Origin of the sequence: Aquabacterium sp. (assembly GCF_050725395.1) — a bacterium.
Classification (GTDB): Bacteria; Pseudomonadota; Gammaproteobacteria; order Burkholderiales; family Burkholderiaceae_C; genus Aquabacterium.
The window spans coordinates 1-41,953 of record NZ_JBOHHL010000037.1; the positions used below are offsets into that span (position 1 = coordinate 1).

33 protein-coding genes and 2 tRNA genes are annotated in these 41,953 nt (G+C 64.4%); 19 read left to right on the top strand and 16 right to left on the bottom strand.

Going from position 1 to position 41,953, the window contains the following annotated elements; genetic code table 11:
- Nucleotides 1-151: 151 nt before the first annotated feature.
- Nucleotides 152-1,936: a hypothetical protein gene (locus tag ACREB4_RS17935; protein ID WP_431589608.1), complete on the bottom strand. Its 1,785-nt coding sequence runs from the start codon at nt 1,934-1,936 to the stop codon at nt 152-154.
- On the opposite strand from ACREB4_RS17935, the gene ACREB4_RS17940 reads away from it, so the two are divergent.
- From ACREB4_RS17940 to ACREB4_RS17950, 3 genes are read left to right on the top strand one after another with little or no spacing between them, the layout of a single operon-like run.
- Nucleotides 1,935-2,105 carry a hypothetical protein gene (locus ACREB4_RS17940; protein ID WP_431589609.1) on the top strand — a complete coding sequence of 57 codons (171 nt, stop codon included), beginning with the start codon at nt 1,935-1,937 and terminating at the stop codon, nt 2,103-2,105. The genes ACREB4_RS17935 and ACREB4_RS17940 overlap by 2 nt on opposite strands.
- A 49-nt stretch (nt 2,106-2,154) precedes the next feature.
- Nucleotides 2,155-3,480: an acyltransferase gene (locus ACREB4_RS17945; protein ID WP_431589610.1), complete on the top strand. Its 1,326-nt coding sequence runs from the start codon at nt 2,155-2,157 to the stop codon at nt 3,478-3,480.
- An 11-nt stretch (nt 3,481-3,491) separates the two neighbouring features.
- Entirely contained in the window at nt 3,492-4,817 is a 1,326-nt protein-coding gene (locus ACREB4_RS17950; RefSeq protein WP_431589611.1) for an acyltransferase, read from the top strand.
- On the opposite strand, the gene ACREB4_RS17955 is transcribed toward ACREB4_RS17950, so the two are convergent.
- From ACREB4_RS17955 to ACREB4_RS17980, 6 genes are read right to left on the bottom strand one after another with little or no spacing between them, the layout of a single operon-like run.
- A complete protein-coding gene (locus ACREB4_RS17955; RefSeq protein ID WP_431589612.1) occupies nt 4,818-6,296 on the bottom strand; it encodes an alpha/beta hydrolase domain-containing protein in 1,479 nt (492 codons plus the stop codon). It abuts the gene before it with no gap.
- A 41-nt stretch (nt 6,297-6,337) separates the two neighbouring features.
- The gene (locus ACREB4_RS17960; protein WP_431589613.1) at nt 6,338-7,507 is read right to left on the bottom strand and encodes an ABC transporter permease; all 1,170 of its coding nucleotides are present in this window, start codon (nt 7,505-7,507) and stop codon (nt 6,338-6,340) included.
- Between the two features lie 15 nt (nt 7,508-7,522).
- Nucleotides 7,523-8,683 (bottom strand): ABC transporter permease, encoded by a 1,161-nt coding sequence (locus ACREB4_RS17965; RefSeq protein ID WP_431589614.1) that lies wholly within the window; start codon nt 8,681-8,683, stop codon nt 7,523-7,525.
- A 21-nt stretch (nt 8,684-8,704) separates the two neighbouring features.
- Nucleotides 8,705-9,421, bottom strand: coding sequence for an ABC transporter ATP-binding protein (locus ACREB4_RS17970; protein WP_431589615.1), 717 nt, complete (start codon nt 9,419-9,421; stop codon nt 8,705-8,707).
- 18 nt (nt 9,422-9,439) lie between these two features.
- Nucleotides 9,440-10,675 (bottom strand): efflux RND transporter periplasmic adaptor subunit, encoded by a 1,236-nt coding sequence (locus ACREB4_RS17975; RefSeq protein ID WP_431589616.1) that lies wholly within the window; start codon nt 10,673-10,675, stop codon nt 9,440-9,442.
- Nucleotides 10,668-11,186: a hypothetical protein gene (locus tag ACREB4_RS17980; RefSeq protein WP_431589617.1), complete on the bottom strand. Its 519-nt coding sequence runs from the start codon at nt 11,184-11,186 to the stop codon at nt 10,668-10,670. Before ACREB4_RS17980 ends, ACREB4_RS17975 begins: the two co-directional genes overlap by 8 nt.
- Before the next feature lie 235 nt (nt 11,187-11,421).
- Here ACREB4_RS17980 and ACREB4_RS17985 point away from each other — a divergent pair, with 235 nt between their 5' ends.
- The 5 genes from ACREB4_RS17985 (at nt 11,422) to ACREB4_RS18005 (ending at nt 21,203) form a co-directional block, all read left to right on the top strand.
- The gene (locus ACREB4_RS17985; RefSeq protein WP_431589618.1) at nt 11,422-14,880 is read left to right on the top strand and encodes a DUF2126 domain-containing protein; all 3,459 of its coding nucleotides are present in this window, start codon (nt 11,422-11,424) and stop codon (nt 14,878-14,880) included.
- Between the two features lie 86 nt (nt 14,881-14,966).
- Nucleotides 14,967-17,588, top strand: a complete 2,622-nt coding sequence (locus ACREB4_RS17990) for a circularly permuted type 2 ATP-grasp protein (RefSeq protein ID WP_431589619.1) — start codon at nt 14,967-14,969, stop codon at nt 17,586-17,588.
- Entirely contained in the window at nt 17,585-18,523 is a 939-nt protein-coding gene (locus ACREB4_RS17995) for a transglutaminase family protein (RefSeq protein WP_431589620.1), read from the top strand. The genes ACREB4_RS17990 and ACREB4_RS17995 overlap by 4 nt, the downstream gene beginning before the upstream one ends.
- A gap of 159 nt (nt 18,524-18,682) precedes the next feature.
- Nucleotides 18,683-20,116, top strand: a complete 1,434-nt coding sequence (locus ACREB4_RS18000) for a circularly permuted type 2 ATP-grasp protein (protein ID WP_431589621.1) — start codon at nt 18,683-18,685, stop codon at nt 20,114-20,116.
- 130 nt (nt 20,117-20,246) lie between these two features.
- On the top strand, nt 20,247-21,203 hold the full coding sequence (locus ACREB4_RS18005; protein WP_431589622.1) for an alpha-E domain-containing protein: 957 nt from the start codon (nt 20,247-20,249) through the stop codon (nt 21,201-21,203).
- Between the two features lie 24 nt (nt 21,204-21,227).
- Here ACREB4_RS18005 and ACREB4_RS18010 read toward each other — a convergent pair whose 3' ends face one another.
- From ACREB4_RS18010 to ACREB4_RS18020, 3 genes are all read right to left on the bottom strand, one after another.
- Entirely contained in the window at nt 21,228-22,385 is a 1,158-nt protein-coding gene (locus ACREB4_RS18010; protein WP_431589623.1) for an SGNH/GDSL hydrolase family protein, read from the bottom strand.
- Nucleotides 22,386-22,536: 151 nt separating this feature from the next.
- Nucleotides 22,537-23,709 (bottom strand): SGNH/GDSL hydrolase family protein, encoded by a 1,173-nt coding sequence (locus ACREB4_RS18015; RefSeq protein WP_431589624.1) that lies wholly within the window; start codon nt 23,707-23,709, stop codon nt 22,537-22,539.
- Nucleotides 23,710-23,843: 134 nt separating this feature from the next.
- Nucleotides 23,844-24,116: an oxidative damage protection protein gene (locus ACREB4_RS18020; protein WP_431589625.1), complete on the bottom strand. Its 273-nt coding sequence runs from the start codon at nt 24,114-24,116 to the stop codon at nt 23,844-23,846.
- 168 nt (nt 24,117-24,284) lie between these two features.
- Here ACREB4_RS18020 and ACREB4_RS18025 point away from each other — a divergent pair, with 168 nt between their 5' ends.
- Nucleotides 24,285-25,016 (top strand): hypothetical protein, encoded by a 732-nt coding sequence (locus ACREB4_RS18025; RefSeq protein WP_431589626.1) that lies wholly within the window; start codon nt 24,285-24,287, stop codon nt 25,014-25,016.
- Between the two features lie 7 nt (nt 25,017-25,023).
- On the opposite strand, the gene argA is transcribed toward ACREB4_RS18025, so the two are convergent.
- The gene (gene argA / locus ACREB4_RS18030; RefSeq protein ID WP_431589627.1) at nt 25,024-26,403 is read right to left on the bottom strand and encodes an amino-acid N-acetyltransferase; all 1,380 of its coding nucleotides are present in this window, start codon (nt 26,401-26,403) and stop codon (nt 25,024-25,026) included.
- Nucleotides 26,404-26,492: 89 nt separating this feature from the next.
- Between argA and hrpA the strand changes: the two genes are divergently transcribed.
- The 5 genes from hrpA (at nt 26,493) to ACREB4_RS18055 (ending at nt 32,378) form a co-directional block, all read left to right on the top strand.
- Nucleotides 26,493-30,410, top strand: coding sequence for an ATP-dependent RNA helicase HrpA (gene hrpA / locus ACREB4_RS18035; RefSeq protein ID WP_431589628.1), 3,918 nt, complete (start codon nt 26,493-26,495; stop codon nt 30,408-30,410).
- A 169-nt stretch (nt 30,411-30,579) separates the two neighbouring features.
- Entirely contained in the window at nt 30,580-31,143 is a 564-nt protein-coding gene (locus tag ACREB4_RS18040; protein ID WP_431589629.1) for a hypothetical protein, read from the top strand.
- Nucleotides 31,144-31,194: 51 nt separating this feature from the next.
- Nucleotides 31,195-31,271: transfer RNA gene (locus tag ACREB4_RS18045), tRNA-Pro, on the top strand.
- 259 nt (nt 31,272-31,530) lie between these two features.
- Nucleotides 31,531-31,607 (top strand) — tRNA-Arg (locus ACREB4_RS18050).
- Nucleotides 31,608-31,706: 99 nt separating this feature from the next.
- The gene (locus ACREB4_RS18055) at nt 31,707-32,378 is read left to right on the top strand and encodes a hypothetical protein (protein WP_431589630.1); all 672 of its coding nucleotides are present in this window, start codon (nt 31,707-31,709) and stop codon (nt 32,376-32,378) included.
- Here the strand turns inward: ACREB4_RS18055 and ACREB4_RS18060 are convergent.
- Nucleotides 32,359-33,129 carry an oxepin-CoA hydrolase, alternative type gene (locus ACREB4_RS18060; RefSeq protein ID WP_431589631.1) on the bottom strand — a complete coding sequence of 257 codons (771 nt, stop codon included), beginning with the start codon at nt 33,127-33,129 and terminating at the stop codon, nt 32,359-32,361. The genes ACREB4_RS18055 and ACREB4_RS18060 overlap by 20 nt on opposite strands.
- 238 nt (nt 33,130-33,367) lie before the next feature.
- On the opposite strand from ACREB4_RS18060, the gene ACREB4_RS18065 reads away from it, so the two are divergent.
- Nucleotides 33,368-35,434, top strand: coding sequence for a hypothetical protein (locus ACREB4_RS18065; protein ID WP_431589632.1), 2,067 nt, complete (start codon nt 33,368-33,370; stop codon nt 35,432-35,434).
- A gap of 22 nt (nt 35,435-35,456) precedes the next feature.
- Here ACREB4_RS18065 and ACREB4_RS18070 read toward each other — a convergent pair whose 3' ends face one another.
- Genes ACREB4_RS18070 through lptF form a run of 4 tightly spaced genes read right to left on the bottom strand, consistent with a single transcriptional unit; the run spans nt 35,457 to nt 39,097 of the window.
- Entirely contained in the window at nt 35,457-36,425 is a 969-nt protein-coding gene (locus ACREB4_RS18070; RefSeq protein WP_431589633.1) for a CysB family HTH-type transcriptional regulator, read from the bottom strand.
- Nucleotides 36,426-36,448: 23 nt separating this feature from the next.
- Entirely contained in the window at nt 36,449-36,835 is a 387-nt protein-coding gene (locus tag ACREB4_RS18075; protein WP_431589634.1) for a sirohydrochlorin chelatase, read from the bottom strand.
- 19 nt (nt 36,836-36,854) lie between these two features.
- Nucleotides 36,855-38,015 carry an LPS export ABC transporter permease LptG gene (gene lptG, locus ACREB4_RS18080; RefSeq protein ID WP_431589635.1) on the bottom strand — a complete coding sequence of 387 codons (1,161 nt, stop codon included), beginning with the start codon at nt 38,013-38,015 and terminating at the stop codon, nt 36,855-36,857.
- Nucleotides 38,012-39,097: an LPS export ABC transporter permease LptF gene (gene lptF / locus ACREB4_RS18085; RefSeq protein ID WP_431589636.1), complete on the bottom strand. Its 1,086-nt coding sequence runs from the start codon at nt 39,095-39,097 to the stop codon at nt 38,012-38,014. Before lptF ends, lptG begins: the two co-directional genes overlap by 4 nt.
- Before the next feature lie 42 nt (nt 39,098-39,139).
- On the opposite strand from lptF, the gene ACREB4_RS18090 reads away from it, so the two are divergent.
- The 4 genes from ACREB4_RS18090 to ACREB4_RS18105 form a co-directional block, all read left to right on the top strand.
- Nucleotides 39,140-40,669: a leucyl aminopeptidase gene (locus tag ACREB4_RS18090; protein WP_431589637.1), complete on the top strand. Its 1,530-nt coding sequence runs from the start codon at nt 39,140-39,142 to the stop codon at nt 40,667-40,669.
- Nucleotides 40,670-40,683: 14 nt separating this feature from the next.
- On the top strand, nt 40,684-41,127 hold the full coding sequence (locus ACREB4_RS18095; protein WP_431589638.1) for a DNA polymerase III subunit chi: 444 nt from the start codon (nt 40,684-40,686) through the stop codon (nt 41,125-41,127).
- Entirely contained in the window at nt 41,124-41,612 is a 489-nt protein-coding gene (locus ACREB4_RS18100) for a hypothetical protein (protein WP_431589639.1), read from the top strand. Before ACREB4_RS18095 ends, ACREB4_RS18100 begins: the two co-directional genes overlap by 4 nt.
- 86 nt (nt 41,613-41,698) lie before the next feature.
- The coding region (locus ACREB4_RS18105; protein ID WP_431589640.1) for an ABC transporter substrate-binding protein at nt 41,699-41,953 on the top strand (255 nt) is incomplete at its 3' end.

A 41,953-nucleotide genomic window follows, 5' to 3' on the forward strand; every position in this document is an offset into this window, starting at 1 on the left:
TGTGGCTCCTAGCCCATAAAGCCCGAAGCCCTGAAAGAGACTTCAATCCGGCCTAACCCGTTGCCCTGTATAGCCTTCTGATGCGGCCTGCATTCATTAAAAACGCTTGACACAGGCCATTTTTTATTTCACTCGGTGCCCTTGCCCTGTTTCACCGCTTCTGATCTGCTGCCTTGAGCATCGCCTTGCCCAGGTCATAGAAGGCGATGTCGACCGACGACCCGATGGCCGGCACTTGCAGTCGGTAAAGGCCTTCTTCCTTCCAGGCCAGGAATTGCCATTGGGCGTCTTGCAAGGAGCTGGGGAAACGGAACAGCACGGTCTTGGGGGCGTGGTCCTGGGTGATGTCTTCGACCAGCACCGAGATGTCGCCCATGCGCACCGTGTCGCCAACCTTGAAAGGCTGGCGCTGCGTGTCGCGGGTGATGGTGCCCTTGAAGCCCGTCGGCACGGTCAGGCGCAGGGACACCTCGTCCACCCGGGTCAAGGTCATGGCCTGGTTGTTGGGCCCCAGGGCCCGCATGGTGGTCGGGTTGTGCAGGCCGTAGTACTGGCGGATCAGCGGGATGTAGTAGATGCTTTCCGCGGCGGGCAGGTTCATCAGCAGGAAGTGCTGTGTCTGGCCGGGCGTGGCATCGGGGATGGCCAAGGCCGCTTGCGCTTCGCCGGCCTCGCCGATGGTTTTCATGAAGGCCGAGGTGCCGAGTTTGGCCACCGGGAAAATGACCAGGTGGATGAAGCCCACCAGCAGCAGCAGGTTCTTGGCCGAGCCCCGCCCCCAGCCGGTCAGGGCCTGGCGTTGGCGCCACACCATCAGCAGCAGCACGGACAGCACGCCGCTGGCACCGATGTCGGAGTTCACGGTGAGGCGGTCGAAGGGATAGCCTGCACAAGCCGGTGCCAAGGCCAGGATGGAGCCGAGGGCGTAGAAGCGGACCAGGGCCGAGCGGAAGCCGCCCAGGGCATGGATGGCCCAGGCCAGGCCCAGCAAGGCCACCGTGGCCACGCCCGAATAAAGGCATTGCGTGCCGCGGTCGAGCTGTTCGAACATGGCGGACGACACGCCGAACCATTGCGCGATCATCAGGGCGGGCAGGCGCAGCGCCAGGCTGATGGCGAAGCCGCTGCCGTTGGAGGTCGGGTCGACATAGCCTGGCGAGCCAAAGCTGCCATAGCCGAGGTGGCTGTGTTCGGCCTTCCACGCCAGCACGATCACCGCGAACGGCAGCAAGGCCTTGAGCCGCGCCATGAGTGGCTTGCCGGGCTCCATGAACAGGGCGTAGGCGAAGAGGTAGCCAGCGGTCTGGATGGAGGCTTCCGCGCTGAAAAGACCCAGCACCAGGCAAAGCGCCGCGATCACCCCATGGACCAGGGCGCCACCGCGGCGCCAATGGTGGTAGGCCAGCAGGGTGAGCGTCACGAACAGGCCGGACAGCATCTGGTTGCGGCTGGCCAGCCAAGCCACCGCGAAGACGTGCAGCATGTTGCCCGCGAACAGCCACGTGGCCAGGCCAGCCTGCTGGCGGTCGGGGTCCAGGTCGCGGAACAGCTTGCCGATCAGCAGGATCATCAGGCCGTACAGCAGCAGGTTGTGCACGTGCATGGCCACCGGAGAATCCGGCCAGAGGCGGTAGTCGAGCGCCTGGCTCAGTTCGGCCAGGGGACGCCAGAAGGCGATGCGCAGATGGTCGTGGGCCCACCACACCAGCTTGCCCGAGTCGATCATGGCCTGGTTGCTCGCGGCGTGGCCATCGGCAAAGGTGAACAGGCCAAAAAAGGAGCCGGGTTGCGCGTTGACCGAATGCCCGGTCAGCAAGGACCAGTGCAGGTAGTCGTCACCCAGCAGGCCCATGTTCATGGCTGGGGCGATCAGGAGCATCCCGATCAGGGCGGAAACCGGTATGCACCACCGGCTGGAGAGAAATCTGCCCCACATGAAGCGAATCCTTGGCAAAATATTTGATTTTACCGATGAGGCATCGATTAACCATTCGAGTTTTCCTTCGGGAAAGTCCTCCTCGGGGGCGGCGGATGATTCTGGAAAAATCCGGATTCGCGCATGTTATACAAATGCCATGAAATTGACCGTGCTGCTTGCCGCATGACCTGCGCCATGTTTGATTTGTTGTCGACTGATTGATTTTCGGAAGTGTCATGGGCAAGCCGCGTCGTACCCTGGTTTCGAGCAAGCGCATTCATTCAGGCGGGACCGCGCCCCGCCAATACCTGACCGGCATCGATATCCTCCACGGCCACGTGTGCGTGCCGCTGGTATTCGTCTTCAAAAAGGGTTTCGACCTCGAACTGGCCGAGCAAGGTCTGGCCGAGGCCTTGAAGCACTACCCCCAGGTGTCGGGCCGTTACCAGAAGGATGGCGAAGGCCAGGTCTTCAGCGATGGTCAGGACCATGGCATCGACTTCCGCGTGCACCGCTGTGAGGGCCCCTTGCCTTATGGTGAGCACCAGCCTCTGCTCAAGGACCTCAAGCACTTCTACAAGGGCTTCATGCCTTGGCAGGTGGTGGGCAAGGACATGCCCCTGCTGCAGGTCGATGTCAGCCAGTTCGAAGACGGCGGCATCGTGATCGCGGTCTGCATCGTGCATTCCACTTTTGACGGGTCCAGCTTTTTCGGCTTCCTGATGAACTGGTCGCGCGCCTGCCGTGGGCTGCCGCTGGAACTGCCTTCATTTGACCGCAGCGTGATGATCAAGGCGGGGCAGACCGGACTCGACACGACGGGCTTCGACCTCGTCCGCCAGCCTTCGATCCTGGACGGCGTGGTCACCATGTCGCGCCTGGGCTGGCGCGCGGCCACCAACATGCACAAGGAGATCTTCCGCATCCCCGCGCCGGCCATTCAGGCGTGGAAGGACCAGGCGGAGACCGAGTTGCCCGATGCCAAGGGCGTGAACACTGGCAAGCTGGTCACGGCCTATGTGCTCCGGGCCTTGTCGCCACTGATGCCGCCGGGTGCGCCGCGCCGCGTGGGCATGGCGCTGGACATGCGCTATGTGCGCGGCCTGACTTTGCCGCGCCATTATTTCGGCAATGGCCTGTGCTATGCCCAAGCCCACTACACCGAGCAAGACCTGGCGCAGCAAAGCCTGTCCGTGCTGGCCGACCGGTGCAAGCCGCCCGCCGACGAGGTCAGCGCCGAAACCGTCTCAAAACTGTTGACCGTGGCAGAGCAGCACCGGCAGAAGAAGTCGATCTGGCGCCTGATCTTCAAGCCGGCGGTCGACACGCTGGCTGGTGGCATCGTTCAGAACAACCTGTCGCTGCTGCCCATTTACGATTTCGACCTGGGTCGCGGCACGCCCGACTGGTATGAAACCTTCGCCATGACCATCCGCATGATGGCCCTGGTGTCCACGCCGCAAAAAGACGGTGGCATCGACCTGCACATGGCCGCCAGCAAAGCCGAGTTGCGTGCGCTGCGTGAACGCCTGCAAGCCGATGGCATCTCCGGCAAGGCTTGAGGGGCGGCGCCATGGCGAAACTGCGCGCTGAACAGGTGGTGGACAAGCGCTTGAAGGCGGGCGTCACCGCGCCGCGCCAGTATCTCTCGGGCCTGGACATCTTCCATGCGCACGCGGGCATTCCGGTCGTGCTGGTCTACAAGAAGGGCTTCGACCTGGCCTTGGCCGAGCGCGCCCTGGTCGAGACCTTGAAGCACTACCCGATCATGGCCGGGCGCTACAAGAAGGATGAGCAAGGCCAGGTCTACGTGGACAGCAACGACGCAGGCATCGACTTCCGCGTGAGCCGCTGCCCGGGCGCCATGCCCTACGGCCCCGAGAACCCGGCTGGCAAGGACGACATCAAGCAGTTCTTCAAGCTGGTGCTGCCCTGGAACGTGGTCGACAAAGACACGGCGCTGCTGCAGGTCAACATCTTCCAATACGAAGACGGCGGCATCCTGATGTGCTGTTATGCGCCGCATTCGCTGCTCGATGGGTCAAGCTACTGGGGCTTCATGCAGAACTGGTCGAACGCCTGCCGTGGCTTGGAGATCAAGCCGCCGTCTTTCGACCGACAGGTGATGATCGATGCCGGCAAGACCGAGGTCGATGCCGCCAGTTACGACCTGATGGTGGCGCCGGGGTGGCTTGATTACATCCGCACCATGGCGGGCCTGGGTTGGCGCGCGGTGACGGGGCTCAAGAGCGAGGTCATGCGCGTGCCGGCCCAGGCCATCCTGCAATGGAAGGTGCAGGCCAAGGCCGAGATGCCCGAGTCGGCCGGCGTGAGCACGGTGGAGCTGGTCACGGCCTATGTGATGAAAGCGTTCTCGCCGAGCATGCCGCGCGGCGTGGACCGCAGCGTGGGCCTGGTGCTGGACCTGCGCTACAAGCGGCGCTTGAAGCTGCCGCGCGACTTCTTCGGCAATGCCTTGTGCTATGCCGAGGCGCGTTACAGCGAAGCGGACCTGGCCCGGCAAAGCGTGCCGGTGCTGGCCGAGCGTTGCCGTCCGGACAACGATCAGGTGAGCACCTCCAGCTTGTTCAAGATGCTGGCCCTCACCGAAACCTACCGGCAGAAGAAGGCGGTGTGGAAGCTGATCTTCAAGCCCACCATCGAGACCTTGCGCGCCGGCCTGATCCTGAACAACGTGATCCAGCTGCCCATCTACGACATCGACCTGGGCCGCGGCACCCCGGACTGGTACGACATCTGCCCCATGACCATCCGCATGCTGATGGTGGTGAACACCCCGCAGAAGGATGGTGGCGTGGACCTGCACGTGACGGCACGCCCGTCGGAGCTGAAGGCGCTGCGCGCGCAACTGGCGGCAGACGGCATTTCGCAGCGCTGATCAGCGGGGCAGCTTCACGGCCTCGGCGGCTTTCAGCAATGCCGCATGGTCGACCGGCAACAGGAACCCGGCGTTCAGGAGCTTGTCGGCCCGCTGCTTGTAGGCTTGCACATAGGCCTGGTCGGTGGGGTAGAGGGCGCGAAGTTTGGCAGGGTCCAATGGCTTGCTGCCGCCGCCGGCAATGCAGGCAAAGCCCACCCAGAAGCCCAGCGAATTGGTCGGGCCATTGTTGAACATGCCGTGGCTGGCCGTCGGCACGTCCATGTCCGGCAGGCGCAGGCCGCCCATGGCGTTGCCCAGCGCATCGTCTTTCACGAAGCCCGTGCTTGTGCGTTCCAGCCTTGGGGCCTTGGGCGGCGGGGTGCCGGTGGTGATCCAGGTGCGCAGGGCATTCAGGGCGGCGTGGTCGAACACCTGGGTGGGCAGGGTGCTGGACGGGTTGAAGCACTTGGGCGTCGTCAGCTGCGCGTCGTCCTGGCTGGCGAGCAGTGATTCTTCACGCATGTGCTGGTCAAAGTGCGTGCCGCCGGCGATCTCCCAGTAGCGCAGTTTGTCGGTGTCGGCCGTCTTGGACAGCGGCCAGCTCACGGCCACTTCCATCTCGGTCTGCACCTGCATCAGCGGCACCTTCGAATCGGCGCGGACCTTGGGCATCACCTTGTTGATGTGCCAGCCATTGACCTGGATGGCGGCCGGTGTCGCGCCGCGCATGTAGAAGCCGTCGTAGGCATGGCTGCGCGGCTGGAAAGCGTTGATGAAGGTGAACAGGAACGAGGCCGACTTGGAGTAACCCATGCCCACCAGGCGCACCTTGGTGCCGGGCTGGCCCCATTGGCTGGCGGCTTGGCGGATGGCCACGGCGGCGTGGTCGTAGATGTCGAATGAAAAGTCGCTGTCGCTGACCACGGCGTTGGCGTAGCGCAAGGGGTTCGCTTTCTTCAGTGCCTTCACGCTGGCGGATTCGGCGCTGATGCCGACCCAGGCATAGCCTTCACGCACGATCTCGTCTCGGGCCATGATCCAGCCGCCATCGACATCGAAGCCCAGCGAGGTGTTCAGCCACTCGACCAGCACGATGCCATTGAACTTGGCTGGGTCTTGGGGGCGGCGTACCAAGACCCGGGTGTCGTAGGCTTCCTTGGCGCCGCGCGGCTTGAGCTTCCAGTGTCCGTCGTCGCCCCAGTCGCCATCGGCGGAGTAAGCCTGGGATTGTCCGCGCAGGCGCTGCTCTTCTTCCACATAACCCAGGGGGGGCAGCTGCGCCTGGCGGCTGGTGACCGGGCGGCCAGGCGTGGACGGCAGCAGTGCGTGGACTTCGGTGGCGACCGCTTTGGCAACGGTGGCTTCATCATCAAGGGTGGCTTGTTGTGCCAGGGCCGTGCAGGCGCCGGTTGCCAGCGCCGCGCACAGCACGGCACCGCGCAGCAGGGCGCTCAGCGTGTTGTGCCGTGTCAGCCGTGATCGGGGCATGGAATGCATGGGGGCGAGTCCTCCACCACGTTTCGCTGTGCGGTGCTGGCTCAAGCCTGGCGCAAGCACTCGATGATGCTCAGCTGGCCAGCACGCCAGGCGGGCACGAAGCCGCCCAAAAAGCCCATCAACAGCGAGAAGGCCATGGTCTGGATGGCGACGTCCCAGGTGAACTTGAAGCGGAAGGCCATCTCGGCGAAGGTCTGGTAGTTCAGGGTCGAGATGTTGACGGTTTGCATGAGCGAGGCGCCCAGCAGGCCCACGATGCCGCCCACCAGGGCCAGGCCCAAGGATTCGCCCAGGAAGGCCAGCAGCACGGCCTCGCGGCGGAAGCCCAGCGCACGCAAAGTGCCGATCTCGCCAATGCGCGAGGCCACGGCCGCGAACATGGTGATCATGGCGCCGACGATGGCCCCGATCGAGAAGATCACCGACAGCGACAGGCCCAGCAGCTTGATGAACTTGGTCATGCCTTCGGACTGGTCGGCGTAGAAGCGTGCTTCAAGCTTGGCGTCGAGCTGCAGTTGAGGGTCGTCCGCGATGGCCTGGCGGATGCCGTTGAAGGCCTCGATGCTGGCCAGCTTGAAGACGATGCTGGCGTAGACCGCGCGGCGGAAAGCTTGCATGACCTGGTTGACGTCGCCCCAGATCTCGGAGTCGAAACCGCTGCGCTCGGCATCGAAGACGCCGACCACGGTCCATTCGCGGCCCGCCATGGTCACGGCGTGCCCCAGGCTCATGTTGGCAAAGCCTCGGGCGACGGCTTTCCCGACGACGATCTCGGAGGTGCCGGGGCGGAACATCCGGCCTTCGACCAGCTTGACCTGAGGGCGGATGGCCAAGCCGATGGACGAGGTGCCGCGCAGGGTCACGTTGGCCATTTCTTCGGAATCGCGCTTGGGCAGGTTGTTCAGCACGGCCACTTCGCGCGACACCAGGCGCTGGCCCTGGCCATCGGTGGCGATGCCGGGCAGGGCATCCAGGTTGCTGGCTTGCGTGCGCGTGATCGCAGAGTTGATCTCGGCGCCCGCACCCTTGCGCAGGATCAGCACGTTGTCGGGCTGGCCGGTGGCGACCATGGTTTCGTTGATGCCTTCGCTCATCATGAGCACGGTGGCGAACACGAAGACCACCAAGGCCATGCCGCCGGCCGTCAGGATGGTGGTGACCCGGCGCACCCAGAGGTTGCGCATCACATAGGAAAGGGGAATGGCTCTCATGTCGTCAGTCCCGGTTCAAGCCACGTGGCGCAGGCCTTGGACGATGTCGATGTTGGACATCTTCCAGGCGGGCCAGGCGGCCGAGATCAGGCCCACGATCACGGCCGCGATGCCCTGGTAGACCATGGTGGTCTGGGACACCTCGAACACCTTGAACAGGTTGTTGGTCTGGTGCAGGAAGCCGATGGCCAGCGGGAAGGTCATGGCGATGCCGATGGCGCCGCCGATCACCGCGATCATCAGGCTTTCACCGAAGAGCAGTTTCACCACGAAGGCGGGCGAGAAGCCCAGCGCTTTCAAGGTGGCGTATTCGGCCAGGCGTTCGCGCGCGGTCATGGTCATGGTGTTGGCCATCACGGCCATGATGATCAGGATCACGACGAAGCTGACGGCGCGCACGGCCATCAGGATGGCTTCGCTCATCGAGACGATGCCCAGCTGGAAGGCTTTCTCGGTTTCGGTGCGGGTCTCGGCCACCGAGTTGCGGAACATCGCGTCGATCTCCTGCGAGATCATCGAAGCGCGGCCTGGGTCCTTGATGTTGACCATGTAGATGCCGACCTGGCTGGCCGCCGCATTGCCCAGGCGCTTGCGCACGCTTTCGGCCAGCAGGCTCCAGTGCATCATCATGAGGCTTTCATCGGTGCGCGCATCGGTGGCGTGGTAGATGCCGCGGATGGTGAAGTTCCAGTTGCCGGGGTAGACGGTGCCGCTCAGCGGGATGGTGTCGCCGATCTTCCAGCCGAAGCGCTGGGCCAGCTTGCGGCCCACGATGGCACCCTGTCGGTCGGCCATGAAGGCGGCCTTCTCGGCGTCGTCCAGGATGTACTCGGGGTACATCTCGAAATAGCTTTTGCCATCGACCGCGAAGCGCGCGAAGAAGTTGCGCCGATCAATGTAGATGCCGCCAAACCAGTTCACCCAGGTCACGCCCGTCACGCCTTCGACCTTCTTGATGCGGTCGGCGTAGTACAGGGGCAGGGGGTAGCCCACCGAGATGGCGCTGCGGGTGATCAGGCGCGTGTTGGAGGTGCCATCGACGCCCGCGTACCAGGCGTCCACCACGGTGCGCAGCAGACCGAAGGCGCTGATGGCCACGATCAGGCCGACCATGGTCAGCAGCGTGCGCAGCTTGTGCCTGAAGGCGTTCTTCAGCAGCAACTTGAAGAGGAACATGTACTACCGGCCTCTGCTTGATCAGTGTCCGCTGGCATCCACCTCGGACACCAGCACACCCTTTTCCAGGTGGATCATGCGGCTGGCTCGGGCGGCGGCCTTGGGGTCGTGGGTCACCATGACGATGGTCTTGCCCAGGTCGCGGTGCAGTTCGTCCATCAGCTTGAGGACTTCCTCACCGGTGGCGCGGTCCAGGTCGCCGGTGGGTTCGTCGGCCACGATCAGTGTGGGGTCGGTCACCAGGGCGCGGGCAATCGCCACGCGCTGCTGCTGTCCGCCCGACAACTCGTTGGGGTAGTGGTCCATGCGATCGGCCAGGCGCACCATGGCCAGGCAGGCCTCGACGTGTTCCTTGCGCTGCTTGCGGCTGAGGTTGGTCAGCAGCAAGGGCAATTCCACGTTCTCATACGCGGTCAGCACCGGCATCAGGTTGTAGAACTGGAAGATGAAGCCCACGTTGGCGGCGCGCCAGTCGGCCAGCGCGCTTTCGTCCAGCGTCGCGATGTCCACGCCGTTGATCTTGATGGTGCCCGAGCTGGGCTGGTCGATGCCGGCGATCAGGTTGAGCAGGGTGCTCTTGCCCGAACCGGACGGGCCCATCAGCGAAACGAACTCGGCGCGCTCGACTTCCAGGTTGATGTCCATCAGGACGGGGATCGGCTGTCCGCCACGCGTGTAGGTCTTGGTCAGGTGATCGATCCGGATGACCGGATCGCGCTTGGCTAGGGGTTCATTCATGATGGACACGGCTTGGCCTCAAGGCGTTCCGGCGCTGACGCGCGAGCCGTTCTTCAGGCGGGCAGGTGGCGCGGTCACCAGCTTGTCGCCGGATTTGACTTCGCCCGCGATCTCGCGCAGGTCACCCAGCTTGCGGCCTGGGCGCACAGCCAGTTCCTCGACGGTGGCAGCGCTGCCGGCCTCGCCTGCCTTGACGCGGTAGACCACGTTGGCGCCATCCTTGCTGATCACGGCGGCGTTGGCCACGGCCAGCACGGGCTTCTGGTCGGCGTCGGTGATGTCTTGCGACAGGAAGCTGACCTTGGCGCTCATCTCGGGCAGGACGCGGTTGTCCAGCTGGTCGAAACGGATCTTGGTCATGACCGTGGCCTTGGCGCGGTCGACCGTGGGCACGATGCCGGACACGTGGCCACGGAAGCGGGCCGAGGGCAGGGCGTCCAGGGTGATCTCGACGGGCTGGCCCACCTTGGTCTTGGACAGGTTGCCTTCGGACACGTCGGCTTCGACTTCCAAGGTGCTCATGTCGGCCATGGTCACCACGGCGCCTTGGGCGCCAGCGGCACTGGACATGGGGGTGATGATGTCGCCCACGTTGGCGTTCTTGACCAACACCACGCCGTCGAAGGGCGCGCGGATCTCGGTGTAGTCCAGGCCCACGGACTGGACCTTGACTTGGGCCTTGGCTTGTTCCAGGGCTGCCTGGGCCGCGGACACGGCGGCAAAAGCGGCCTTGTTGCGGGCCACGGTGGTTTCAACGGCTTGCGGTGACAGGAAACCTTGCGCTTCCAGCCCACGGGCCCGCGCGGTTTCGGCGCGGGCGTTGATCAGTTGCACGCGGGACTGGTCGAGGTTGGCCTCGGCCTGGTGCACGGCGGCCTCGGCGCCCAGGATGGCGGCCTTGATGTCGCTGCCATCCAGGCGGGCGAGCAGGTCGCCCTTCTTGACGTGGGAGCCTTCACGCACATTGAGCTCGATCAGGCGTCCAGAAGCCTTGGAGGCCACGGCGGAGCGGCGCTGGGCCACGACATAGCCCGAGGCCGTCAGCTGGACGTACTGCTGCGAAGGGGTGCTCAACACCACGGTGGTGGTGGTGACCTCGGCCGTGCGCGGGACCAGGAAGTAGGCGGCGGCGCCCAGCACCGCGGCACCCACCAGCACCCAGGGCAGGACGCTTTTTTTCTTTTTTACCGAAGCTTGAACACCTCTGTCAATCTTGAGTTGGGACAAAGCCGAAGGGGCGGATACATCAGTCATGGCGTTGCAGCGGGTAAAGAAGGCGATTTTGCACTGTCCCGTGATCCGTAACGCTAAGCGTTGTGCCGACCCTTGAATCAATGGTTCGGGCGGGTTTCTCGGGTGGACAGGTGCTCGGATTTGTGCTTGTTCTATTGTCCCTGGGATATCTGACGGGCCATTCGGGCGGCTGGCCGAAGCCTGGTGGCTCGTCCGCTGGCAGGTGGCGTGGCAATTTCAATTTCAGCCGAGTCTCGACCTGGCTGATCGAGCCTTCTTCCGTGCCCCGGGCCAGGAAGCCATCCTTGACGAGGGACATGACGCGCAGTTTGTTGTAGAAAAAAGCAAGCACCACATTGCTGACGCTGAAAGTGGCGAGCCCACCGACGATCACCAGCAAGCACAGTTTCCACTCGCGCTGGACCAAGGGCAGCAAGGCACCAAACTGCAGCAGCTGCCAATTGAAACCAATGGGCGCCTCGCGTGTGATCCCCGTCCGTGGGTGTTCGAAGGTGATGAAGTTTTTCGCCATCCGTTTGCTCAAAAGCTGCGTGGAGTCTATGCCAGCGCTGTTTGGCAAACGCTAGGGGATTGTGTGGGCGACCCTCCAAGTGAATGGGGTGCAGACAGTGCGGTTTGCACGGTACGGCCGGTCTTGTGAGTCCATCATGAGGGCTGCCATACCATGCACCATCGTGGCCCATAACTTGCTGGTGTCACACAGCCGCTTGCACACTGGTGCAAGCCAGTCCTTTCCGGAGATCAGAGTGTCCATTCACGTCGCGCTTAACCACGTCACGCATTACACGTACGACCGTCTGGTCAATTTGTCTCCCCAAGTGGTGCGCCTGCGCCCCGCGCCGCACTGCAGAACCAGGATCCTTTCCTATTCGCTCAAGGTAGAACCGGTCACCCACTTCGTCAATTGGATGCAGGACCCGTTCTCCAACCACCTGGCCCGCCTGGTGTTTCCGGAGAAGACCCGTGAATTCAAGATCACGGTGGACCTGGTCGCCGAGATGGCGGTCTACAACCCCTTCGACTTCTTCCTGGAGCCCGAGGCCGAGACCTACCCCTTCGACTACGAAGCCGGCCTCAAGCATGACTTGGCGCCTTACCTGGTCAAAGACCCGCTCACGCCGCTGTTCCAGAAATTCGTGGACAGCATCGACCGCCGGGAAGTGCGCACCATCGACTTCCTGGTGGGGCTGAACCAGCGCCTGCAAAGCGACATCAGCTACACCATCCGCATGGAGCCGGGCGTGCAGACGCCCGAGCAGACCTTGACGCTCAAGTCCGGCTCTTGCCGCGACACGGGGTGGCTGCTGGTGCAGGCCTTGCGCCACCTGGGCCTGGCGGCGCGTTTCGTGTCGGGCTACCTGATCCAGCTCAAGGCCGACGTGGCCGCGCTGGACGGCCCGTCGGGCACCGACGTCGACTTCACCGACCTGCACGCCTGGTGCGAGGTCTTCCTGCCGGGCGCGGGCTGGATCGGCCTCGACCCCACATCGGGCCTGATGGCCGGCGAAGGCCACATCCCCGTGGCCTGCACACCCGAGCCCACCACGGCGGCGCCGGTCAGTGGCGCGGTCGATGAATGCGAGGTCACCTTCAGCCACGAGATGGGCGTCACGCGCATTTACGAATCGCCGCGCGTCACCAAGCCTTACAGCGCCGAGCAATGGCAGGCCATCGACGCGCTGGGATCTCAAGTCGACGAGCAACTCCACGCCAGCGACGTGCGCCTGACCATGGGGGGGGAGCCGACCTTTGTCTCGGTGGACGACCGCGAGGGCGAGGAGTGGAACACCACCGCCATGGGCCCGACCAAGCGCGGCTTGGCCACCACCCTGGTGCACAAGCTGCGCGAGCGCTATGGCCAGGGCGGTTTCCTTCATTTCGGCCAGGGCAAGTGGTACCCCGGCGAGCAATTGCCGCGCTGGGCCTTGTCCATCTTCTGGCGCACCGATGGCGAGCCCTGCTGGCACGATCCCAGCCTTTTTGCCGACGAAAAGAACAGCGTCCGCTACAACGCCGACGATGCCAAGCTGTTCATCGACACCCTGGCCACCAAACTGGGCGTGGGCACCAAGCACATCCAGCCTGGCTACGAAGACGCCTGGTACTACATGTGGCGTGAACGTCGCCTGCCCATCAACGTCGACCCTTTCGACACGCGCCTCGAAGACGAGATGGAGCGCCTGCGCCTGCGCCGGGTGTTCGACTACGGCCTGGACAAGACGGTGGGTTACGTGCTGCCGATCAAGCGCGAGTCCGAGTTGATGCTGGACGCGCCACGCTGGATCAGCGGCCCCTGGTTCTTCCGCGATGACCGCATGTACCTGGTGCCGGGCGATTCGCCCATGGGCTACCGCCTGCCGCTGGATTCGCTGCCCTGGGTGTCGGCCGAGCAGTACCCGTACACGCACGTGCACGACCCTTTCGCGCCGCAGGCCGCGCTGGCGCCGGCCGCGCAACTCAAAGCTCAATACGGTCGCCATCAGATGCAGGTGGACGCGGGGCTGGCCGGCCGGGGCGACCTCGCCTCGGGGAAAGGCTTGGGCGAATCGGTGCCCGGCATGGCCGTCACGGGTGATGCGGGCCGCGCGCCCAACCGCTTCGAGTCCGCCCACTGGATCACGCGCACGGCCTTGTGCGTCGAGGTGCGCAACCCCGACCGCAGCAATGGCCCCAAGGTCGAAGAGAACGGTGATGGCGGTGGCGTCATGTACGTCTTCATGCCACCTTTGACGGTGCTCGACGATTACCTGGACCTGCTGGCCGCCGTCGAGGCCACGGCCACCGACCTGGGCATGCAGATCGTGCTGGAAGGCTACCCGCCGCCACGCGATGCCCGTCTGAAGATGCTGCAGGTCACGCCCGATCCCGGCGTCATCGAAGTCAACATCCACCCGGCTTCGAGCTGGGCGCAACTGGTCGACCACACCGAGTTCCTGTACCAGGCCGCGCATGAAACGCGCCTGTCGACCGAGAAGTTCATGGTCGATGGACGCCACACCGGCACCGGCGGCGGCAACCACTTCGTGCTGGGTGGCGCCACGCCGTCCGACAGCCCCTTCCTGCGCCGTCCGGACCTGATCCCCAGCCTGCTGACCTTCTGGATCAACCACCCTTCGCTGTCGTACATGTTTTCGGGCATGTTCATCGGACCGACCAGCCAGGCGCCGCGCATCGACGAGGCGCGCACGGACCAGGTCTACGAGGTCGAGATCGGCATGCGCGAGATCGAGCGCCAGATGGAGCTGTGGGGGCACTGCCCGCCATGGTTGATCGACCGCACTTTGCGCAACCTGCTGATCGATGCCACCGGCAACACGCACCGCAGCGAATTCTGCGTCGACAAGCTGTATTCACCCGATGGCCCCACCGGCCGCCTCGGCCTGCTGGAGTTGCGCGCCTTCGAGATGCCGCCGCATCCCCACATGAGCCTGGTGCAGCAACTGCTGCTGCGGGCGCTGCTGGCCTGGTTCTGGCGCGAACCTTACAAGGGCCACGGCGCCCAACGCCTGACCCGTTGGGGCACGGGCCTGCACGACCGCTTCCTGCTGCCCAGCTTCGTCGAACAAGATTTCGACGACGTCTTGACCGAGCTGAAGCTGGCCGGCTTCGAGTTCGACCCAGCCTGGTTCGCACCGCATTTCGAGTTCCGCTTTCCCTACGTGGGCGAGGTGGCCGCCGGTGGCGCGCGCCTGACCGTGCGCACGGCGCTGGAGCCCTGGCACGTGATGGGCGAGGAAGGCTCGCCCGGCGGCACCGTGCGCTATGTGGATTCGTCGCTCGAACGGCTGGAGGTGCGGGTCACTGGCCTGAACGGCAACCGCCACGTGGTCACCGTCAATGGCCACGTGCTGCCGCTGCACCCCACGGGGCGCATCGGTGAATACGTGGCTGGCGTTCGCTACCGCGCCTGGCAGCCACCCTCATGCCTGCATCCCACCATCGGCTCCGATGCCCCGCTGACCATCGACCTGGTCGACAGCTGGCAAAAGCGTTCGCTGGGCGGGTGCCAGTACCACGTGGCGCACCCGGGTGGCCGCAACTACGACACCTTCCCGGTCAACGCCTACGAGGCCGAAAGCCGCCGCCTGTCGCGTTTCTTCCGCATGGGACACACGCCGGGGGTGATGGCGGTGAAGCCGCTCAAGCCGGGCATCGAGCATCCGCTGACGCTGGATTTGCGCACGGCCAAGATCGGTGGGGTTTGAGGGCAGGGGAACCCTTGGTCAAAATCTTGCAAGGTCTTTGACAATACGGGCAGTTCGCGCGAAGCTGCCTTTTTCATTGCCCACTGATGCCTTCCTCCCTGCAGTTGTTTGACGATGACCCGGATCAGCCCACCGTCGCTGAGGCCTTGCTGCGCCGTGCGCGCCCCGTGGAGGCCGGGCATTACGACGATCTCCGTGCCGCCGATGGCAGCCTTCGGCCAGGGTGGGCCGCGTTCGCGGAGCACTTGGGCGGCCCGCTGGACGACCTGGGGCAGCGCCAGGCCTTGCTGGCCCGGCAGATCCAGGAAGATGGGGTCACCTACAACATCTACGGTGCGCAAGGCGCGGCCTCGCGCCCCTGGTCGCTGGAGGTCTTGCCCCGCCTGATCGAGCCGCAGGATTGGCGCCTGATCGAGCAAGGGGCGGCCCAGCGCGCCAACCTGCTCAACCAGATCGCGGCCGATGTGTATGGCGAGCAAAAGCTGCTCAAGGACGCTTATCTGCCGGCGGCCCTGGTGCTGGGTCACCCGGGCTACCTGCGTGGTCTGCATGGCGTCAAGCCGCTGGGTGGCGTCTACCTGCACGTGGTCGCTTTCGACATGGTCCGCGCGCCGGATGGCGCCTGGTGGGTGGTGTCGCAGCGCACCGAGGCGCCTTCGGGCCTGGGCTACGTCATGCAGAACCGGCTGATCGTCTCGCGCCTGTTCCCCGATGCCTTCCGGGCCATGAGCGTGCAGCACCTGGCCAGTGGTTTCCGGCGCCTGCTCGAGACCCTGCAAACCCTGGCCGAGCCCTGTGCCAATGGCCAGTCGCCGCGCCTGGCGCTGCTGACCCCCGGTCCCTACAACGAGACCTATTTCGAACACGCCTACCTGGCCCGTTACTTGGGCCTGCCCCTGGTCGAAGGGGGCGACCTCACCGTCCGCGACGAGCGCCTCTACCTCAAGACCGTGCAGGGCCTGGAGCCCATTCATGGCCTGCTGCGCCGCCTGGATGACGACTACTGCGACCCGCTGGAATTGCGAAGCGACTCCACCCTCGGTGTGCCGGGCCTGATGCAGGCCGTGCGCGCGGGCAATGTGGTCATGGCCAATGCCCTGGGCACCGGCTTCCTGGAATCGCCCGCGGTGCATGGCTTCCTGCCCGCCTTGTCCCGCCATGTGCTGGGCAAGGAGTTGATGCTGCCGTCCCTGCCCACCTGGTGGTGCGGCGAGAACGCGGCCTGGCAGGACGTCAAGGCCGAGTTGGGCGAGCAGGTGATCCGGCCGACCTATCCATTCAGTGGTCCGACTGGCAGCGTGCCTTTCGATGCGGTGGTGGGCCCCAGCCTGAACGCCTCCGCCCTCAAGTCCTGGGCCGCGCGCATCGAGCGCGACCGGGCGGCCTACACCTTGCAGAACTTCGTGCCCTATGCCCAGTTGCCGGTGTGGTCGCAAGGCCAGTGCAGCATGCGTGGCGCCTCGCTGCGGGTCTATGCCCTGGCCGATGGCAAGGGCGGTTGGCAGGTGCTGCCGGGCGGGATGACCCGCATCGCCACCCGCGACTCCGGCCCGGTGTCCATGCAATTGGGCGGCAGCAGCCTGGACACCTGGGTCATCACCGATGGACCGGTCGACACCTTCTCGATGCTGCACCAGTCGCTGCACGTCGAAGACCTGGTGCAGCGCCAGCGCCCGGTGGCCAGCCGCATGGGCGAAAGCATGTTCTGGATGGGCCGCTACACCGAGCGCACCGAGTTCCAGTTGCGCCTCGTGCAAGGCCTGTCCAGTGTGCTGGCCGACGACGACGAGACCGACCCCGCCGTGCTGGAAGCCTTGTCCGACCTGGCCCGTGTCAACGGCCTCGTGCCCGATGGCACGCCCAGTCTGACCAAATCACCCCGCGTGTTCGAACGGGCCACCGTGGAGGCCCTCGGCGACTCGCGGGCAGAGCAGGGCGCCTACAGCCTGGCCTACAACCTCGGGGCGCTGGAGCGTTCGGCCCAGGCCTTGCGCGAGCGCCTGTCGCCCGAGCATTGGCGCCTTTTGCGGGCCCTGGGCGAGAACTTCCGCCAGCGCCTGATGCGCTCCGATGACCTTGGCGGGCAAGCTGACGACCTGGCGGACGAAGACGACCTCGACAACCTGCCCGACCTGATCCGGGTTCGCGAGGCGCTGGACCACCTGGCCATGCAACTGGCCGCCGTCACGGGATCGCAGACCGACCGCATGACACGCGATGCCGGCTGGCGCCTGCTCACCGTGGGCCGGCTGATCGAGCGCCTGGTCAGCTATGCGGGCATCCTGCAGGCCTTCTGGCAGCGCGAGGCCACGCACACGCCGCAAGGCTTCGACCTGCTGCTCATGCTGTTCGACAGCGCCATCACCTTCCGCGCGCGCTTCCAGCGTCGCCTGGAATTGCCCGCCTTGCTGGCCATGCTGGTGATCGACGAAACCAACCCGCGTTCCTTGGCCTGCGTGCTGCGCCGCCTGCGCACTGAACTGGGCAAGTTGCCCGAGCGCGCCGGCCCCAAGGAAGACCTGTTGGCCCTGTTGCCGCAAGAAGGCGTGGGCGTCACGCTGGAAGAGCTGTGTGAACCCGAGCTGGGCAATGCCGCGCTGCAGATCCTGGCCCAGCGCCTGATGGACGCGGGCTGGATGCTGTCCGACGAACTGGGCCGCCGCTATTTCGCCCACTCCGAACCGACCGAACAGATGGTGAGCGCGTGACCGATCCGCAACCCTTGGCGCAAAGGCTCACCGTCGAGCACGAAACCCTGTACCGCTACGCGCGCCCGGTCGACATGGCCCAGCACATCGCCTGCCTGCGGCCTTTGTCGGACGAGGGCCAGATGCTGGAGCAGTTCGAGATGAGCGTCAGCCCCTTGCCGGCCCAGCACAGCACGCGCCGCGACGCCTTCGGCAACAGCCGCGCCTATTTCGCGCTCAACGCGGCCCATGGCGAGCTCAAGGTGGTGGCCCGCAGCCAGGTGCGCGTCAAAGCGCGCTACCGCGACCTGGATCCGGTCAAAGGTGCCACCTGCGGCGAAGCCCGCGAACTGCTCACCTACCGGGCCGAAGCTGCTTTTCAAGGCGCCAGTGAGTTCGCCTATGCCTCGCCCTTCGTGCCCATGCACGACGAGTTGCGCGACTACGCCGCCAAATCCTTGAAAGACGACCGGCCCCTGGCCGAGGCCGTCATCGAGCTGATGAACCGCATCCACGCGGACTTCAGTTACGCGCCCGCCTCCACCGACATTTCCACGCCCATCCTGGCCGTGTTCGACCAGCGCAAGGGCGTCTGCCAGGATTTTGCCCACCTCATGCTGGGCTGCTTGCGCGCCTGCGGCCTGGCGGGGCGGTATGTCAGCGGTTATCTGCTGACTTTGCCGCCGCCGGGCCAGGCGCCCTTGGTTGGCGCGGATGCTTCGCACGCCTGGGTCAGCGTCTGGTGCCCCGGCTTGGGGCTGCCCGATGGCGAATGGCTGGATCTGGATCCCACCAACGATTGCGTGCCCGACACGCACCACGTCCGGGTGGCCCATGGCCGGGATTTCGGCGACGTCACACCTCTGCGCGGTGTGATCCGGGGAGGCGGAAAACACACCCTGGTGGTGCGTGTCACGACCCGTTTGCTGAAGGAAAACGTCAAAGTGTTGACGTGAGCACCAAGTTGGAACGATATTGCACCAAGCACTGGCATTTCAACGACATTTCGCCCAGAAGCTGTGCCATGGCCCGATTCGGCGCTGGGGGTTGGCACACTCCATGCATTACTTTGTCAGACCGCTGTTTTCAAGGGACTCCCTGACGGGACGAAGTCAATGAGATTCTTCGACGAAATGCACGTCAACAGCGCCCAGGTGCGCGACCACTACCAGGTCTACGACCGATGGCTGGCCAAGCAGCCACGCGACGTGATGCGCTCACGCCGTGAAGAAGCCGAGATGATCTTTCGCCGGGTCGGCATCACCTTCGCGGTGTACGGCGACAAGGACGAAACGGGCGCCGGCAACGAACGCCTGATCCCTTTCGACCTCATTCCCCGCATCATCCCGGCGCATGAGTGGCGCGAAATGGAAAAGGGCCTGCGCCAACGCGTGACCGCCCTGAACCGCTTCCTGCACGACATCTACCACGACCAGGAAATCCTCAAGGCCGGCATCATCCCGTCCGAACCGGTGCTCAAGAACGCCCAGTTCCGTCCTGAGATGATGGGCCTGAAGGTGCCGGGCGACATCTACTCCATCATCGCTGGCATCGACATCGTCCGCGCCTGCAACTCCGATGGCTCGGGCACCTACTACGTGCTCGAAGACAACCTGCGCGTGCCCAGCGGCGTGAGCTACATGCTCGAGAACCGCAAGATGACCATGCGTTTGTTCCCCGAGCTGTTCTCGGAACACCGCATCGCCCCGGTCGCCCACTACCCCGACCTGCTGCTCGACACCCTGCGCGCCGTGGCCCCGGCCTCGGTCAACGAGCCCACCGCCGTCGTGCTCACGCCGGGCATGCACAACTCGGCCTACTTCGAGCACGCCTTCCTGGCCCAGCAGATGGGCATCGAGCTGGTCGAAGGCGCGGACATGTTCGTCAAGGACGACTTCGTCTACATGCGCACCACGCGGGGCCCGCAGCGCGTCGATGTCATCTACCGCCGCGTCGACGACGACTTCATGGACCCGGAGGTTTTCCGCAAGGATTCGACCCTCGGCGTGGCCGGCCTGTTGCGCGCCTACCGCGCCGGCAACGTGACCCTGGCCAACGCCATCGGCACCGGCATCGCCGACGACAAGTCGATCTACCCCTACGTGCCCAAGATGATCGAGTTCTACCTGGGCGAGAAACCGATTCTGCAAAACGTGCCGACTTTCCTGGGCCGGGACAAGAACGACCTCAAGTACGTGCTCGACAATTTGAAGGAATTGGTCGTCAAGGAAGTCCACGGCGCGGGTGGCTACGGCATGCTGGTCGGTCCGGCGTCGACCACGGCCGAGATCGAGGAGTTCCGCCAGCAACTGCTGGCCAACCCCAGCAACTACATCGCGCAGCCGACCTTGTCGCTGTCGACCTGCCCCACCTTCGTGGAGTCGGGCATCGCGCCCCGCCACATCGACCTGCGGCCCTTCGTGCTGTCAGGCAAGACCGTTCAGATGGTGCCGGGCGGACTCACCCGCGTGGCCCTGAAGGAAGGCTCCCTGGTCGTCAACAGCTCACAAGGCGGTGGCACCAAGGACACATGGGTACTGGAAGCATGAGGAGGATCCCACCATGCGTTACGACGGCTCTCGCGCTCAAAGTCAGCCCCCCGAACCACCGGAAGACAGCACCCCGGCCGACCGGCTGGAACCACGTCTGAACCTCCACACTCCACACACGGAGTCCCGAATGCTTTCTCGCACTGCCGACCACCTCTTCTGGATGGCCCGCTACATGGAGCGGGCCGAGAACACGGCCCGCCTGCTGGACGTCAACTACCAGACCTCCCTGCTGCCGCAGTCGGAAACCGCGGCGATGCAAGGCTGGAAGGGTCTGCTGGGCATCAGCGAGCTGACCCACGACTACCAGAAACGCTTCGACAAGATCACTGCGCGCGACGTCATGAGCTTCATGGTCAGCGATGCGAACAACCCATCGAGCATCCTGAGCTGCCTGCGGGCGGCGCGCGAGAACGCGCGCGCGGTGCGTGGTGCCCTGACCACCGAGGTCTGGGAAACCACCAACCAGACCTGGTTGGAATTCAACCGCCTGCTCAGCAGCGGCGCCTTGAAGAAGGACCCGGCCGAGTTGTTCGAATGGGTGAAGTTCCGCTCGCACCTGTCGCGCGGTGTGACCCTGGGCACCATGCTGCAGGACGAATCCTTCCACTTCCAGCGCATCGGCACTTTCCTGGAACGCTCCGACAACACGGCCCGCCTGCTGGACGTCAAGTTCCACAGCCTGGACACCGAGTTCTTCGGATCTGGCGCGGGCAACGAGACCAAGGAAGTCGACTTCTACCATTGGTCTGCCGTGCTGCGCAGCGTCTCGGCCTTCGAGGTCTACCGCAAGGTCTACCGGAACGTGATCCGGCCCGAGAAGGTCGCCGAATTGCTCATCCTGCGCCCCGACATGCCGCGCTCGCTGCTGGCCAGCATGAACGAGGTGGTCAGCAACCTGCGCGCGGTGGCCAATGACCAGAGCGACGACACCTTGCGCCGCGCTGGTCGCCTGCGTGCCGACCTGCAGTACGGCCGCATCGACGAGATCCTGGCCACCGGCCTGCACGCCTACCTCACCCAGTTCCTCGACCGGGTGGGTGACCTGGGCTATGGCATCAGTCGTGATTTCCTGATGCCGGAGTGATGAGCCCCCGGAGGGGCTCAACGCTCAACGCGAGGGCAGCGGCGCATCCATCACCACCGCCTTCGCGAATTCCGTGCCGATGACCGTCGAGCCAGCAGCCGTTGGGTGGTTGGTGTCCCAGAACAGGTACTTGTCAGGCTGTGCACAGATCGGCTTGTTCATGGCCACGTAGCAAGGCTCCGTGACGTTGTTGCCGTCCTCGGCTGCCTGGACGATGCGCACCTGCGAGTAGGTGAAGGTGTCGAAGGTGCGCACGGTGGCCTCGGGGTACTGCTTGGCGAAGGCCTTGAGCGTGTCGCTCAACAAGGCGGCGAACTCGACACTGCGCGCCTTGGCGTTGGACAGGTAATTGCTCAAGGTCTTGTTGTGTTCATGGGCGGAGGGCGTGATGCTCAGGTCGGGCATCAGGGGCACGAAGAAGTGCCGCGCGCCGCGTTTGTACAAGCTGGTCATGCCCTTGTTGATGTTGTTGGCGACCAGCGCTGAGGTCGGTTTGTGGAAGATGTTGCCATCCGCGTAGAAGTCATCCGGTCCGGTCCACAACACATACAAGGCGTTGGCATCCACGGGTGCGTTGGCGTTGGGCTGGTTGTCCAGGAAGTCCTGAATCTGCTTGAGCATGCCCTGTTGCATGGCGTAAGCCGGCACCAGGTTGTCGGTGCCGGAGCGCGCGCCAGCGAAGGCGTAGTTCACGAGCGGGATGTTCAGTGCATTGGTCATCGCCTCGACCACCACGACCCCATCGGAGAAGCGGCCACGGTGGTTGGGTTCGGCAGGAATGCCGCGTCCTCCGAATTGCTCGATGCTGCCGAAGAGGTTGCCCGTGTCACTCATGCTGTCGCCGAACGAGATGGCCTGGGTGTAGCTGTTGGCGTACACCTCTGCAGGCGGCACAGGTGGCTGGGAAACTGGCCGCAACCTGATGGGCTGCCGAATGGTCAGTTGGCGGATGCCTTCCGCATACGGCCTGAACGAAGGTTCGAAGCTGGCGGCGATGGGAGCCCATAGCAGCGGATTGATGCCGATGGCATAGACGGTCAAGGGCGACAGCGCCACGCCGCTGATTTGGCCAGTGGCTGCCAGGATCGCAGGGGGAATCGGTTGGGCCGAGGCCCCATTGGACGATGCCATCAAGGCGGCCGGGAACAGCCAGGAAGCCAATGCGATTGGTTTGAGTTTCATGGTCGAGCCTCTCCTGAGTTAATTTGATGCGTATAACGAAACACGAGCAACAAAGCTCGTGTTTTATTGTGGCATTTCAATGTGACTCAGTCCGTGAAAAGCGGACACTCAAACGCGGGGGATCAAGCAAGCCTCATCCGCGGCCTTGCATTCACCGGGAGGGCAGGGGCGCGGTTTCCACCAAGGACTTCGCGAAGTCCGTGCCAATGACCGTCGAACCAGCCGAGGTGGGATGGTTGGCATCCCAGAACAGGTATTTGTCGGGCTGGGCGCAAACGGGGCCTGGCACGCCCGGGAACACTGGGGTGTAGCAGGGCTCCGTCACGTTGTTGCCCTCCGCTGCCGCCTGAACCATGCGCACTTGCGAGTAGGTGTAGGTGTCGAAGGTGTGCACTTTGGCCAACGGGTATTGCTTGGCGAAGGCTTTGAGCGAACTGGTCAGCATGCTGGCGAACTCGGCGCTGCGTGCCTTGGCGTTGACCAGGTAGTTGCCCAAGGTCTTGTTGTGGTCGTGGGCGGAGGGCGTGATGCTCAGGTCGGGCATCAGCGGCACGAAGAAGTGGCGTGCGCCGCGCTTGTACAAGCTGGTCATGCCCTGGTTGATGTGGTTGGTGATCTGCGTGGAAGTGAGCTTGTTGAAGATGTTGCCATCGGCGTAGAAGTCATCGGGGCCGGTCCACAACACGTACAGGGCATTGGCGTCCACCGGTGCCCTGCTGCTGGGCTGGTTGTCCAGGAAATCCTGGATCTGCTTGAGCATGCCTTGCTGCATGCCGTAGACCGGCATCAGGTTGTTCATGCCCGAGCGTGCGCCCGCGAAGGCGTAGTTCACGAGAGGCAGGTTCAGCGCATTGGTCATGGCTTCGATCACCACGACGCCATCGGAAAAGCGCCCGCGGTTGCTGGGTGGGGCTGGCATGCCCTTGCCGCCAAAGTGTTCGAGGCTGTCGTACAGGTTGCCGGTGTCGCTCATGCTGTCGCCGAACGAAATGGCCTGGGTGTAGCTGTTGGCGAACACCGTGGCGGGCGGCTTGGGCGCACTGGGCACGGGCCGCAGCTTGATGGCTTGCTTGATGGTCAGCATGCGCAGCCCTTCCGAATAGGGCTTCACATCGGGGCCGAAGAGGCCAAGGATGCCGTTCCACAGCAAAGGATTGGCGCCGATGAGGTAGGCGGTGGGCGGCGTGAGGACCACGCTGCTGGCCTGTCCGGTGAGCGCCAGCGCCAATGGGGGCAATTGAACCTGGGCCAGCGCGCTGGTCGATGCCGTCAAGGCGGCGGCTTGCAGCACGCAGGCTGCCAGTGTGCTTGTGTTGAACTTCATGTGCGTCCTTGTGGTGTGACGTTGCTGGCCGGTGTGGCCGACCTCTCCCTTGCGCGGGTGAATGTTACCCTCTAGAACGAAAAAGCCGAGCGGGGCGACTCGGCTTTTGCTTCAGGTTTTACCCGCAGGACGGCTCACTGCGATGGGGGAACGTAGCCCTGGACCTGGTCACCACCGCCACCAAAGAAGAACTGCTCCATCTGCCGTGCCAGGTACTGGCGGGCGCGGGCGTCGGCCAAATTCAGGCGGTTTTCATTGACCAGCATGGTCTGGTGCTTGAGCCACAGCTGCCAGGCTTCCTTGCTGACCTCGTTGTAGATGCGCTTGCCCAGCTCGCCGGGGTAGGGCGCGTAGTCGAGGCCTTCGGCCTCCTTCTTCAGGTGGGTGCATTGAATGGTGCGTGCCATGGTCGATTCCGAAAAAATCACTTGAACGGGCGCCGGATGCACCCAACCCGCAATGGTACGGGCATTGGCCGCCTCTGGTGAGGGCAGGGTGGCGGGTAAAGCTGATTTGGCCCTGAAAAACCTGGCGGTTTTCGTGGAAGGATACGGTCCCCGCAGGAGAAACCTTCCATGAGATGTTGTGATTCACGGACCGCCGCCAGCCGTGTCTTGGCCATTGGTGCCATTTGCGCGGCCTTGGCCGCTTGTTCGTCCCGACCGCCGGCGCCCGCCCTCAAGCCGGCGTCGGCCTTGAACCAGGATTGCAGCCTGGTGGTGGCCGCGGGTGGCGAACGCCAGATCAATTGCCGCCTGGCGGTTCAGCTGCCCGACACGCAGGTCGATGCCGCGCACCCTGGCAGTGTCGCTTGCAGCAGCACCAGTTTCTCGGTGTTCAAGCAGGCGCTCAACCTGCCCATCTGGCTGGGCTATGGCCAGAAAGGCGACGATGGCCCCTTGCGGGTTCGCGTGGGCGGCACGCTGGGCCCGGGCACGCACAGCGCCAAGGTCGGCCAATCCGCAGGCAACGATTGCGATGCCACCGTTGGCCCGGTGGCCACGCTCGATGCGCGTCTGGGTGGCCGCTACGTGGCCTTGGTCGACCAGTCCCAGCGGCCCGCGTGCGTGGCCCAGTCCAGCTTGGTGTTGAGCAGCTTCGAGCAGGCCTTGTCCGTGCCCTTGTCGGTGAACATCGCTGGCGTGGCCAGGGAAATGACGAGCGATGCCTTGCAAAAGCGCCTGGACCTGGAAGTGGCCACCCAGGTCAACAAGTACTTGCAACCTTCGGCGCGGCCCTTGTCGGACGCCGTGGTGAGCCGCAACGGCCGTTGCCCCGAAGGCTTCCGGACCTTCATCGGCCGCTGATGGCCCGTTACTTCAGCGGCTTGACCAGCACCTGCGAGCGCCGATCCCACTTGTAGTGGCGCTTGCGGGCCTCGGGCAGCCAGGCCGGATCCACCGGTGCAAAGCCGCGCTTGATGAACCAGTGCATGGTGCGCGTGGTCAGCACGAACAGGGTCGACATGCCCATGGCGCGCGCGCGTTGCTCGATGCGCTTGAGGATGCGTTCGCCGTCGCCCTGGCCCTGCACATTGGGCGACACCGTCAGTGCGGCCATCTCGGCGGTGCCGGATTCCGGATAGGCGTGCAGGGCGGCGCAGCCGAAGATCACACCGTCGTGTTCGATCACGGTGTACTGCGCCACGTCGCGTTCGATCTCGGTGCGGCTGCGCTTGACCAGGGTGCCGTCCTGCTCGAATGGTTCGATCAGTTGCAGGATGCCGCCCACGTCCTCGTGCGTGGCCTCGCGCAGGCTTTCCAGCTTTTCATCGACGATCATGGTGCCCACGCCATCGTGCGTGAAGACCTCCATCAGCAGGGCGCCATCGACCTTGAACGGGATGATGTGCACCCGCTCGACACCGCCTTCGCTGGCCTTGACCGCGTGCTGCAGGTAGAAGGCCGTGTCGGTGGGCTGCATGGGGTTGGGCAGGGTGGCGACCAGGCGCTTGGCGTCGGCCAGGGCCAGCTCCTGGTCGATCTCGTCGTCGTTGTTCTGGGTGGCTTCCAGCTCCACGGCCTTGTCGGGGGACTGCACCACGCTTTGCAAGATGCCCCGCACCTCGGTCACGAAGATCAGCTTGTCGGCCTGCAGGGCGATGGCGGCGCTGGTGGCCACGTCCTCCATGCTCAAGTTGAAGGCCTCGCCGGTGTGCGAAAAGCCAAAGGGCGACAGCATCACCATGGCCCCCGTGTCGATGGCCCGGCGCACCGGCATCGCGTCGATCTTGCGCACCAGGCCGGTGTGCATGAAGTCCACGCCGTCGACGATGCCCACGGGGCGGGCCGTCACGAAGTTGCCCGAGATGACGCTGACCGAAGCGCCGGCCATCGGCGTGTTGGGCAAGCCCAGCGAAAACGCGGCTTCGATCTCGTAGCGCAACTGGCCAGCGGCCTCTTGCGCGCAGTCCAGCGCCACCGAATCGGTGATGCGCATGCCGTGGCTGAATTTCGATTCCTGGCCCTTGGCGCGCAGTTGCTCTTCGAGCTGCGGCCGGAATCCATGGGCCAGCACGATCTTGATGCCCATGGCGTGCATCAACGCCAGGTCTTGAACGAAGCTTTCGAGCTTGCCGGCGGCGATCAGTTCGCCCGACAGCCCCACGACGAAGGTTTTGCCGCGGTGCGCATGGATGTGCGGTGCCACCGAGCGAAACCAGGGCACGAAGGTGTGGGGAAAAACCAGATCCATGGGGCAGAGAGCGTTTTCGAGTGGGGAAGGAATGCCAGCCGACATGTTACGGGCATTGGGCGGCGCCCGCGCGACAGATAATCCCATTCTTGTCCCGACCAGAACGCCCCATTCCCTTGCTGCCCCCCATCACTTTCCCCGAATCGCTGCCGGTCAGCGGCAAACGCGCCGACATCGAAGCCGCGCTGCGCGAGCACCAGGTCATCATCGTGTGTGGTGAGACCGGCTCGGGCAAGACCACGCAACTGCCTAAGATCGCCCTGGCCATGGGGCGGGGTGGCTGGGGACAGCCGCGCGTGCCGGGCAAGCGCGCGCAGCAGATCGGCCACACGCAACCGCGGCGGATTGCAGCGTCCAGCGTGGCCAAGCGCATCGCCGAAGAGCTGAACACGCCGCTGGGCGAGGTCGTGGGCTACAAGGTGCGCTTCCAGGACCGGCTGCAGCCTGGCGCCTCGGTCAAGCTGATGACCGATGGCATTTTGCTGGCCGAAACGCAGTCCGACCCGGACCTGCGCGCCTATGACACGATCATCATCGACGAGGCGCACGAACGCAGCCTCAACATCGATTTCCTGCTGGGCTACCTGCGCCAGTTGCTGCCGCGCCGGCCCGACCTGAAGATCATCGTCACCTCGGCCACGATCGATGCGGACCGCTTCGCGCAGCACTTCGCGTCCAGCAAAGGCCCGGCGCCTGTCATCATGGTCTCGGGCCGGTTGTTCCCGGTCGAGCAACGCTGGCGTCCCTTCGAAGACAGCCGCGACTACGGTCTGAACGAAGCCATCACCGACGCGGTGGACGAACTGTGGCGCGAAGGCAGTGGCGACATCCTCGTCTTCCTGCCCGGCGAGCGAGAGATCCGCGAGGCGGCCGACCAACTGCGCAAGCACATCGCCCACCAGCGCATGGTGGCCAACATCCTGCCCCTGTTCGCGCGCCTCAGCCAGCAGGAGCAGGACGAAGTCTTCCGCACCGGCGGCGCGCGGCGCATCGTGCTGGCCACCAACGTGGCCGAAACCTCGCTGACCGTGCCCGGCATCCGCTACGTGATCGACGCCGGCCTGGCGCGTGTCAAGCGCTACAGCTTCCGCAACAAGGTCGAGCAGCTGCAGGTCGAGCCCATCAGCCAATCGTCGGCCAACCAGCGGGCAGGGCGCTGCGGCCGCGTGGCCAACGGCATCTGCATCCGCCTGTACGACGAGAAAGACTTCAACGGCCGGCCCAAGTTCACCGACCCCGAGATCCTGCGCAGTTCGCTCGCTGGCGTGATCCTGCGGATGAAGTCCTTGCACCTGGGCTTGGTCGACGACTTCCCCTTCATCGAGCCACCTTTGCGCAAGGCCATCGCCGACGGCTACCAGCTGCTCAACGAACTCGGGGCTGTGGACGACGTCAACGAGATCACGCCACTGGGGCAAACGCTGGCCCGCCTGCCGCTGGACCCCCGCGTGGGCCGCATGATCCTGGAAGCCAAGGACCGCCAGGCCCTGGCCGAGATGCTGGTCATCGCTTCCAGCTTGAGCGTGCAGGACGTGCGCGACCGCCCCATCGAGCACCAGCAGGCGGCCGACGAAAAGCACAAGAAGTTCGACGACGAGAAGTCGGAGTTCATGGGCACGCTCAAGCTGTGGAAGTGGCTGGACGAATCGCGCGGCGGCCACGGCCACCAGGCGCCCGGCGCTCCGGAACAGCACAAGCTCAGCCACCGCAAGTACGAACAACTGCTGCGCGAGCATTTCATCAACCCCCGCCGCGTGCGCGAATGGCGGGACGTCTACACGCAACTGCACACCGTGGTCGCCGAGCACAACTGGCGCCTCAACGGCAGCCCCGCAACGTATGAGCAAGTGCATTGCTCGCTCCTTTCAGGTCTCTTGGGCAACCTGGGCTGCAAGAGCGAAGACGAAGACTGGTACCTGGGCGCGCGCGGCATCAAGTTCTGGAAGCACCCCGGCGCCAACCTGTCCAAGAAGCCTGGACGCTGGATCCTGGCCGCCGAGCTGGTCGAAACCACCAAGCTGTATGGCCGGGGCATTGCCAACATCGAGCTGCCCTGGGTGACGCAGATCGGCGCGCACCTGCTCAAGAAGCAGATGCTGGAGCCGCACTGGGAAAAGAAGGCCGCCGAAGTCGTCGCGCTCGAACGCGCCACGCTCTATGGCTTGGTGATCTACAGCAACAAACGCATCAACTTCGGTCTGGTCGATCCGGTGCTGTCGCGAGAGATCTTCATCCGCGAGGCCCTGGTCAATGGCGAGTGGGAAACGCGCTTGCCTTTCCAGGCGCACAACCACAAGCTGATCGCCCAGGTCGAGGCGCTGGAACACAAGTCGCGCCGGCAGGATGTGCTGGTCGATGACGAGCTGATCGCCGCCTTCTACGAAGCGCAGATCCCGCCCGAGGTCGTTTCAGGCGCCACCTTCGAGCGCTGGTACCGCCACGCCAGCCGCGAGAACCCCAAGCTGCTGCACCTGACGCGCGAAGAGCTGATGCGCCACGAGGCCGCTGGCATCACCAGCAGCGCCTTTCCCAAAACCGTGCGCTTGGGTGGCATCGACTGTGCGGCCACCTACCTGCACGATCCCGGCGATGCCAAGGACGGCGTCACCGTGACCGTGCCCATCTTCGCGCTCAACCAGGTGGGTGAAGAGCGCGGCGAATGGCTGGTGCCGGGCATGCTCAAGGACAAAGTGCTGGCCCTGCTGAAAAGCCTGCACCAGAAACCGCGTGCGCGTTTGGTGCCTTTGCCCGACTTCGCCGAAGCGTTCATCCAGGCTGTGCCCTTTGCGCAAGGCGGCATGCTCGATGCCTTGCTCAAGGCGGTGCGCGACAAGACCCAGCTGGACATCAAGCGCGCTGACTTCAAGCAGGAGCTGCTGTCGCCGCACCTGTTCATGAACTACCGCGTGGTCGATGAACATGGCCGGCAACTGGGCATGGGCCGCAATCTGGCTGCGCTCAAGGCCGAGTTGGGACACGAGGCGCGCGGTGCCTTCCAAGCCCTGGCCACGCTGAAAGCCCAGGCGGTCGTCACCGGGGTTGACGAATCCATGGCGGGTGCGACCGATGCCGCACCCCGGTTCAGCAAAGCCCCCTCGCCATCGCTCACCAAGGGCGCGGATGGTGGCGCCATCACCAAGCTTCCCAAGGCCCAGGCCCCGCAGCCTCTGACCGATTGGTCGTTCGGCGAGCTGCCTGAACTGATGGAGATCCAGCGGGGGGGGCACACCTTGATCGGCTTCCCGGCGCTCATCGACAAGGGGGCGCATGTCGAGATCGAGGTGTTCGACGAACCCGACGTGGCCGCCCAGAAGCACCGCATTGGCCTGCGCCGATTGATCGCCTTGCAGATCAAGGATCCCCTCAAATACCTGGAAAAGAACATTCCGGACCTGCAGAAGATGGCCATGACCTACATGAGCCTCGGCACGTCCGACGAATTGCGTGAACAGATCATCGACCTGGCCCTGGACCGTGCCTTCCTGCTCGACCCCTTGCCCAACAATGCCGCCAGTTTCAAGGCGCGCATCGAAGAGGGCCGCACGCGCCTGAACCTGATCGCCCAGGAAGTGGCACGCCTGACCGGCACCGTGCTGGTGGATTACGCCGCGGCCATTCGCAAGCTCAAGGATGCCAAACCACCCAAAGAGGTGCACGACGACATCACCGCGCAGTTGCAGCGGCTCATGCCCAAGCGTTTCGTGGTCCTTACACCGTATGGCCAATTGCAACATCTGTCGCGTTACCTGAAGGCCATCACCTTGCGGCTGGAAAAACTGCGCGGTGACCCGGCGCGCGATGCTCAGCGGCTGGCCGAACTGCGTCCACTGGAGCAACGCTATACCCGTCGTTTGGCGGATCTCAAGGGCGTCGTCGATGCTCGCACCGACGAATTCAGGTGGCTGCTGGAAGAATTGAGGGTGAGTTTGTTCGCCCAGGAATTGCGAACACCGCAGCCCGTGAGCATCAAGCGATTAGAGAAAACGTGGTCACAAATCACGAATTAATGCAAGTGAAGTGGCACCACAATGTAACCATGGCGGCAGCAGTCGTTACGTATGGTCACTTTCAAACGAGCATGAATATTTTGACGGCCCAAAATTCGGGATGTCGGGTGTTGTTGCCCATCATTGGTTGGAGTTTCTTGTGGATAGAAGTGTGCAAAAGCGTTTTGTGATGAAGGCCCTCGCTGGGGCCGTGGTGGTGATGGGCATGGCGGCACAAGCTGGTGCGGCAGGTCTGCTGCCAGGTCAGTGGCGGTCTGATTACCGTGTCTTGATCAATGGACGTGACTCCACCGCGGTGATGTCCCAGTTCGTTGCCCAAGTGCGTTCGGCCTTGCCCACCTCGGTCAAGACCAACGCGAGGGTTGGCTTGAACAGCATTGGCAACCTGGGCAGCTCCAGTGTGTGCCTGCCCGCCCAGGTCGCCTCGACGCTGACCACCCCCACCACCATCTTCAACACCTTCTCGAAGATGAACCCGCTGTGCAAGCTGGTGGCCGGCACGCCCAATGGCGGCACCGTTCCCTTCACGGGTCGTTGTGATGATCCTGTCAGCTTCACCGGTCCGGTGAGCGGCCAGGTCAGCATCACCAGCAGTGCCAAGTGGGCCGCGACCATGGAAGGTGCGGGCAAATTCCCCGACGCCGTTCTGGCCGGTTTGAGCATTCCTGCCAAGACGACCGTGATGATGAAAACCACGGCATCGAACAATCTGTTGTCGACAACCTGCCAATGAAGAATTTTCAGGCGGCGGCGCCCGGAATGCAGGCTATAATCACAGGCTTGTCGGGGCGTAGCGCAGCCTGGTAGCGCATCTGCTTTGGGAGCAGAGGGTCGTGAGTTCGAATCCCACCGCCCCGACCAAAAATTGAAGAAGCCAGCAGATCGATGATCTGCTGGCTTTTTTCATGCTCAGCCCACCCAGGGGTCTGGGGTCGAACTCCGTGTCCTCGCGCGTGTGCAATGTTCACGGTGACCTGCACCACCATCCGAAATGGTCCGCCAGGTTTCTGTAACTGTTGTAATTCGGGCAAGGCGGCGCTGCCATCGAGGCGCTTCGGGCCAGCCATCCGCGCAAGCGCTGACCGCCGGGTGTCGGGCAGGCCGTAAAATCGCACCTTGGCTGTCCGTAGCTCAACTGGATAGAGCAATTGCCTTCTAAGCAATAGGTCGGGGGTTCGAGTCCCTCCGGACAGGCCATCATGGTGAAAACATGGTCTCACAGGCCCCTCGTTCGCATGCAGAATGGCCGCATTACCTTGTGATGTTCCAATTTCATCCAGCGCTTCGCTGACCAGCATGTTTGCAACCATCAAACGCATGATCGCACCCGGCTCTGGCAAGGGTGACGAGGGACAGGTTCTGTCCAACTGGGCCAAGGCCGGAGGGCACGCCTACAAAACCGTGCGAGACAAGGACGGCGGCGGCCATGTCGTCCAGGTCGAGGACCAAGATTGGCGGGTGGAATGGGGCACGTCGCAGCGCTCCTACATCCATGGCAAGGAACTTCGATTCCGAAGCGAGACCAAGCTCTCGCCCGATGTGCAGATCCTGCTGGTCAGCCGGGTCCTGGCGCACACGCTCGAAACCGAGGTCTTCAGCAGTTTCACCAACGCCATGCAGACGCAGGTCGACAACACCTTGCCGGATGAGATGCGTTGGCTGCCCATGCACCCGCGTGTGACATTGACCGAGCCGGCTGTCCTGGCCAAGCGCTTCGTCGTGCTCTCCAATGCCGAAACCGTGGCCCGGCGATGGCTGGACGATGACCTGCTGTCGGTGCTGGAAGAAGCCGCCACCACCTGGTGGACCGACACCCTGACCCTGGTGATGACGGTCAACCGTGGGCGCTTGACCATCCGCATGCCCGGTCAGCCGCTCGAGGAATCCCAGCTTGATGCGGTGGGGCGCTTGTGCTCGCAAGCCACCCGAAGCCTCCGGGCCGCCGCGCTCAGTTCGTCTTCCGGCTGAGAAACTGGTCGATCGCCTGGCCCGCTTCGGGCCGGAGCAGGTTGACCATGAAGTGTTGTTTTTCGGCGTCCAGTTGCTGACGCAGTGTCTGGGCCGGGGCGTCGTTCACCAGCTCCTTGACGCTGGTCAACACGCCAGGGGGCACTTGGGCCAGTTGTTCTGCCCAGTTCAAGGCCTGTTGAAGCACGGTGCCCGCTGGCGCCAATTGGTGCACCACACCCCACTGCGCCATCTGTTGGGCCGAAATGGGCGCGCTTTGCCACAAGAGTTGCAAGGCCGGGCCGCGACCCAGCAGCCTGGCCAGGTGCCAACTGGCGCCGCCATCCGGCGACAAGCCCACTTGGCTGTAGGCCGACACGAAGCGCGCGTTTTCTGCCGCCACGACCAAGTCACAGGCCAGCACCAATGACAGTCCACCGCCCGCTGCCACGCCCTCGACCGCGGCGATCACGGGTTTGGGAAAGCTCCGCAAGGCCTCGATCCACTGGTGAAACGCGTCGATGTGCTCGGCCACCTTGGGCAGATCGTGCTGGCGGTTGTGGGTTAAACGCTGCAGATCGCCACCGCCACAAAAATGATCACCGGCCCCGGTCAGGATCACCGCGCGAACATCATCGTTGGACTCGGCCATGTTGAGGATCTCGATGCCGGCCGCGTACGCCTGAGGAGACAGGGCATTTCGCGTGGCGGGACCGACCAGGGTCATGACCTGGGTGGCGCCGACGCGTTCGGTTTGCAATTCAGTGGTCATTCAAATGTGGCAATCGATAACGAATAGCTGGAAAGTTAAGGTGCTTCCCATGGCATGGAAGCATTGGGCTTCATGCTAGAGTGAAATCTTGGGCCTCGCATGCACCGATATGAATAAATTCAACAGAATATCGGCCGCGGTTCTAGCCGGTATGGCGCTTTATGGAGCGTCTGGGGCATCCCACGGTTTGGGCTACGGCCGGCCCACCAGTCGCGCCATTTTGGGCGAAACGCTCAGTGTGACCGTTCCCATCAATGTGGACTCGGCCAACGACATCGCCAACGAGTGCGTGGCGGCAGATGTCTATTTCGGCGACGACAAACTGGCGGGCGAAGACGTCACGGCCGTGCTGTTGCCCGGCGCGGGTGGCGAGCGCATCATCAAGGTGACCACCCGGAAGTTCGTCAATGAACCCGTGGTCACCATTTACCTGGCGGCCGGTTGCAATGCGAAGATCAGCCGCAAGTTCGTGGCATTCGCCGACCCACCCAGCGCGGTCGCCCCTTCCCAAAGCCTGATCCAGGTCGAAGCACCTCCCGTGGCGTACGCGGCCAAGGCCGGCACGGTGAAGGTGGGCGGGCTGACCATTGAGACCAGTGGCTCGGCCATCGCGCCGAGTGTGGACGATGCCCAAGGCGGAGCCAAAACTGCTTCGCGCGCCAAAAAATCCGCAACCAGATCCGCGTCTGCCTCGGCCTCGGCCAAGGCCGTGAAGTCAGGCGCCGATGCGCTGCAGGGCGCCCCCAGTCTGGCCTTGTCCTCCCGTGCCCAGGCCCAGGAGGTCCGGGTGACTGACGAGGCAAGCCTTGGCAAGCACCGTGGTGCCACGTCAGGCAAGGCACCAACTTTGGAAGCCAAGCGCTCTTCGGGTGAGCGCTTGATGCTGGATCCAATGGATGCCGATGCGTTGGTCCAGCCCAACCTGACGATGACGACCATTCCGCAAGGCAGGTTTGAAGGCGACGAGCCTTCGCCAGAAGTGAAGGAGCGGCGTGCGGCCGCGGCGGCTTTGTGGCTGGCCATGAACACATCGCCAGAGCAGCTGATGCGCGATCAAGCGCGCGTGCAGGAACTTGAAAAGCGGTTGGCCAGCTTGAAGCAGGAGTCCGCCCAGTCCCAGCAACAGATCGCCCAGCTTCAATCCAAACTCCAACAGGCTGAATCGGTTCAGTCCAATCCCACCTTGCTGTATGCCCTGGGTGGTCTGGCCGCGCTGCTGGCCGCGGCCGTGGCGGTGCTCTTCCTCAAGGATCGCCGCAAGGGTACCGGGGCGGATTGGTGGAAATCGGATGGGGCGCCCCCTGCTGAACCCACCCATGGCGAGCAGCCCGATGCTTCGCCTTTGGAGCAAACCCTGGCGAGCTTCAAACCGGGTTCTGTTGACGATGGCCGCCGCGGTACCACGCCGGCGGTCGCTGCAACGGCCCCCGCAGCGACTGCGCCGGTGATCGAAACGCCTGCCCCTGCGCGTGAGCCTGCGCCCACCTTCAACATCCCGCCGGTGACCACCGCCCCGGCGCCTTTGGCGTCCTCGGCCAGTGCGGCTGCACGCGCCCCAAGGCCCGTGCTCCAGGACCCCCCGCGAGAGGTCTCGGTCGAGGAACTGATCGACCTGGAGCAACAGGCCGAATTCTTTGTCGTGCTGGGCCAGGACGATGCCGCGCTCGACCTGCTGGAAAGCCATGTGCAAAGCACCACGGGCGCGAGCCCCTTGCCCTTCCTGAAGTTGCTGGAAATCTACCAGCGTCTGGGCAAGCGCCAGGACTACGAGCGCATCCAGTCCGAGTTCAACCAGCGCTTCAATGGCTATGCGCCCGCCTGGGAGTCCGACCTGCTGCAAGGGCACAGCCTGTCGGAATACCCAGGCATCGTCGAGCGTTTGCAGGCCCTCTGGGCATCGCCATCCAAGGCGATGGACGTGCTGGAGCGTTCGCTCACGCGCCCCGATGCCGAGGCGGAAACCTTCGACCTGCCGGCTTACCGTGAACTGCTGTTCCTCTACGCCGTCGCCCGCGACCTGTCGGAGCGCGAGCCTGAGAGCCGCGAGGCGGTGGACCTGAGCCTGCCTTTCGTCGACCCGACCATGGTGACGGTGTCGTCCGAGCCCGAGACCATCGAGCCTTTGATGGCCACGCGTCCAGTCAAGGCCCAGCCTCAGGCGCAGCCGATGATCAGCCTGGATCTGTCACTGGACGATCTGGAGCCGCTGGAGCCGGTGGCCGAGGCTGAGCCTGGCCAGGATGGCAATGGCATCGATTTCGAGCACGTGGACCTGAGCCACAAGCCTGACAAGAACAAGGATTGAGCCGTCGTCCTTCGGCCACGGCTCACAGCCCGTCGTCGCTGCCCATGGTGCTGCCCGAACCGGGCTGCATGGCCTGCAGGATCAACTGGCGGGTGAGGCGGTCCGAGATCAGCTCGGCGAAAGCCAGCACGAACTGGCGCAGGTAGGCGCCACGCTTGAAAGCCAGTCGCGCCATGTTGGGCCCGAACAGGTGTCCCACCGGACGCCACACCAAGTCGCCTTGCGGGGTCATGGACGGATCGTCTTTCACGGCCATTTCCGCCACCAGCCCAATGCCCAGACCCAGTCGCGTGTAGGTCTTGATGACGTCGGCGTCGATCGCTTCCAGCACCACATTGGGCGACAGCCCGCGCTGGGCGAAAGCCTGGTCGATGCGTTTGCGGCCGGTGAACGACGGGTGGTACGAGATCAGGGGCTCCTCGGCCAGTTGCTCCAGCGTCAGGCGCGGGGCCTGGGCCAGCGGGTGGGCGGCGGGCATCACGACCACGTGCTGCCACTCATAGCAAGGCAAGGTCACCAGTTCCGGGAAATCGCTGAGCGACTCGGTGGCCAGGCCGATGTCGGCGGTTTCGTCCAGCACCATCTGAGCCACCTGCTCGGGCGTGCCCTGGTGCAGGCTGATCGCCACCTTGGGGTATTTTTTGCGCAGCGCGGCCACCGGCTCGGGCAGCACATAGCGGGCCTGTGTGTGGGTGGTGGCGATGGACAGGGTGCCGGCATCCTGCAGCGCGTATTCATCGCCGATGCGCCGGAGGTTGCCCACTTCGCGCAGGATCAGGTCGATGGACTTGAGCACCTGCTGGCCGGGCTCGGTGACGCGCTTGAGGCGTTTGCCATGGCGCACGAAGATGTCGACGCCCAGCTCTTCTTCCAGTTCCAGGATGGCCTTGGAGATGCCCGGCTGCGACGTGTGCAAGGCCTTGGCGGTCTCGGTCAGGTTGAGGTTGCGGCGTGCCGCTTCGTGAACAAACCGGAACTGGTGCAGGTTCATGAATGGATGCTCGGGTTCGCTTTTCAGTCGGGCCGGGACAGGGACCAGGCGCTGTCGGCCAGGGCCTGGATCAGCAGTTCGGTTTCGCCCACGGCCCGGCTGAGTCGCCATTGCACGCCGGGATACCGTGCGGCCAGTTCGTCCATCAGCGCCGGCAGGTCCTTGCGCACATGGCCACCGGCGCCGAGGAACAGCGGCACGACCGTGATGTGCAGGCAGCCCGAGGCCGCGAGTTCGGCGCCGGCATCGCGCAGGGTGGGGACCATGAATTCCAGGAAGGCCAGGCGCACCTCGGTGTCGCCTTGCGGGGCGAGGCGTTGGCGCAAGCGTTCCGTGGCCGCCTCGAAGGGCTGGGCCCAGGCCGGGTCGCGGGCGCCATGGGCGAACAGGAGGATGCCGTGCGAGCTCATGAGGTACTGCCCAGGTTCATCAGCGGTTGCGGACCAGCCAGACGAAGACGCTCATCGACAAGCCCAGGTAGGCCAGGCTGGGCAACGCCGCCGCGATCCACGGCGTCCATTGGTGGAGCAGTCCGAGGTGGCTGGAGATGTGGTTGACGAGCACAAAGCTGATGCCCAGCATGACGCCCCCGAAGATCTTCAGGCTCATGCCCCCACTGCGTGCATGGAGGTAGGCGAAGGGCAGCGCCAGGGCCAGCATCACCATGCAAACCAGTGGGGCGCAGGCACGTTTCCAGAACTGGATTTCGTATCGCTGCGCGGCTTGCGCGTTGTTGGCCAGGTGCTGCGTGTACTGCCAGAGGGACAGCGTGGACATGGTGCTGGGCGGCAGCACGGACGCGGCCACGACCATGGGCGTGAGGCTGCTTTGCCAGTCCATCGTGGGCAGGCGGCGTTCTTCGATGCCCGCGATGTCGAGGTCGGTGGCCGAACCCGGCATGGCGAACTGGCCCGGCCAGCGGGTGTCGGTCACGGCTTGCAGGTGCCACACCGAGCCGGCGCGGCCAGAGCCCATGGGTTGAACCTGGGCTTGCTGGGCCGACACGCGGCGCACCAATCGGCCCTGGGCATCGAATTCGAAAATCCGCACCCGCCGGAAATGGGCCTGGCCTTCGGCCGCACCCACATTGACGGTGACGGTGTGCACCTGACCATCGGGTTGGGGCGCGCGTTCGCGCAGCCACGCGCCACCTTGGCCCAGCTGGATGCCTTGTCCCTGGCTGAACTGGGCACGGTGCAAGGAGGCCTGGCGTTCCGCCAAGGGCATGAGCCAGTCGCCCACCCCGATCATCAGCAGGGCGCCCGCCAGGCCCAGGCCGCCCAGCAGCCCGAGGGCCCGTGCTGGCCCCAGGCCGCCGGTGCGCAGGATGGTGAACTCGGAGGTCTGCGCCAGCCGGGCCAGCGCCAGCGTGGTGCCGATCAGCAGGGCGATGGGGAAGACGTCGTACAGGTGACTGGGCAGTTCCAGCACACAGTCCCAGATGGCGTCCGTCAAGGTGTAGCCATGGCGGCCCACGTCGCGCAGGGCGTCGACGAAGTCAGTGAAAAAACTCAAGGCCAGGAAAGCCAGGGCCACGAAGACCACGGCCGCGATGATCTGGCTGTACAGAAGGCGCCGCACCGTTCTCATGATGCGCTCCCCTTGAGCAAGGGCAAGCGACCGCCATCGCGCCACCAGATGCGGGCCGCTGCCAGCCCGGTCAGCAGGCCATGCACCGCCAGGAGGCTGACCCAGGCGTTCAACTGGCGATTGGCCACCCAGGTCTGGCTCATCGACAGCAGGTTGAAATAGATCACGAACACCAGCAAGGCGAACACCAGGCTCCAGTTGCTGGACCTGCGGGCATTGCCGGAAGCCAGGCCCAGGCCCACCAGCATCATGTTCAGGGCGGCCCAGACCATGCCGAGGCGCCAGACCAGTTCGCCCCGCATGTCGGGCTCGGTTGAAGACAGCAGGTTCAGCGTGGACGCGCTGCGTGCGATGGGGCTGTTGTCCAGGCTTTGTTCCACCTCGCCCACCAGGATGCTGGCGGAGTTGAAGCGCGACAGCACTTTCTCGCCGGTGCTCAGGTCGGTCTGGGTGCGCTCGCCGCGCGTGAGGTTGAGGTAGCGCTGCCCCTTGATGGTTTCAAGCTGGCCTTCCTGGGCGGTGATGACGGCTTCCTGGCCGTTCTGCGTCAGCACCATGAACACGTTCTTGCCGACTTTCTCGCCATCGCTGTGGCTGTCGATGAAGAAAACGCGGCTGCCATTGGACGAACTCTGAAACTGCCCGGGCTGCACGCGGGCGATGTCGGAGCGCTTTTCATAGCGTTCTTTCAGCACCTGGATCTGCGAATGGGCCCAGGGGCGCGCCACCAGCACCAGCAAAGCCACGCTGAGCAACACGGGCCAGCCCATTTGCGCCAGGGGCCGCAGGAAGGTCAATTGACGGGCGCCGCTGACCTGCCAGACGACCATCTCGCTTTCGCGCCAGAAACGGCTGAGCACGGCCACGATGGACACGAACAGGGCCAGGCTGACCAGCATGGGGGCCTGGCTGATGAGGGTGTAGCCCAGCATCAGGCTCACGTCGCTGGCCGCGAAGGCACCTTTGGTGGCCTGGCTCAGCATGCGGATCAGCACCATGGTCAAGACCACGGTCAGCAGCACCACCAGTGTCCCGACAAAGCTTCGCCAGAGTTCTCGGCGCACAGAGGAATCGAATAACATTGCTCAGCTCAAATCAATCCGTCCATTATGGACGCGCACCGCATGGACTACCGCTACACCGTGGCTCAAGGGCCCGCCTTGTCCCAAATCAATGCCGACGCCCTTTTGGTGATCCTGACCGGCGACCACGCTACCACGGGTGATCCAGCGCTGGATGCCGTGGCCGAGCAAGCCCTCAAAGGCAACGATTGGGCGCTCAAGGGTGGCAAGGTGCTGTATGCGCACCGGCCGGTGGGCGTGAAGGCACCTCGGCTGGTGCTGGTGGCCGCGGCCGATGCCTCGCCCAAGGCCTTCAAGGCGGCGGTGGGCAAGGGCGTGGCCGAAATCAAGGACCGGGGCGTGGCCCACCTGGCGGTGGCCGCGGGCGCCGGCTGGCCATTGGATGCCACGCATGCGCAGGGCCTGGTGCTGGCCGTGGCCGATGCCACTTATGTTTACCGCCACACCAAGCCCAGCGCGCCCAAGCCCACTGGGCTGAACAAGGTGACCCTGCTGGGCCGCGCCGAACAGCTGGCGGCGGTGAAGGCCGGGCTGGCGCAGGGCCAGGCCGTGGCCGAAGGCGTGACGCTGGCGCGCGAGTGCGGCAACCGCCCCGGCAACTACTGCACCCCCACCTTCCTGGCCTCCGAGGCCAAGCGCCTGGGCAAAGAGTTCAAGCACCTCAAGGTGCAGGTGCTCGACCGCCCAGCCCTCGAAAAACTGGGCATGGGCTCTTTCCTGTCCGTGGCCAACGGGTCGGACGAACCGCCCAAGTTCATCATCCTGCACTACGAAGGCGCGGCCAAGTCGCAAGCGCCCGTGGTGCTGGTGGGCAAGGGCATCACCTTTGACTCGGGCGGCATCTCGATCAAACCCGGCGCGGGCATGGACGAGATGAAGTTCGACATGGGCGGCGCCGCGAGCGTCCTGGGCACCTTCCGGGCCGTGGCCGAACTCAAGCCCAAGGTCAACCTGATCGGCTTGATCCCCACTTGCGAGAACATGCCCAGTGGCACGGCCACGCGTCCGGGCGATGTGGTGACCAGCATGTCCGGCCAGACCATCGAAGTGCTCAACACCGACGCCGAAGGCCGCCTGATCCTGTGCGATGCCTTGACCTACGCCGAGCGCTTCAAGCCCGCGGCCGTGGTCGACATCGCGACCTTGACGGGCGCTTGCGTCGTGGCCCTGGGCCACATCCACAGTGGCCTGTTCAGCGCCGACGAAGAGCTGGCGCAATCGCTGTTGTCGGCTGGGCAGCAAGCCCAGGACACCGCCTGGCGCCTGCCGCTGGACGAGGAATACGGCGATTCGCTCAAGAGCAATTTCGCCGACCTGGGCAATGTGGGTGGGCGTGAGGGTGGTGCCATCACCGCCGCCGTGTTCCTGAGCAAATTCACCAAAGCCTACCGCTGGGCGCACCTCGACATCGCTGGCTCGGCCTGGAAGTCGGGCGGCGCCAAGGGCGGCACGGGCCGGCCCGTCGGCCTGCTGACCCAGTTCGTGCTGTCGCAGGCGGGCGAGGGCGCGCTCAAGCCTGTCGCGCCTGTGGTCGCCAAGAAGGCCCCGGCCAAAAAAGCCAAGGCCACCTGATCCTGAAGCGATTGATGAACAACGCCGTTGAGTTCCACCATGGCATGCCCGACAAGCTGGCCTACGCTTGCCGGCTCTTGCGCAAGGCCTACCGCAGCGGTGCAGGGGTGCTGGTCACGGGCGATGTCAGCACGCTGAAAGCCCTTGATCGCCAGCTCTGGGTGTTCGACGAGCAGGAGTTCCTGCCCCATGTGCTTGCCCTGCCGGGGCAGGACATGCCCGAGCGCCTGCATGCAACGCCGGTGTGGCTGGCGCCGCATGGCGCCGACGCCAAGGTTCCCGGCCAGCGCAGCATCCTGGTCAACCTGGGGCCCGAGATGCCGGATCAACCCGAGCGTTTCGAGCGCCTTTTCGAGATCGTGTCGCGCGAGCCGCATGACCGCCAACTGGGCCGCCAGCGCTGGAAGCAATACGAAGCCCTGGGCCTGCAGATTCAGCCGCACGAGGTGACGGCATGAGCTTGCCCACGCGGCCTCATCCCGCCAATGTGCCCACGCTCACCGAGGTGATCGAACTCACGCCCGATGGCGGTGCGGTGATCCACCAAGCGGCGCCCCTGGTGGTGGCGTCGCCATTGCTGGCCCCTGACGTTGGGTTCACCCCGGTGGGGAGCACCCCAGATCCCATGGCAGAGGTGCCAGGCGTGTTGCCCTCGGCGATGGTGCCGCTGGCGTCCATCCCCCATGTCAACGCCCTGACGACGTTCGAACCCATCGAACCCGAGGTGTCCGAAGCGCAGTTGTCCCAGCGCATCCTGACCGACGTGCAGCGCCAGATCGACTCGATGCTCGAATTTCGTCTGCGCGAATCCATGCAGCCTCTGCTGGCCCAGTTCACCGAAACCCTGATGCAGGATTTGCGAGATGAGTTGTCGCGAACCATGCGCGACGTGGTGACGCGTGCCGTGGCCCAGGAAGTGGCCAAGCTGCGCAACAACCGCTGATCGATTTCTTTGTAATGACCTTCAACGACGAGGTGGATATGACCCAACGCTTTGCTTTGTTCCCGGTGGCCACTGCCGCCGCCGCGATGTTGTCCTCGCTGTGCATGGTCAGTGGTGCACAGGCCCAGACCGTGGTCCGCATTGGCCATGTGGCGCCTGTGTCTGGCGCGCAGGCCCACTATGGCCGCGACAACGAAAACGGTGCCCGCATGGCCGTCGATGAACTCAATGCCCAGGGCGTCGAGATCGGCGGCAAGAAGGTGAGGTTCGAACTGGTGGCCGAAGACGACGCTGCCGACCCCAAGCAAGGCACGGCCGCTGCGCAGAAGCTGTGCGATGCC

Excerpts from the sequence above, each read along its gene's own strand:
- ACREB4_RS18070 (WP_431589633.1), bottom strand. The coding sequence starts at position 36,425 with ATGAACCTGCACCAGTTCCGGTTTGTTCACGAAGCGGCACGCCGCAAC.
- lptG (WP_431589635.1), bottom strand. The coding sequence starts at position 38,015 with ATGAGAACGGTGCGGCGCCTTCTGTACAGCCAGATCATCGCGGCCGTG.
- ACREB4_RS17935 (WP_431589608.1), bottom strand. The coding sequence starts at position 1,936 with ATGTGGGGCAGATTTCTCTCCAGCCGGTGGTGCATACCGGTTTCCGCC.
- ACREB4_RS18020 (WP_431589625.1), bottom strand. The coding sequence starts at position 24,116 with ATGGCACGCACCATTCAATGCACCCACCTGAAGAAGGAGGCCGAAGGC.
- ACREB4_RS17975 (WP_431589616.1), bottom strand. The coding sequence starts at position 10,675 with ATGACTGATGTATCCGCCCCTTCGGCTTTGTCCCAACTCAAGATTGAC.
- ACREB4_RS18075 (WP_431589634.1), bottom strand. The coding sequence starts at position 36,835 with ATGAGCTCGCACGGCATCCTCCTGTTCGCCCATGGCGCCCGCGACCCG.
- ACREB4_RS18010 (WP_431589623.1), bottom strand. The coding sequence starts at position 22,385 with ATGAAACTCAAACCAATCGCATTGGCTTCCTGGCTGTTCCCGGCCGCC.
- ACREB4_RS18090 (WP_431589637.1), top strand. The coding sequence starts at position 39,140 with ATGGACTACCGCTACACCGTGGCTCAAGGGCCCGCCTTGTCCCAAATC.
- ACREB4_RS17960 (WP_431589613.1), bottom strand. The coding sequence starts at position 7,507 with ATGAGAGCCATTCCCCTTTCCTATGTGATGCGCAACCTCTGGGTGCGC.
- ACREB4_RS17940 (WP_431589609.1), top strand. The coding sequence starts at position 1,935 with ATGAAGCGAATCCTTGGCAAAATATTTGATTTTACCGATGAGGCATCG.
- ACREB4_RS18015 (WP_431589624.1), bottom strand. The coding sequence starts at position 23,709 with ATGAAGTTCAACACAAGCACACTGGCAGCCTGCGTGCTGCAAGCCGCC.
- ACREB4_RS18100 (WP_431589639.1), top strand. The coding sequence starts at position 41,124 with ATGAGCTTGCCCACGCGGCCTCATCCCGCCAATGTGCCCACGCTCACC.
- ACREB4_RS17945 (WP_431589610.1), top strand. The coding sequence starts at position 2,155 with ATGGGCAAGCCGCGTCGTACCCTGGTTTCGAGCAAGCGCATTCATTCA.
- lptF (WP_431589636.1), bottom strand. The coding sequence starts at position 39,097 with ATGTTATTCGATTCCTCTGTGCGCCGAGAACTCTGGCGAAGCTTTGTC.
- ACREB4_RS17970 (WP_431589615.1), bottom strand. The coding sequence starts at position 9,421 with ATGAATGAACCCCTAGCCAAGCGCGATCCGGTCATCCGGATCGATCAC.
- ACREB4_RS17990 (WP_431589619.1), top strand. The coding sequence starts at position 14,967 with ATGCCTTCCTCCCTGCAGTTGTTTGACGATGACCCGGATCAGCCCACC.
- ACREB4_RS17955 (WP_431589612.1), bottom strand. The coding sequence starts at position 6,296 with ATGCATTCCATGCCCCGATCACGGCTGACACGGCACAACACGCTGAGC.
- ACREB4_RS18040 (WP_431589629.1), top strand. The coding sequence starts at position 30,580 with ATGAAGGCCCTCGCTGGGGCCGTGGTGGTGATGGGCATGGCGGCACAA.
- ACREB4_RS17980 (WP_431589617.1), bottom strand. The coding sequence starts at position 11,186 with ATGGCGAAAAACTTCATCACCTTCGAACACCCACGGACGGGGATCACA.
- ACREB4_RS17950 (WP_431589611.1), top strand. The coding sequence starts at position 3,492 with ATGGCGAAACTGCGCGCTGAACAGGTGGTGGACAAGCGCTTGAAGGCG.
- ACREB4_RS18000 (WP_431589621.1), top strand. The coding sequence starts at position 18,683 with ATGAGATTCTTCGACGAAATGCACGTCAACAGCGCCCAGGTGCGCGAC.
- argA (WP_431589627.1), bottom strand. The coding sequence starts at position 26,403 with ATGGATCTGGTTTTTCCCCACACCTTCGTGCCCTGGTTTCGCTCGGTG.
- ACREB4_RS18055 (WP_431589630.1), top strand. The coding sequence starts at position 31,707 with ATGTTTGCAACCATCAAACGCATGATCGCACCCGGCTCTGGCAAGGGT.
- ACREB4_RS18005 (WP_431589622.1), top strand. The coding sequence starts at position 20,247 with ATGCTTTCTCGCACTGCCGACCACCTCTTCTGGATGGCCCGCTACATG.
- ACREB4_RS18060 (WP_431589631.1), bottom strand. The coding sequence starts at position 33,129 with ATGACCACTGAATTGCAAACCGAACGCGTCGGCGCCACCCAGGTCATG.
- ACREB4_RS18095 (WP_431589638.1), top strand. The coding sequence starts at position 40,684 with ATGAACAACGCCGTTGAGTTCCACCATGGCATGCCCGACAAGCTGGCC.
- ACREB4_RS17965 (WP_431589614.1), bottom strand. The coding sequence starts at position 8,683 with ATGTTCCTCTTCAAGTTGCTGCTGAAGAACGCCTTCAGGCACAAGCTG.
- ACREB4_RS18025 (WP_431589626.1), top strand. The coding sequence starts at position 24,285 with ATGAGATGTTGTGATTCACGGACCGCCGCCAGCCGTGTCTTGGCCATT.